Here is a 57,671-nt window from a genome sequence, read left to right as displayed (position 1 = left end):
GCGGTTGGCGAGGATGGTCAGTTCCGGTTTGGCACCGGGTGTTTTGGCCACGAAGTTGATCATGCCGGCGATGGCGCCGCCGCCATACAGGGTGGACACGGAGCCTTTGATGATCTCTATCTGCTTCAGGTCGAGCGGCGGAATGGCCAGCACGCCGAAGTTACCGCTGAGGCCTTCGTACACGGGCATACCGTCGCGCAGCAGTTGGGTGTATTTGCCGTCCAGCCCCTGCATACGGATGGCGTTGTTGCCGCTGACAGCCGAAGTGTTCTGTATATGTATGACGGAGAGGTCCCCGAGGATACTGGTCACATTACCGGGTTTGATGCCACTTTCTTCCGTCATTTCTTCGCGGCCCAGTATTTCCACTTTCATCGGTAAGTCCGCAATGCGACTGTTATTACGGGTAGATGAAATAATGACTTCGTTCAGATCGGATATTTTACTGATCTCTGGTACCTGTGTAGTGTCCCTGTGCAGGGTGTCTTTAACGGGAGCGGTTACACGCTGCTGCGCAGACGCTGACAGCATAACGATACAAAGGGCTCCAGTTACAATAAGCGGTCGCATGGATGTACAACTTTGGTGATAGATTCTTATTTACAGTACAAAGAAAGAAATACAATCTGGTGCAAATCTGTACTAGCAGGAAGCGGTAAAAATATGGAGGCCGTTAAGGTATTGGTAGGAGATCCGGATATGGTAGGAATCTCCTATTTTTTTTACAATGGCAAGTCCCAGTCCGTTGGAATTGGAGTAACCCAGGTTACTTTTTCTGAACCGCTGAAACACATTGCCGGCCGGTATTTCCGGCAGGTTGCTGGTATTGGAGATGGTAAAGGTTTTGGCGGTGAGCCTGATATGGATAAGGCCTTCGGGGTAGTTGTATTTGATGGCATTGCCCAGCAGGTTGCTGATGAGAATGTCTGCCAGTGCTGGGTGCAGTGGCCATGGCGCGGTGGGTGCCAGGTCTGTTTCCACGGTCAGTTCCTTCTCCCGGATGAGTTCTTCGAAAAGGGAAAGATATTGAACGAGCACCTGATGGAGGTCTGGTTGTTCGGTCACCGGGTACTGCTGGTTTTCTATTTTGGCCAGTAGCAGGAGGTTGTGATTGAGGCGGGAGAGGCGTTGCAGCTCTTCGCTGGTTTGACCGATATTTTTCAGTTGGTTTTCTGACAGGTTTTCGTCCTGGAGCAGCAGTTCCAGTTTGCTTTGCGCGATGGCGAGCGGTGTCTGCATTTCATGCGCGGCATCTTCCGTCAGTTCTTTCATGTTGATATAGTCCTGATGGATGCGGTCAGTCATCTGGTTGAGCGCTTCGTTGAGCTGATTAAATTCATGCGTGGGGGTGGAGGGGAAGCGCCGTGTTTCCATTTTATTGAGCTGCAGCTGCCTGATTTTATCGAGTGAGCGATAAAAGGGGCGCCATACATTGCGACTGATGAACCAGTTGGAGAGGATAACGAACATGAGCAGTCCGCCGAAGGCGAGCAGCATGACGTAGATAATGTTTTTCGCCAGGTCGTCTTTTTCAATCAGGGACTTGCGCAGTATCATCTGATAATGTTTTCCGTGGATGCTGATCACTTGTGACAGTTCCCGGAAGGGAGCCTGGGCGTCTTCTGTTTCCTGGTAGAGGGTGACGCCTTTGAGTTTAAATTTTTTCTGTACCGGTTGGTCTGTGGGAATGAGTTGGAATTCCTGGGTACGGAAGCTGAAAATGGGATTGTCAACGCTGGCCGTGTCGAGGTAACGCAGCCATTGCAACTGATCGTTGGCCAGCTCCTCGTCTGTTTCGTGTTTGATTTCCCTGTTGAATTTATGAAACAGGTAGAAGGCGCCGCCGGCAAATACCGGCAACATGATCATGATAAAATATAAGGTGGTTTTAGTGAGCAGTTTCATGCGGCGCGTTCAGTTTAGCCGAAACGGTACCCGGTACCGTATACGGTTTTGATATAGTCTTCCCCGCCGGCTTCCATCATTTTTTTGCGGAGGTTTTTGATATGGGTATAGATAAAGTCGTACGAGCCTGCCTGGTCGTAGGCATCGCCCCAGAGATGTCCTGCCAGGGCTGATTTGGTGACCACGCGATGTTGATTGGCGATGAAATACATTAGCAGTTGGTATTCCTTGCCGGTTAATGTGATCGACTTGTCATGTACCAGTACTGTTTTTGAAGCGGGGACGACGGTGATTTCGAAGAAACTGATGCTGGTGTTGCCATCAAAGTTTTTTCGGCGCAGCAGTGCGTTGATGCGGGCATTGAGTTCCGAGAGGTGGAATGGTTTGGTGAGGTAGTCATCGGCGCCCAGTTCCAGGCCGCTGAGTTTATCTTCGAGGGAGTCTTTCGCTGAGATGATGATGATACCGGCTTTGGATTTCAGTGATTTCAGTTCCCTGACCACATCGAGGCCGTTGCCGAAAGGCAGGCCGATGTCTGCCACGATGCAGTCGTATTCATAATCGGTCACTTTATCGATGGCCTCCCTGAAGTCTGCCGCCACTTCGCAGATGAAGCCCTGGTGTTCCAGGTATTCGCGGATACTGTTGCGTAAGGAAGGTTCGTCTTCTATGATCAGCACTTTCATTCTGTAAAATAACTGTTAAATAACTGCTGCATGCAGGTGCGACAAAAGTAGGGATTAATTCTAAAGCAAACCTGTACCCAGGGCTGAAACCCTGGGCTACGTTGTGCATTATTTTTGTATGTAATTAAATTATAAAGTATAATGTGTTTATATTTGATGGTGTTTTTTACCGATGGGAAGATAAGTTGAGCGGGGCCGGAGTACCGGAAATGTGGTAGGATGGATATATGGCACCGCCTGTATATACGCTTACAAGGCCAACGGCGGGGGAAATCATCAGTCAGGCGAATCATTGCTAACCATGTTTATCAAAGTTAAATCCGGATGGTATTATTTATCGTTTATACCTACAGATATCTCAAATGATACACGGAAAATTGTGCAGCCGCCCTGAGCTGAAGGGTGAAACCCTGGGAACCTGCAGGAGACAAAGGTGCTGATAGCAAACAAGTACGAACGAATAAGTAATGAAATCACAACGATAGCGTAGCAATTTATGTCCCGACGATAGTTATCGGGAGTTTAGGATGATTGTATGACGAGAAGAAAGATGCCCTTACTATGACAACCCTTACTGCGAACAATCCGTATTATGTTTACGGGGCTTAGGCCGTATATGCGGCAAGCCGGTATTGTCGGCCTTTATACTATACCTGATGATAACCGGTATCCGTACGGGTACCACTGATGTTTTGATATTCAAAAACACTTGACATTGAGCAACAAAGAAACCAAAGAGCTGTTTGACCTGATGGACCAGGTACCCAATGCCCGGCGGGTAGCCCGGGAATACCGGCGTTTGATGAGAGAGGGCAAGATCGACCCTACAAAAGATGTAACGGATGCCGGCGCAGGATGGTTAGCGGTGGAGGATGAACTTATGCAGGAGGACGAAGCCAAATCGTATAGTTACACGATACCTGGCATATGTGTCAGTATTATCCTGGCGGGCCTGTGTTGGAGCGGTTGGTGGCAAAGGCGGCATGAGAAAGAGGTGATCCGTCAGTTGGCCGTCAATGAAAGGGCGGCGGCTGTTTTTCGCGATCCGCTTACCATGCAATTGCAGGGCGCAAAACGTAAGAATGGCATTTATACTTTTCAGGATGCATCGCTGAATGACATCAGGAAGATGATTGGTAAACGTTTTGCGATCAGTGTGGTTTTTGACGACCCTGAGATGTTGCACCGCCGCTTTACCGGCTGTATGGACCCCTGCCAGTCGCTCGATGCCTTTATGAATGTGGTGAAATACAGCAGTGCGGTGGATTATTATTACCAAGGCTCTACGTTGCATATCCGTTCATTACAGTAGCCGTATAACAATATCAGGGGAGGCCTGCGGGTGCTCCTGTGACAGATCGTATAAATTTCTTCAGCCCCTTTTCCCTCTGCCATAATTCTCTGGAAGCGAGCCAACATACAAATGCTTCCTGTCTGCTGCCGGGCGGTATTTGCGCCTGATATTCCGCGAATTCATCTGTAGGAAACTGATGACTGGTCTTCAGCAGCTCTGCTGCCATATGAGGCCAGGCCTGTCGTGCTTCCAGGAAACGTTCTTTGGCCTGTGTTGCCAGGCCCAGTTTGTAAAGGGCCAGGAAAGAAAAAAATGTATTCTCTAAGGTACGGTTGCCGGCAGGTTGTTGCTGATACCAGGCGAGGTATTCCTCATACCGGCCGAGGTGCATGTAACATACCGGCAGGAGCGCATTGGCGAGCGTGTCATCCTGCGGATTGATCTTCAGCAGGAAATTGATTTTGTCCAGCGCTCTTTCATAATGTTTTTCCTTGATGTACTCCGGAATGACCGCGTGGAGGGCACGGAGAAAAGGCCGGTTTTCCAGCACGCACCAATAGACATGGTCGGTGCCGGGCCGGAACGCCGCCGGCAGCGCTTCCATGCAGATCAGGTGCGCCCTGTGCATAAGGGCATTCCCTTCTATGTGCCGGCCGGTCCTGTTCAGGATGACGGCCAGTGATAGCAGCGCGTCAATATGGCTGTTGCCACAGGCCAGGATAATTTTACGGAATATTCTTTCTGCGGCCAATGGCCTCGTATGCATCATGTCCATAGCGTACAGCAGCTCGCTGTGATAGGTGACCAGTACAGCTGACTGATGAAACATCCATGTGCCGCCCTCATTGGTAAAATACGGTTGCCCTGGCATATCATCGGTTTTTTAGCAATTAACCATGTGCAAGAATACAGCTTATCAGGTTGGCATTTGTTAACCACTTCTAAACACGGGCAATTATTTTCAGATTTTTTTTGTTGAACAGTCAGGTTATTTTCCGCCAATCCGCGTACACCCTTTCAAAGCATCCGAATTTGAAAAACAGCCTGGCTCACATCGTAGCCCAGGGCTTCAGCCCTGGGTTTGAGAGGGAGCTTTGCCGGTATATTTCCGGATGTCGTTGGTCAGATGGGAATGGTCATAATAGCCATAATCAAAGGCTATTTGCAGCAGGCTGCTTCCGGGGTTGGTACGGATATGCCGGTGTACGGCCTGATAACGCACGATATTGGCAAATGCCTTAGGGCTGACACCGGTATGTTTAAGGAACTGCCGCTCCAGCTGCCGGGGCGTGAGAAAATGGGCACGGGCGAGGTCTCCGATTCTGATACAGCCACGGTGCCGGTAAATGGTATCCACAATGGGCAACATCTCACGGGACGCCTGGGTGTTATGTTCGAGAAAGTATTTATCCAATACGGGAATAAAGTCGTTGCCGGCCCGCAGGAGCAGGGGGACCAGTTCCTGCCCGAACTCGGTGCATTCATCCGCCATGTCCTGTAAAGGCAGCCGGAAGAAGGAGTTAAAAGCGGCAGGTTTAAAGCGGATACCGATCATGCGGGATGCTCCCGGCTGACAGGAATCACTGTACCGCGTCATGGTACCGATCAGGTAAGCTTTTTCAGCGTGCAACCACTGTTGCTGTGGCGTACCGGCATCACTGATGGCGGCATCGCCCAGGTTGCAGATGATATCCACGCAACCGTCGGGCAATATACGGCCAACGGCCGCAGACCCTGTGGCCGAGATAACGGTCCAGTAGGCATCTATATATGGTTCCAGTAACGGATGTGGTTTATATTGCCGGTACATAACATAAAGGTAAAAAGAAACGTTCATTATCGGACAGGCGGTGTACGGTAATGAAACAGTCCCGCGACGGCCTGTCGGCGCAACGGCCCATCTGGCACGGACGCCGGCCAGTGGCAGGTTTCTTGTAATCTGACCGTTGCCAATTTTTTTCATATGCTGAAGAACTATATCAAGATTGCCTGGCGGAATATCAGCCGCAACAAGGTGTTTTCTGCCATTAACATTATGGGACTGGCCATTGGTATTGCCGCTTCCCTGTTGATCCTGCAATACGTGGCCTATGAATTAAGTTACGAGAACAACCAGGAAAAAGGCGACCGTATCTATCGGGTGCGGCAGGAACGTTATGAGAAAGGACAGTTGAGCACCAACTGGGCCGCCGGTGCCTTTGCGGTAGGCAATCATTTCAAGGATGCTTTTCCGGAAATAGAAGACTATGTCAAGCTGGTCAAACAAGGCGAGGCAATACTGGGCAATAACGAAAAAAGCGTCAAGGTATCATCCGTGTATTATGCCAGCGGCGCTTATTTTAACGTGTTTTCCACGCCGCTTATTAGTGGAGATCCCAAAACAGCACTCACAGAACCTAATACAGTGGTGCTTTCAGAAAGCATCGCCCATAAATTGTTTGGACAGGAAGACGCGGTTGGTAAAATCCTCCGCAAAAATCACCGGGATATTTTTAAAGTAACAGGCGTATTCAGAGACATGCCTTCCAATACCCATCTGAAGGCGGAAGCGTTGTATTCATATGCCACCTTCCAGGAGATGGTGAAGCCCGATGATCCGGAAACAGGCTGGCAATGGGATGGTTGTCTGACTTACCTGCTGCTTCGCCCCGGCGCCGACCCGCAGAAGCTGGAAGCCAAGTTTCCGGCGCAGGTGGCCAAATACTACGGGGACGTGCCTAAAGAGTTCACGACAAAATATTATCTCCAGCCGATAAAGGACATCCATCTTTATTCCCACCTGATGATGGAAACAGAAACGAACGGCCAGGGCAATACGGTATACCTGTTGATGGGCATAGCCTTGTTTATCATTGCTATTGCCTGGATCAACTACATCAACCTCGCTACGGCCCGTGCTATCAACCGGGCGGTGGAAGTGGGCGTGCGCAAAGCGATAGGTTCTCTCCGGTCACAGCTGGTGGCACAGTTCATGATTGAATCAGCGATGCTGAACGGCATGGCGGTCATCACGGCATTGTTCCTGGTGGTTTTTTCGATCCCGCTTTTTAACAGCATAACAGGCCAGCAGTTGTCTTTTTCCCTGTTGTATGACCGGCTTTTCTGGACCGTGCTGGGCGTGCTGTTTGTGGTGGGTTCATTCCTGTCAGGTTTGTATCCGGCGTTTGTGCTTTCCCGTTTTAAACCGGTGGTGGTATTGAAGGGAAAAGCCATCTCTTCCCGCCAGGGCAGTACGTTACGCCGTTCGTTGGTGGTGGTGCAGTTTGCCGCTTCTTTGTTTTTACTGGTAGGAATGCTCACCGTCTTTAAACAAATACGGTTTATGCGTTCGCAGCAGCTGGGCATTGATATTGCGCAGACGCTGGTCATAAAGCCGCCCATTGTTTATACCGATTCTACTTTGATGAGACAGCAACAGGCATTCAAGGAACAGTTGATGCATGAAACGGCTGTTCATAGCGTGACGGTGTCGTCCATCGTGCCGGGCGAGGCTTCTATCATCAATGCCGGTGGCATACGTCTGATAGAGCAGCCCGAAAACCAAGGCAGACAGTTCCGTGCTATTTTCGTAGACTATGATTACGTGCCTGCTTACCATCTGAAACTGATTGCCGGCCGGAATTTCGACCGCGATTTTGGTATGGATGGGGCAAAAGGCGCCGTGGTGTTCAACAGGACGGGTGTCCGCAGGCTGGGCTTTGATCGTCCGGAGGCGGCTGTTGGCAAGCTTGTTTTCTTCTGGGGCGATACGCTGAGGGTTGCCGGCGTAGTGGAAGATTTTCATCAGCAGTCCCTGCATGATGCTTATGAGCCATTGATCCTCCGGCTGCGTGCCGATGTGAGAGGGTATACTTCCGTTGCCGTATCACCGGACAATATCGCCGCCACCATATCGACGGTACAGCGCAACTGGAATACTTTTTTCCCTTCCAATCCCTTTGAATATTTTTTCCTGGACGAACATTTCGACGAACAATACAAAGCTGACCAGCGTTTTGGAAAAGTGTTCGGCATCTTTACCACGCTGGCCATCCTGGTGGCGTGCCTCGGTTTGTTTGGGCTCGCCTCCTTTACTATTGTGCAGCGGACCAAAGAGATCAGTATCCGTAAAATACTCGGCGCTTCCGTATCAGAGATTGTGCGGTTGCTGTACCGTGAATTTGCCGTGCTGATCGTGATCGCTTTCGCGGTGGCCACGCCGGTGGCATGGTTCAGCGTTACGCAATGGCTGAAGGGATATGCCTTCCGGACAACGCTGCACTGGTGGTTGTTTGCCATTCCCTTTGTGTTGGTGCTGCTGATCGCTTTCCTGACGGTGAGCTTCCAGAGTATCCGTGCCGCGCTGGTGAACCCGGCGCACAGTTTACGGTCTGAATAGTTGGGTGTAAACAGATAATGTCCGACATTTACTATCCTATAAAGTGAATGTTTATCTGTTAATAAATCCAATCAATACATATGGAAATCACGGTAAGAAAAGCCGTAAAGGAAGATCTTCCTTTGCTGCTTACTTTCGAACAGGGCATTATCACAGCAGAACGGCCTTATGACCCCACCCTGAAGGATGGTGCTATCAGCTACTACGACATCGCCAAAATGATAGAGGCCAACAACGTGGAGGTGGTGGTGGCCTTAGCCGGCACACAGATCGTTGCTTCGGGCTATTGCCGTATAGAGCCTGCCTCCAGGCCTTATCTCAAACATGATAAACAGGCATATGTGGGCTTCCTGTATGTAGTGCCGGAGCATCGCGGCAAAGGTATCAATGGTAAAATACTAGCCTTTCTGAAAGAATGGGCTTATTTACAGGATGTGCTGGAAATACGCCTGGACGTTTACAGCGACAACGAAGCTGCTGTAAAAGCCTATGAAAAAGCGGGATTCAAAAAACACCTGGTCCAAATGCGTATGGACCTGAGAGATGATCCAACCAATCTCGCACAATGATCCATGTACACATCGCACCGGCCAGCCTGGGCATTCGTTGCACCGGCTGGCCGGTGCTGTTTTTATCCGCTATCCGCAACTGAACAAAACCTGTATCAAAAGCGGACATTTTTAACAATGTGTGATATGTATGTTGTTGTATATTAATGTGTTTTTTGTTGGCATCCGATTGGAAAATTCGTTTTCATGATTACCAACTATTTCCGGACAGCCGTCCGCAGTTTATGGAAGAACAAAGTATACAGCTTCCTGAATATTTTCGGATTGATGACAGGCATTGCCTGCGCCGGCATTATCTTCCTGTGGGTGGAAGATGAGGTGCGATACGACAGTATGCATGAAAAGAAAGACCGGTTGTACGCTGTTTTACAGCACTGGCAGTACGATGGCTACAAGCGCACTTTCTGGTCCACCCCCGCTTTGATGGGACCAGCCATAAAAGCGGAGCTTCCGGGAGTGGCCAATATTTGCCGTACAACAGAGGGAACAGTTTCTGCCATGTTCAACAATGGCAGCACCGCTTATTACGCGGCCGGCATGTATGCAGACAGTACCTTGTTCAGTATGTTCACCTTTCCTTTTGTGGAAGGGGACGTGCGTACGGCTTTCGCACAGCCTTATTCTCTGGTCATAACGGAAAGGGCTGCACGGAAATTTTTTGGGCGAACGACCAACGTGACCGGCAAAATGCTGAAGATGGACAACCAGCAGGAATACATGGTGACAGGCGTAGTGAAAGACCTGCCACCCAATTCCTCGTTGACGTTTGAATGGCTGGCGCCTTTTCAGACTTATTTTAATCAGAACAAATGGTTGACATCATGGGATGCCAACGCCATCCATACTTTTGTGGAGATGGTGCCGGGATCTGACGTGGCGGCGCTCAACCGGCAGCTGGCAGGGTATGTGAAAGCGAAATTCCCCAAAGCCATTACCACCCCGTTTTTATTTACGATGAATGACTGGCGGTTGCGCGGCGACTTTGTGGATGGTAAACAATCCGGCGGACGTATCGGGTATGTACGCCTGTTCACCGTTATCGGCTGGATCATCATTTTGATAGCCTGCATTAATTTTATGAACCTGGCCACTGCGCGTAGTGAGAAGCGTTCCAAAGAAGTGGGGGTGCGCAAGGTGCTGGGTGCGGGAAAAGGCCGTCTCATCGTGCAATTCATCGGTGAGGCCATGATGATGTCTTTGGTGGCCACCCTGCTGGCCGTGGTGATCATTGGCCTGTTATTGCCAGCGTTTAATGCTATGGTAGGCAAACAGATTGCTTTAGACCTGCAACATCCTTCGCACTGGGCCGCATTGTTGGCAATAGCTGTGGTGACCGGGCTGATGGCAGGCAGTTATCCCTCCCTGTATTTATCTTCCTTTAATCCGGTTGCAGTGCTGAAGGGCATCAAAATGCCCGGCGGCAGTGCCGCCGTGATCCGCAAAGGGCTGGTCACCCTGCAGTTTACCGTGTCCATCGTACTGATCATTTCCACCATCATCATTTATCAGCAGATAGAACATGTGAAGCACAGAAAGCTGGGCTATAATAAGGACAAGCTGCTGGAAATGAGTGTTACCGGCAGGATGGGAAAGGACTTTGCTGCCATCCGCCAGGACCTGCTGAACACGGGATTTATAGAGAACGTGGCCTTATCTGATCATATCACCATTGAAGGTGGAAACAATACCAACGCCTTCCGGTGGCCGGGATCGCCGGAAAGCGGTTTCCTGATCTCCAACCGCTGTGTGACGCCGCAATTTTTTGCGACCTCCGGCATGGAGCTGAAAGAAGGCCGGGACTTCCTGCCCGGGGCCACTGTGGACAGCTTCAGCGTGGTGATCACCGAATCGCTCTCCCGGTTGATGGGTGCAGAAGGCAGTATCGGCAGGGACCTGCTGGTACCAGACGATGCGGAAAGAAATTACCGTCCTTATCGTATTGTAGGGATCGTGAAAGATTATGTGTACGGTGATATTTATGGCAAGCCAGACCCGGTGGCGTTTTTTAAGCGGGACAATGACCCGCGGCAGATGTATATCCGTATGGCAGCCCATGCCGATCCGGAACAGACGGTGAAGAGCATTGAGCGGGTGATGGCAAAAGATAATCCCGGTTATCCGTTTGCTTTCCGTTTTGTAGATGAACAGTTTAATGCCATGTTCAGCAGTGAACAACTGATAGGCCGGTTGTCGCGGATATTTGCTTCACTGGCGATTGTTATTTCCTGCCTGGGACTGTTCGGCCTTGCAGCCTATACCGCAGAACGCAGGACCAAAGAGATCGGTATCCGCAAGGTGCTGGGTGCCAGCGTGACAGGCATTGCGCGGTTGTTATCGATGGAGTTCCTGAAGCTGGTACTGCTGTCAGCGGTGATTGCATTTCCGCTGTCATGGGCCATCATGTCGCATTGGCTCAACCAGTTCACCTATCATACGCCTATTCACTGGTGGGTATTTATACTGGCAGGCGGTATGGCGGTGCTGATAGCATTGGCAACAATCAGTTACCAGGCTGTGAAGACGGCCATGCAGAACCCCGTCAGGAGTTTACAGGCTGAGTAGACGCCATAATATGGCGGCGGTGTTCCGCTCCCCAGTCCATCAGCTGAAAGACAATTTTTTCAAGGGTTTTTCCATACGGCGTGATCTCGTACCGCACCGTAACAGGTTTGGTGGAACAAACGGTGCGGGACACCAGCAGGTTCAGTTCCAGCACCTGCAGTTCCCGTGTCAGCATTTTAGCGCTGATGCCTTCTATTTCCTGTTGCAGGTCAGAAAAACGTTTCCGTCCGCGGCAGCACAATACCGCGATAATTAATACTTTCCATTTGCCCTGGAGGAGCTCCATCGCATCGTTCAGGGCCCTTGTTCTTCCTTTGTAGTCACATTCAGGATACTTGTTGATATATGTTTTCATGGCAGTAGCTATTGGGAGATCTGTACAAAAATAAGCTATCTGCCGGTAGATAAGATTCATGCCGATAATATGAAGTATTCATAATATGTATTAAATTTGCGCCACTATTTAAAAACGATAGTCCCATGACCCGTACCTATCTGTTCCTGTTAGCTGCTGCTGCACTTATCCTGGCAGCCTGCTCCAAAGGCCCCATGGCTGGCCCGGACCCCGATCCTGCTGTAAACCCTCCGGGCAACAACCCGTCCAACAAATTGACCGGCACCTGGAAATTTGCCGGCATGGAATTAAAGGGGCAGTCAGTCACTTCGGCCAGTGACATGGAAGGCAATACTTTAAAAGGGATTACTGATTTCGATTATATCAGCATTGAGAACAAAGGCACCGTCACTTTCGATGAACGGATGATGACCTCTAAGGACATCAGTTACATGGTAGATACAAAAGTGAAGGGGGCAAGTTACGTGAATGGTGAGCTTATGGAATCGGAAGAGCTGCCATGGCGTGTTACCATACCGGCTTCAGGCAGTTCGGCGTCATACGAACTCAAAGCGAATGATTCCCTGTACAGCCAGGCTTCCACTGTATCCTTTCCGGGCATTGATGCTCCTCTTACCGGACAGCCGATGGCTTGCAAACTGAGCTGGAAAGGGGATACGCTGGTATTAAAATCACGCGTGAATTATACTAAAAACAGTTCAGCAAATGGAACAGCTACGATCGTGAGTTCCAGCATGGACCAGGTGACCAAGCTGGTGAGAAAATAATTACCATCGCTCTAATGAATTTCTAATACTTTTCTAAAGCCCCTCTAACAGCCTGCCCGCGCAGGCTGTAGTATTTTTGTCCTGTCAACAAATATTTATCACTATGGACGCAGGACCCGGACATACCGGTAATGTAAGCCAGGGTGCCCTGTTTTCTTCCTGATAAGGGACCGCCCCGGCTGACCATTAAACTATTCTACAGTCATGATCAGAACAGCAGCAGGCAGCATCAGGCGGCACATACCCTTTACCCAGCAGGTAACTGCAGACGGATTTAATGTACTGGCAGCGAAGAAGCTCCGCCATGTGGCGCGAAGCGACAGGGCCGGTGCCATGAACGTGTTGGACAGCCAGGAAGGCGGTCTTACAGAAAACCAGGTGCAAACCAAGCGCAGGGTGTTCGGGCTCAATGAAATCACCCACAAAAAAGCGCCCGCCTGGTACAAACAATTCCTACAGGCTTTCATCAATCCCTTCATCGGCGTACTGGCCGTGATTGCCATTATATCCTTTATCATGGACGTGTGGCTGGCCGCTCCCGGTGAGCAGGACTACAAAACCGTCTGCGTAGTGGGCGTAATGGTGGTGCTGAGCTCCGTACTTCGTTTCTGGCAGGAGTTCCGCAGCAACCGCGCCGCGGAGAAACTCAAAGGCATGGTGAAAACTACTGCCATGGTGCTGCGTAATCCGGAAGGCGCCCGGGAGATACCCATCCAGGAGATCGTTCCCGGGGATATTTTCCTGCTGTCTGCCGGCGACATGATACCCGCAGACTGCCGGGTGCTGCAATCGAAAGACCTGTTCGTGAGCCAGGCGATGCTTACAGGAGAAGCGCTGCCGGTAGAGAAACAGGAATTCAGCATTGCAGATGCCGAACGCCGCGTACCCTTTGAACTGGAGAACATCTGTTATCTGGGCACCAACGTGGTGAGCGGCGCCGCTACGGCCATCGCCATCAATACCGGTGATCAGACTTACTTTGGCTCCTTTAGCAAAACCCTGATCACCAAAAGGGCGGAAACCAGTTTCGATAAAGGTGTGAACAGTGTCAGCTGGCTGCTGATCCGTTTTATGCTGGTAATGGTGCCGTTGATTTTTGTGATCAACGGACTGGTAAAACACGACTGGATCTCCGCTTTGCTTTTTGCTATAGCCGTTGCCGTTGGCCTTACGCCGGAAATGCTGCCCATGATCGTTACCGCCAACCTGGCCAAAGGAGCGCTGAGCATGAGCAAACGCAAAGTGATCGTAAAAAGGCTGAACGCCATTCAGAATATCGGCGCGATGGACATCCTGTGCACTGATAAAACAGGCACACTCACTATCGACAAAATAGTCCTGGAAAGGCATCTGAACGTATTGGGGCAGGATGACGAAGAAGTGCTTAAATGGGCTTATCTCAACAGCTACTATCAGACAGGGCTGAGGAACCTGCTGGACCAGGCCGTGCTGGAACATGTGGAGGTACATGAGCATATCCAGGCGGGCAACCGTTTTACCAAAATAGATGAAATACCGTTCGATTTCCAGCGCCGCCGCATGTCCGTAATATTGCAGCAGCGCAACGGCAAGCACCTGCTCATCTGCAAGGGCGCCGTGGAAGAGATGCTGGCCCTTTGTTCACATGCTTTTAACCCCGGAGAAGATAAAGAACTGCACCCCGAAAATGATAACGTCATGGTGCTGGACGAAGGTATGCGCAACCATATCCTCCGTATTTCCCGCAAGCTCAATGAAGAAGGGCTGCGCGTGTTGCTGGTCGCCATTAAGGAGTTCGACAACCGCGCCCTGACGTATGGCGTGGCGGATGAAAACAACATGACGCTGACCGGCTTCATTGGTTTCCTGGACCCCGCCAAACCTTCCGCCCAACCCTCTATCGAAGCATTGCACCAGCTGGGCATTACATTGAAAGTGCTGACCGGCGACAACGAGATCGTTACCAAAAAAATATGCCGGGACGTAGGAATACCGGTCAACAATATCCTGCTGGGGCCGGACCTGGACAATATCAGCGATGCTGAGCTCACAAAAGAAATCGACAACATCAGCATCTTCGCCAAGCTAAGCCCCCTGCAGAAAACCCGTGTGGTGAAAGTATTACAGCAGAAAGGGCATACGGTCGGTTTTATGGGAGATGGCATCAATGACGCTGCAGCTTTGAGAGAAGCTGATGTAGGCATCTCTGTGGACACTGCGACCGACATCGCCAAAGAAAGCGCGGACATTATCCTGCTGGAAAAAGACCTGACCGTATTGCGGAAAGGCGTGATTTACGGCCGCCGGACATTTGGCAACATCATCAAGTACATCAAGATGACCGCCAGCAGCAACTTTGGGAACATGTTCAGTATGCTGGGGGCCAGTGCGTTTCTGCCGTTTCTGCCGATGTTGCCTATTCAGTTGCTGGTGCAGAACCTGTTGTATGATATTTCGCAGATAGCCATTCCCTGGGACCGGATGGACAAGGAATATCTCGAAGCACCTAAAAAGTGGGATGCTTCCGGTATTGCACGGTTTATGTTTTTCATCGGGCCTATCAGTTCTATTTTTGATTATCTGACATTTGCCTTGTTGTTTTTCTTTTTCAAAGCCAATACGCCGGAGCACCAGGCATTTTTCCAGAGCGGCTGGTTCATAGAAGGGTTGTTGTCACAGACGCTGATTGTGCATATGATCCGTACGCGTAAGGTGCCGTTCATTCAAAGCTGGGCCACCGCACCGGTGCTGGCGTTGACAACGCTGGTAATGGCCATTGGTATTTTACTGCCATTCAGTCCGCTGGCCGCGGCATTAAAAATGCAGGCCATGCCGGTCCAATATTTTCCTTTTCTGTTCGCTATCCTGACCAGCTATTGTGTGTTAACGCAGCTGATCAAAAACTGGTTCATCCGGCGTTTTCAGAGCTGGCTGTAATCATTTCACGCCATGTTCCGGGTTCCATGATCCCTGTTCCTTGCGGACGAAGATGATCTGCCCGGTATGATAGGCATTGTGGGTGGAGATATTGGCGATGGTGCCGGCGGCGGCAGCGAGTGTTTTATCGTCTGCTTTTTCGACGAATTGTTCCAGTCCGGTAAGTATTTCGTCCAGTTTCTTTACGGCTGTTTCCCAGCTTGCTTTGTCTACACTGGCAAATGTTTCGTTGTTGTCGCCTTTGAAGTCCTTCACTTCTTTTCCGAGGAACTTGTTGAGCTGCCGTTCGTTCCAGAACACGAGGTGTTGCACCAGTTGGCCTACAGAGTGGTTGCCGCTGCCATCTTTCCAGTTGGCCTGTTCAGCCGTAAGGCCTTCCACGGCAGTGTTGGCTGGCACGAACCAGTCCGCCTTATTGTGTGTACTGCGGAGTTGTGTCAGTAAAACGGATTTCAGGGTAGGCGTGGCCGTTTGTCCGAATACGTGTACGGACGCCAGCATAAGCCATACGGGGAGTAGCTTTCTCATAACGCTGTTGAAGTTGTTTGGGGGATGAATAATAGGCATGAAGATAGTGTTTCCTGTTGTTCGTCCCAAGGGAAATATATGAGTGGAAAGGCGGGCAACAATTCCGTTTGCGGGGCGTTACACTTACAGGAGGTTTTTTATTATGACGGAATTATTGAAATGGTCTGATCGCCGCTTTCAGTTTGGGCATACGGTGGATTACATACCTTTTTTCGTGGAGCGGTTGCGTGCTACTGCGCCGCGGCTGGATGAGATGACAGTATTGGTACCGGAAGATATCATGGAGGTCCGGGAACATGACAAGTGGTCCGTGAAGGAGCATATCGGTCATCTTTCAGATATTGAGCTGCTGCATGACAAGCGGCTGGAAGACCTGCGGGCGGGGCGGGAGCTGACGCCGGCAGACCCTGACAATAAAGCCACTGTGGCGGCCCATCACAATCAATATCCGATCAGCGAGCTGGTGTATCATTTCCGGCAGGTGCGGGATAATTTTCTTAAGCAGGTGGAGCATTTTTCGCCGGCAGATCTGGAGAGGAAGGCGATGCATCCGCGGTTGGGACAGGTGTTATCGCTGGCTGACATGTTGTACTTTATTGCCGAGCATGACAATCATCATTTGACGGCGATAGCTACGTTTTTGCGTAAGCATTACGCCTGATACGATAATGGAAAAAAATCCCGGGTTATTTTCCCGGGATTTTTTTATTGTAAGCGAGGAGCCGTAGTCCGTTGAACACCACTACCAGCGTAGAGCCTTCGTGGGCCATTACCGCCGGGCCAATGGAGGCGATGCCGGTGATGGTGAGCGGGATGAGGATGGCTACCATGCCGAGGCTCATCCAGAGGTTTTGTTTGATGATTTTGCTGGCTGTTCTGCTCAGGCCGATGGCGAAGGGCAGGAGCGTGAGTTTGTCGCCCATGAGCGCGATGTCTGCCGTTTCCAGGGCTACGTCCGAGCCGGCTGCGCCCATAGCGATGCCCACCGTGCTGTTGGCCATGGCAGGGGCGTCGTTGACGCCGTCGCCTACCATGGCGACTTTATGTTCATCGTAGGCAAGTTTTTGGATGGCTTCCACTTTTTGTTCCGGCAGCAGGTTGCCCCAGGCATCGGTGAGACCGATTTGCCGGGCCACTGCATCTGCCACCTGCTGGTTGTCGCCGGTGAGCATGATCATGCGCCGTATTCCTGAACTTTTAAGCGTTTTAAGCACTTCTGCCGCTTCGGGGCGGGGTGTGTCCATTACCGAGATGATACCGGCGTAAACAGTCCCTTTTCGTACCACCATAGTGGTGTGGCCGCCACGTTCCAGTTCCTGTACCTGTGTGGTCAGTTCTGCTGCCGGACGATGTTCATCGAGTGATTCGAAGAGGGCGAGATTGCCGATGTATACCGGTGCGCCCTGCCAGGCGGCTTTGATGCCTTTGCCGAGGACGGCTTCCAGCTGCTGCGCTTCCGGGAAGGCCGTATTGCCAAGTTTGGCTTTACCGTCACGAACGATGGCTTTGGCCAGCGGGTGGTCGCTGAGGGCTTCCACGGCCACGGCGGCCTGCAGCAGATCGGTTTCACTGTTGCCGTTCATGGGAATGACGTTGGTCAGCCGTGGTTTCCCTTCTGTGAGGGTGCCGGTTTTATCGAAAGCTACCGCGGTGAGGTTGCCCAGGTCTTCCAGCGGACGGCCGCCTTTGATGAGCACGCCCATACGGGCGGCTCTGGCCACGCCGCTGAGCACTGCGCTGGGCGTGGAGATAGCCAGGGCACAAGGACTGGCCGCCACCAGTACGGACATAGCGCGGTAGAAACTGGCGCTGAAAGGTTCATCAAGCACCAGAAAGGCGAAACATAACAGCAGCACCAGTATCAGCACTGCCGGCACGAAGATGCGCTGGAAGCGGTCGGTGAACTGTTGCGTCGGTGACTTCTGTGACTGTGCTTCATTAACCATTTTCACCAGCCGGGAAATAGTGGAGTCGCTGGCCGGCTGGCTCACCATGATTTCGAGGGAGCCGTTGCCGTTGATGGAACCGGAGAATACTTTATAGCGGGCATTTAAATCTTTTACCTGTTGCAGTGCGCTGGCAGGATCATCGACCGGCATTTTGTCCACCGGTACGCTTTCGCCGGTGATGGGCGCCTGGTCTACACTGCTGGTGCCTGCCACCACGATACCGTCTGCCGATATTTTGGTGTTGGGCCTTACCACTATAACATCGCCGGCTTTGAGCTCGGATGTTTCCACTTCTCTGGTGCCGCCGTTGGTTTTGAGCAGTGCTGTTTTAGGTGCCAGGTCGGCCAGTGCCGTAATGGATTTGCGGGCTTTCTCCATGGCATAATGTTCGAGCGAGTGACCGAGGCTGAAGAGGAACAACAGCAGGGCGCCTTCTTCCCATTTCCCTAAAATAGCTGCGCCGGCGGCCGCCACCAGCATCAGGAAATCTATTTCAAAGCCGCCTTTGGAGATGGTTTCGATAGCTTCTTTGGCAGTGTAAAATCCACCGAAAATATAGGAGGCTATCAGGATGGGCAGCAGTCCGCCTTCCGGCATTGTTCCTGCCGCGACGAGCGTACGCCCCAGTATCCAGGCGATGGCCAGTGTGGCGCCGCATAGCAGGCTGAAATACAGTTCGGTGTTTTTGCCGAATATCATCATCGTATGGGCGTGACCGTGATCATGGTCGCCATGGTCATGTTTTTCTCCGGGCTTGTGTTGATGGCTGCCATCGCAGGCATGGGCCGGTTTGGGTGCAGGAGGCGTTGCGGTCATATTTTCTTTCATGATAACGCTTTTTATGGGCACAAAAATGCTGCAGCACGTCATGAGCGCACAGGCATTGTCAATGATGCTTGTTATTGGAAATTATCAGGGTATGCGGTATGACAGTAGCTCTTATCCGCATGACACAAAATTAACTATTCCTGCAATGCCCGCCCATTCTATTTTTACACCGTCGTTGCAAAAAGCGGCCGTTAATATCCGTAGCTTTGGACTATGAAAGCGTTAACGATCACCGGCTATTCCACGGCCCTGTTTTCCACTTGGTATTTTGTAGAAGAGCTGGGCATCTTGCTGGACGCGGGCGACGGCGTAAGTGCCACTTTGTTGCAGAAAAGCAGAAAAATCAGTCATGTGTTTATTTCACATGCCGACAGGGACCATCTGACCGGATTATTACAGCTCAATCAACTGAATGCGCGGGATGGTTTTCCGGTTATCTGTTACCCGAGAGATGGTGGTTCCTACCCTGCGCTGGAGGCGTTTTCCAAGAGATTTGACCCGCATGTGTCAGGAACGGTATGGATGCCGGTAGCACCGGGCGATGAAATCCGTATCAAAGACGATGTACTGGTGTTGCCGTTGCGCAATGAGCATGTGCGCGCCGCTCCGGGCGTGGTACGCAGCCTGGGTTATAAAATCATGCAGACGAGGCGCAAGTTGCGCCCCGAACTGGCGGCGCTAACGCAGGAGGATATACGAAGAATAGGCAGGGAGCAGGGAAAAGAGAAAACGACCATTGAGGTACGCCGTAACATCCTCAGTTATTCCGGCGATACGCCGGTAGCCAGTCCGGATACCTGGCAGGATGCGGAGATACTGATCCATGAGGCCACTTTCCTGGGAGGCGACGAAGTGATTGAACATCCTTCCTATAAGAACCTGCACAGCCGCCTTGAAGAGGTGATAGAGATGGTGAGCGCCACCAATGTGCAACAGCTGGTGCTGGGGCATTTTTCATCGCGGTATGCAGCGGAGCAGATAGATCAAAGTATCCGGCAGCTGTGTGAGCGGTATGCGTTGAATATTCCCGTTTTCCGGGTATTGCCGGGGCAAACGGTCAGGGATATACTGAGCGGCCAGCCGGTCAACCGGTAGGTTACCGCTGTTGTTGTCTTGATAAAAGACATCTGCCGTCGCCGCAGATGCACCTGTGTACCGATAATTCGTTTTAGCCCATTCTCTCCAACCGCTCATCCATTTTTATTTAAAAAAATAATTTTAAAACTACCCTAGTTTATTAAATTATTTTTATATTGTGCTTACGCACGATGAAATATGAAGGAGCTGCTTTACCGCATACAATTTCACGACGACCAACTGGCTTTTAAGGCTTTTTACCAGCAGCAGATGTTCCCGCTTTATCAGTTTGCCCTGGCATTCCTGAAGCAACATCAGCAGGCAGAGGAAGCTGTGAACGACGTATTTGTAAAGCTATGGCAGCGGCGTCATTCCCTGCAGGAGATAGACAACATCAAGGTATATCTTTATGTGGCGGTGAAACATACGGCACTCAACCAGTTGAGGGCTGCCACGACCTTCGAGGAGGCGGACCTGGACAATGTACAGGTGCCGCAAGTCCGCTTCTGCGCCGGCGCCGAGCAACTGCTGCTGACCCACGAACTGCAGGACGCTATTGCAGCGGCCATCCGGCAGCTGCCTCCCAAATGCAGGATGATCTTTAAACTGATAAAGGAAGACGGGCTGTCATATAAAGAAGTAGCCGGTATCCTGAACATTTCGCCCAAAACAGTAGACGCACAGTTGATGATCGCGATGAAAAAACTGTCGGCTTCGCTTCAACCCTTTCTGCAACACACGACGGTCTGACTGCGGTATTTTCTCACGCACGTTTTGTAAATTGTTGCTTATTCGATTTTGCTGCCACACTAAAAACCTGCATTGTCTGACAGGACAAGGGAAAGCTGAAAACCTTCAGAAAAGAGTAAGCGCCATGTTTTTCGCGTTAAACCGTTTGTTATGAAAAAGAAAACCAAAAAGAAACTCGACGTTTCCAAACTCAGAATTGCAAAACTGAATGAACCCGGCCAGCAAAAAGCCGAGAAAGCAACTATTCCTCCTAATACATTCTGGTGTACTACCACCGGTCTCGTATAAACCGAAAAAAACAATAACGAACAACTATGGGCCGGCCTTTTGGGCCGGTCTTTTTTATGTTGAAGGTTTTTCGTAGATATACGCTTCTATATTTTCGTGGTTTTATGTTTCTCTGTTTCTGCGTACCCTATTTCCCTGTTGCAACGTTCCAATGTTCCGGCTTGGGGTGGATTTTTCGCTGCTTCTCCCGAATTCCCAGGGCTCACGCCCTGGGCTAAGATGTATTCAAGTCCCCTTTGGGATTTTCGAGGTCAAATTCATCTTTACAGGCGATGGTACAAGACTACAATAACTATGATTTTCAATATTCTAAAACTCCGTATAGGCGTTAATGATTTTACCTTTTACATGAGCCGACATAAGTTTTACAGAGTAAAAATAGAGTATGATGTTACCCATTATTCTCGCTCTCCCCACTAATCTCATTTTAAATTTTTTTTTTAATCCTTTTAGGGAATCCGCTTTTTCTCTGTGTCCTTTTCGCAGGTACACTATCTAACCATTCAATGAAAGCAGAAAGAATACTGGAGCTGATGGCGCGGAAAGCCGGCAGGGCTGCCGGCAGGGAGGAGCTGGAAGAACTGGAACAATTGCTGGCGGAGAACCCGGATTATCGTTTCATGGAAAGCGTGCTGGACACGATGTCGGCGCCGGTCCAGGATACGGCTGTGGTGACAGAAGGCTGGGAGAAGATGGAGGCGTTCCTGCAAACACCGTCACGGGTGACGTCTTCCAGGCGTCCTTACTGGTGGGCTGCGGCGGCGGTGCTGCTGGCGGCTGTAAGTGCAGGCATGTGGTGGCTGGCCCGCAAAAAAACACCCGCGGCGCTGGCACTGCAACAGATCAGCGCACCGATGGGCAGCACCATTAAAGCATTACTGCCGGACGGCACACAGGTATGGATCAATGCCGGCAGCCAGATAAGCTACGATGCCCGTTTTGCTGGTAAAAGCAGGGACGTGGCAGTTGCCGGTGAAGTGTTTTTTGATGTGGCCAGCGATGATAACAAACCTTTCATTGTTCATTCTGATAACCTCGCTATCCAGGTACTGGGCACTTCTTTTAATATAAAGGCCTATGGCGATGATCAGAAGGCGGAGGTGGCAGTCATCTCCGGAAAAGTACAGGTGATGATGCGCAACAGCCCCGAGAAAAAAGTAGTGCTGCTGCCCCGCGAAAAACTGGTGCTGTCACTCGATCAACATACGCTATGGGAGGAACGGGACAGTATACAACATGTCAACTTCAGGGTGCAGGAACTGGCCAGCAGCAAAGACCCCGGCCTGGTGATGGAAACAGCCTGGTGCAATCAGAAACTGGCCTTTATGAATGAAACCTTCGCGGAGGTGGCCCGCAAAATGGAACGGCAGTTCAATGTCAACATAGTTTTTGAAGACGAAACGCTGCAGAAAGAAATACTGAGCGGCGTATTTGAAAAAGAAGATATCAACAAGGCGCTGCGGTTGTTGCAGATGACCACAGGATTCCACTATAGGATAGTACAGCAACAGGTTTACCTGTCCAGATAACACATCATAGCAACATTTTATCAACTCAAAAATCACCTGTAATGAACACACGGTCAAACGCACGCATTACCTGAAAACATGTATGAGGGATGAGATAAGCTTCGTCCGAAAAAGAAAGGGAAGAGGTGTGCTCTTCCCCAAAAGGCTTATGTGTATGTACAGGGGTAAGTCAGCCTGAGAAACTTCACTTACACCCTTCTTTACAAACCTTTCTAAAACAAATCTATGAAAAAAAGCAGATTTGGAGGGGCTTCCTATGCGCTCAGCCAGACAGTCAAACTACTCCTCATTATGAAGTTATGTTTTGTTGTGGTGTTATTGTCCTGTTTACACGCTTCAGCAACCGTCTTTTCGCAGGAAAAATTCACGCTCACTTTCGTGAGGGCTGACGCAGACAAGATCTTCGCAAAGATCCAGCAGGAAAGCAACTATCGTTTTTTTTATAACTATACCGCCATCCGGCAGCTGGGCAAGATAGACCTGCAGGTAAAAGACGCCCCTCTGGCGGAAATTATGCGGCGGATGCTGGACAGTTCCGCGCTGGCCTTCCGCATCATGGACAACAACCTGGTGGTCATCTCCCCCAAATCAGAACAAAGCGCAGGCAGGGTTACCGGTAAAGTGGCCGATGAGAAAGGCACACCGCTGGTGGGCGTTTCTGTAAAAGTAAAAGGCGGCAGCCAGGGCGCGGTAACAGACGTGGAGGGACGCTTCTCCCTACAGGCTGATGCCGGAGCGATCCTGGTGATCAGCTATATGGGATTCATCACACAGGAAATTCCGGTGGGCGCCAGCGAACAGCTGATGAACATCGTCCTCAAAGAATCCACCAGCGGCCTCAATGAAGTAGTGGTGATCGGTTACGGCACCCAACGAAAAAAAGATGTGACCGGCGCTATCAGCTCTGTCAGCAGTAAAGACCTGCGCAACGTGCCCGTGCGCAACGCGGCAGAAGCTTTACAGGGCAAGGTGAGCGGCGTGACCGTTTCACAGAGCAGCGGCAGCCCCGGATCTCCTCCGGTGGTACGTATCCGTGGTATCGGATCTATCAGCGGCAGCAATACGCCATTGTATATCGTTGATGGTCTGCCGCAGACAGATATCGGCTGGCTGAACCCCAACGATATTGAGGCGATGGACATCCTCAAAGACGCTTCCACGGCAGCCATCTATGGCTCCAGAGGCTCCAACGGCGTAGTGATCATCACTACCCGTAAAGGCAGTCGCAATGACACCAAAATGCATGTCACACTGGATACTTACACGGGCTGGCAGTCGGCCTGGAAACGACCACATATGCTGAACGCGGCAGACTTCATCAAATATAAAATACAGGCCAATACCGCTGGTGGCGCACCATTGCCCACCGATATCGATACCCCCGAGAAAGTGGCGCAGGTGCTGAAGTTTGTGAACGATAACAGCGGTCCTAACGGTACCGACTGGTGGAAAGAAATCATCCAGAGCAATGCACCCATACAAAGCTACAATGTAGGCGTGAGCGGCGCAGGCAAAAACCTGGTATACGCTTCCAGCGCCGGATATATGAAACAACAGGGGCTCGTGAAAGGGTCTGACTATGAACGCATCACCTGGCGCACCAATGTGGCGGCTGATATCGGGCCACGGGTGAAGCTCTCCACCAACTTCGGCCTCGTATATGAAAACCGCCGCAATGTGGATGAGAACAACCCCTTTACCGGCACCATCTTCAGCGCTATGGCCGCCGATCCGATCACACCGGTATACCGCAACAACCTGAAAAGCGTTCCGGATTTTTACCAGCGTATCATGACCGGGTATGAAGCCAATAACCCATATTCACAATATGCCGGTATCCTGTTCACCAACAAACCCAATCCGGTGGGACAGGTGGAACGCATGCAACAGAGCGTATGGGAAGGTATTGCCATCAAAGGCGGAGCGACGCTGGACGTGAAGATCCTCGAGCCGCTGACGTTCCGCAGTAATTTCGGGATGGACCTGAGCCGCGGCATCTCTAAAACTTTCCAGCCGGCATACTTCCTGAATTCCTTCGACTACGCGACCTATAATACGGTTGGCAATACTTCCGACTGGGGCAACTATTTCGTATGGGAGAACACGTTGAACTTTGACAAGACTTTTGGCAAACATCATATCACCGCATTGGCGGGTATTTCAGCGGAGCTTACCAAAGGGCTAAACTATGGCGCATCGAAGCAGAACATCGTGAACAATAATGTCGATATGCGTATCATCAACGCCGCCACGATGAACCCCGGTGCTTCCGGATATACTTTCTCCAACGCGTTACAGTCATTCTTCGGGCGTATCAACTACGTATATGCTGACCGTTATATCCTGGCTGCCAATGTGCGCCGGGACGGCAGTTCCAACTTCGGAAACGGCCATCGCTGGGGAACTTTCCCGTCTGCTTCCGCAGCATGGCGCTTCACGGAAGAGAACTTCATCAAAAATGCCAACCTGAAATGGTTGAGCAGCGGTAAACTGAGAGCAAGTTATGGTACCGTTGGCAACCAGTATGTGGATGTAAGCGGCCTGTATCTGTCTACCTACGACAATTCCAGCCGCTATCTCTTTGGGAGTAGCAGCAATCCTTTCCTGGGCGCGGGGCGCGTTACCATGGCTAACCCCAACCTGCAATGGGAAACATCCCAGCAGACAGACCTGGCGCTGGACCTGACGCTGTGGGACGGCCTCCTTGATGTGACCGTAGATTATTACAATAAAAAGGTAAAAGACATGCTGGTGGTGGTACCGATACCCAGCACAATGGGTTACCCTTCCACCAATTTCTGGAGCAATGCAGGCAGTATGGTGAACAAAGGATGGGAAGTATCAATTGGACATAGCCATCAGTTCGGAGATTTCTCCTATAACGTACGTCTTAACGTGTCTACCTTCCGTAACGAAGTGCTGAGCATGGGTGGCGGAGAGCCGATCTATACCGCTGCCCACCTGGGAGAAACGATCACCAAAACAGAGGTAGGTCAGCCTGTAGGGTACTACTATGGCTGGCTGACAGATGGTATCTTCCAGACACAGGAAGAAGTGAACAAAAGCCCGCAAAGCGCCAGCTCCCGCCCGGGCGATCTCCGCTTTAAAGACATTAACGGCGATGGCAAACTGGACGCGGCAGACCGAACCATGATCGGTAACCCATGGCCGGATTTCGTATATGGTTTGAATATCAACCTGAACTATAAACGTTTTGACCTGGGCATGTTCTGGCAGGGCTCACAAGGCAATGACGTGATGAACATCCTGCGTTATGATACCGAGTCGGGCACCGGCTGGTACAACGCGCCACAGGGTTTCCTGGAAAAATCCTGGAACGGCCCCGGCTCCACTAACAAGTACTTCCGTATCAATTCCAATTCAGCGCTCAACAGCAGCGTGTCCAACTATTTCGTGGAAGACGGTTCCTATCTGCGGTTGAAAAATATCCAGCTGGGTTACAACTTCCCTGAAAAATGGCTGGAGAGGGCACGTATACCACAGCTACGGTTATACGTAGGTGCGCAGAACCTGTTCACCTTCACCAAATACAGCGGACTTGATCCGGAGATGGGCAATGCCAACCCCCGGTTGATCGGTATTGACCAGGGATACTTCCCACAGGCCCGCACCTTTATGGTAGGCGTGAACGCTAAATTTTAATCCTTAACAATGTCTGTAATGAAAAAGATCGTATATACCTTACCGTTATTGATGCTTTTACTGGCCGCTTCCTGCTCTAAGGATTATCTGGACAGGCCGCCGTTGGGCAAACAAACGGACGACAACTTCTACACTTCGCCGGATGCGGGTTTCAAGACGGTTGTCAACTGCTACCTTGGATTTTATGAGTTTTGGGGATATCAGGCAGCGATTGCAGAGCTGGGCAATATGGCCACTGACGAAAGTGATAAAGGCGGTTCTGACGCCAACGACCGTCCTTTTGTAGTGGACCTGGGCTTTGGCCGTGCGCTCGCCAATAATGAAACGCTCAACGGCCTGTGGGCTGCCTGCTACAAAGGTATCGGCAACTGCAATGTGGCGCTGGAACGGCTTCCTGAAGCCAAACTAATCGATAGCAAAGGCAATCCCATTGATGACAAAACCAAGAGCCGTTACCTCGCGGAAGTGCGTTTTCTGCGCGCCTACTACTACCTGGACCTGGTGCGTGTATTCGGCGGCGTGCCGCTGCTGACAAAAACGCTGCAGGTGGAAGACCGCAACAAGATCGTACGTGCCGCTTCCAATGAGGTGTTTCAGTTCATCACCAGTGAGCTGGAGGCCGTGGGCAACGATGCCGCGCTGCCTTCCCGCAACGACCTGCCAGCCACAGAACTGGGCCGTGTCACCAAAGAAGTGGCATGGTCCGTACAGGCAAGGGCTTATCTTTTTTTCGCTGAAGATGATAAAACCCTCTACGCCAAAGCCCGCGATGCGGCCAAAAAAGTGATCGATGCCAACGCCTTCAGCCTGGACCCCCAGTACCAGGCGCTGTTCCTGAAAGACGGCTATAAAAGCCCTGAGGCGGTATTCCCGATTATTTTCGGCGATGATCCCGCTGCATTTATCTACGGCACCACGCTGCCTGTCTATTGCTCGCCACGCAATGTCGGCGGATGGGGCTTTGACTGTCCTACGCAGTCACTGGTAGATGAGTATGAGGCCGGAGATCCACGTATTCTCTTCACCATCCTCGACCAGGGAGATGTGTTCCCCGGCGGAGAAACGCTGGACTTCTCTTCCTATCCGAATACGGGCCATCACAACCGCAAAGTGTTCCTGCCCGCCAACCGCCGCGGCCAAGGATGGGGCAACGATGCCTGGACCATGCACCTGGTACGTTATGCGGACGTACTGCTGATGTACGCTGAAGCCCTGATTGAAAGTGGCGGCAGCAAACAGGAGGCTGCCAATTATATCAATATGGTGCGCAACCGCGCCAGCAACTCTTCCCATACTGACGTGGAAGCCGTGTCCCGCAAACGGGTAGTAGCGGCCACGCCGCTGCCGGCGGTATCTGCCGGCGACGACCTGCGCAAGGCCCTGCGGCACGAACGCCGCGTGGAGCTGGGATGCGAATACGGCCGCGTGTTCGACCTGCTGCGCTGGAACATCTATGTGACCACCATGAAAGATTATTCCACCAGACCTTATTCCAACGGAAAAGGCAACGCCTTCAGAGCGCCTGCTTCCGGCAGTAAATACCTCTTCCCGATACCGCAACAGGAAATAGACCGGACCGGCGGTGGTATCCAACAAAATCCCGGTTATTAATTACGAATTACAAATTACGAATTACGAATTGGGGAGACTATGAATCATGGATTGTAACGGACCGTCACGACAGTTAAGAAAATATCTGTAAAGGCAAATAAGGGATTTCTGCTGTAAGGCTGCTCTCCATTCGTAATTCGTAATTCGTAATTGACATAAGTGAACGCTATAATCGAAAGAAATGAAAAAACTATGGTTGCCTGTGTTGCTCGCATTGCTTACAGCATGCGGGGCCAAACGTTCTGTTACCCGTATTTTATGTTACACTAAAAACACAGAAAGCCCCTGGGTAAAGCAATTACAGGAGGCGGGACAAAAAGAAGGCTGGCAGATAGTACTTACCGGCGACAGGCAGTATTTCCAGGATGATTCCCTGAAAGGCTTCAGCGCAGTATGTGTGCCCTTTTCACTGACAGACAGTTTGAACTACCGCGACATACCGGCGTTGAAACGTTATGCGGAAGCCGGTGGTGGCGGTATCCTCGCCGTGAAAGACAGCGCGGCGGTTAAACAGGGATGGCCCTGGCTGCGCGAGTGGAACACGCTGCCGGAAGGTAAGGAGCTGGAACAGGACAAAGGCCGCCTTTACATTGTGCCTGCCACAGCTACGGCTGCAACCATACAATCCGCTGTCCGTTACCTGGTAGGCAACAATGCCTGGCCGGACTACAGCAAATCCTTGACCATTGCGCCACCGGACACTAACCGTTACACCTATACGGTACTGGACCACGGCCTGGACGAACCAATGGAGATGTGCATTCTTCCCGGTGGAAACGTACTGTTCGTAGAACGCAAAGGCGCGGTGAAACTCTATGATGCCCGCCAGCGGCAAACCAAAACCATTGGCCGCTTCGATGTGTTCAGCGGTATTGAAGACGGCTTGCTGGGCGTGGCATTAGACCCTCACTATGAAAAAAATCACTGGGTATATTTTTACTACGCGCCGGCCGGAGAAAAATGGTACAATAAACTGGTACGCCTCGAACTGCATGGTGATACGCTGGACATGTCTTCCGAAAAAGTGCTGATGGAGGTGCCCACGCAACGCCGCTATTGCTGCCACTCTGCCGGTTATCTGTTCTTCGGGCCGCAGGACCTGTTGTATTTATCTATCGGTGACAATACCAATGCGGAAGAAACCCACGGCTATACGCCAGTAGACGAAAGACCCGGACGCGAGTTGTCGGATGATCAGGCCAGTTCAGCCAACAGCATGGATTTGCGCGGTAAGATCCTGCGTATTAAGCCAGAGCCGGACGGTACTTATTCTATTCCCGAGGGCAACCTCTTTCCGAAAGACGGTTCCAAAGGCCGTCCTGAAATCTATGTGATGGGATGCCGCAACCCTTACCGTTTTTCTGTAGACATGAAAAATGCATTTGTCTATTGGGGCGATGTAGGACCGGACACGAAAGTCCCGTCCGCAGAAGGTAGCACGCTGAGCTTCGATGAAATCAACCAGGCAAAGAAACCCGGTTTCTTTGGATGGCCTTACTTCAACGGCAACAACGAAGCCTATCCTTTGCTGGACTATGCTACCATGAAAGAACGACCAGGTAAAGACCCGCTGCGCCCGGTGAACAATTCGCCGCATAATACAGGTCTCAAGGAACTGCCGCCTGCACAGCCAGCCATGATATGGTATGGTGACGCCGCTTCCCCGGTGTTCCCGATGGTGGGCAAAGGCGGGGAGACTGCCATGGCCGGACCGGTATTCTACAGCGATCAGTTTAAGAACGCGCCTTATAAACTGTCTGATTATTACAACGGAAAACTGTTTATCTACGAATGGATGCGGCACTGGATCATGGCCGTCACGTTGGACTCCGCCGGCAATTACCTGCGTATGGAGCCTTTCCTTGAGAATATTGATTTTGCAGCGCCTACCGATATGAAGTTTGCGCCCGACGGCAGTATTTACATGCTGGAATATGGCACCAACTGGTTCTCCAAAAACTCCAATGCCAAACTGGTGCGTATCACGTATTCGGAAGGCAACCGTCAACCGGTAGCGAATATACGCAGCAGCCAGTTGTATGGTGGCGCGCCGATGACAGTGAAACTCTCCGCTGCCGGCTCCATGGACTATGACAAAGGCGACAAGCTCACCTATACCTGGAAGATAGGCGACAAACAACTTAGCGGTGAGCAGGTGGATTACACGTTCTCTCAGCCCGGTGTGTACAAGGTAGACCTGACGGTAGCTGACGACCATGGCGGCAAGGGAACGTCTTCCGTGGACATCAAGGTAGGCAATACGCCGCCGGACGTGCGGATCATGACCTCCGCAAACAGGAGCTTTTACTGGGACAATGCCGCACTGGATTATAAAGTGATGGTCACCGATCCGGAAGATGGCACCCCTGACAGCAGCAAGATCAAAATCACGTTTGATTATCTCCCGATGGGAAAAGATTTCGCATTGGTACTCGCCAATAACGGTGCCGGCAATACGAAGTTCGCCAAAGGACATCAGTTGTTCTGGTCGCTGGACTGTAAGTCGTGCCATACAGAGAATACCACGTCTATTGGCCCCAGCCTCCGGGAAGTGGCCAAACGTTATGCCGACAACGAGACAAACGTGAACAAACTGTCCGCCAAAATTATTGCCGGCGGCAGTGGCAGCTGGGGCAACCGCACCATGTCAGCCCATCCGGACATGTCTGTTGACGATGCCAGGGAGATCGTGCATTACATTCTGTCTCTCAGCAGCGTGCAGGGCACCCTGCCCATGCAGGGCGTACAGTCTTTTAAGGCACATGCCGGCAAGGGCAACGAGGGAGGCTATCTGCTGATGGCCACCTATACCGATAAAGGCGCCAATAATATAGAGCCGATCACCAGCAGGGATTATCTCATGTTGAGAAACCCGCGGGTGCAGGCTGAAGATTTTGATGAAGGGAATGTAAGCCTCATCACGATCACTACTGCGGGGTTGGCGTATACAGCTGTGCGCAACAACAGCTATATCCGGTTCAACCATCTGTATATGGACGGCGTGAAAAGCATGCAGTTCAACGTGCAGGAGCAGGGTATTGGCGGTGTGGTGGAAATCCACCTGGACAAGCCGGATGGCCCGTTGGCAGGCAAGGCGGTAGTGAAAGCCGGAACTGCGGCAGCAGCCGGGCCAACAGCAGGCTGGAAGCCGGTGTCCGCGGCAGTACAGCCGGTGACGGGGCAGCATGACCTGTATTTCGTGTTCAAAAGCAACGATGGTAAAGATGGTTATCTCTTTAACATGGATTGGATCAATTTCTCCAACAATAACTGATCGTATGTCCCTTTCCGTAAGGCTGCGGCTGTCCGCCCTGATGCTATTGGAGTACTTTACCTGGGGCGCCTGGTATGTCACCATGGGCACATACCTGATCACCGCGTTGAAAGCCGACGCGGTGCAGGTGGGCGCAGCGTATGCCAATCTTTCTATTGCGGCCATTATCTCCCCTTTTTTCGTGGGGTTGATAGCTGACCGTTTTTTTGCGGCGCAGAAGGTGCTGGGCGTATTGCATCTGGCAGGTGCGGCCACGTTATATCTGACAGGCAGCGTACATGATTTTGGTAGTTTCTGGTGGCTGATATTACTGTATACCTTGTTGTACATGCCTACGATGTCGCTGGCCAATGCTATTTCCTTCCGGCAGATGACCGATGCGGGGAGGGAATTTCCCTCCGTGCGTGTATTCGGCACCGTAGGATGGATCATTGCCGGTTTGCTGATAGGCTTTGCTAAGGTGGAAGCCAGTGCCGCCACCTTTCATATTGCTGCTGCCAGTTCTTTGTTGCTGGGCGTTTACAGCTTTTTTCTGCCCGATACGCCACCGGTGAAGAAAAAGGTGCAGCTATCTGATGTGCTGGGACTGGACGCGCTGGTATTGTTTAAAAGCCGTGCTTACTGGTTGTTTTTTATCACGGCTATTGCCGTGTGTATACCACTGGCATTTTATTACAGTTTTACCAATGCTTTCCTGAACGACAGCGGCATGAGCAATGCCGCGGGTAAAATGACGCTGGGGCAGGTTTCCGAGTTCCTGTTCCTGCTGCTGATGCCGTTGCTGTTTGTGCGCATGGGCGTAAAGCGCATGCTGGTGCTGGGCATGGCCTGCTGGATACTGCGGTATGTATTGTTTGCCTATGGCGACAGTGGCACGGGCACGTGGATGTTGTATGGCGGCATTGTGCTGCATGGCATGTGTTACGATTTCTTTTTCGTGACCGGGCAGATTTATACAGACCGCAAAGCAGGAGAGGCCGTGAAGAACGCTGCGCAGGGATTGATCACGCTGGCCACCTATGGCATCGGCATGCTGGTAGGATCTTACGTGTCGGGGTTTGTGGCGCGCCGTTTCAGCGGGATAACAACCACCGGTCCGGTATACGACTGGCAGGCCATCTGGCTGGTGCCGGCCGGTATTACCGGTGTGTTCCTGCTGTTGTTTGTTTTTTTATTCCGGGATGATGATCAACAATAACGATAACAATTAAACATTTTTATATGGGAAGAAAAATTGCCATGCTGGGCAGTGGTTTTATCGGCCGGTTTTACGCCGATTCCATCCACAGCCAGCGCAGTAAAGACAGGATCGTCAGCATTTATTCCCGCCGGGAAGAGAGTGCGCAGAAATTTGCGGCAGACTATCAAACGCCTCACTGGACGACGGTCATGGAAGATGCCATCAATCATCCGGAGGTGGACGTAGTGTGTATCGCTTTGCCCAACAACCTGCATGAAGCGGCCGTGATGGCCTGCTGTAAGGCAAAGAAAGCGGTGATCTGCACCAAGCCGCTGGGCCGTAACGCCGAGGAAGCCAAAAGAATGCTGGAGGCCGTAGAAGCGGCGGGCATTTTCCACGGTTATATGGAAGACCTGGTATATACGCCTAAGTTCTCCAAAGCCCTGCAAAGCGTGCAGGACGGCGCCTTAGGCCGTATCCTCTGGGCCAAGTCGCGGGAAACGCACCCCGGTCCGCACAGCGAATGGTTCTGGGACAAAGAACAGGCCGGCGGCGGCTGTATCCTTGATTTGGGTTGTCACTGTGTAGAGATCGCCCGCAGCTTTATCGGCAAAGATATCAAACCGGTAGAGGTCATGTGTTGGGCGGATACACAGGTAAAACCAATTGATGCGGAAGACCATGCCATCGGACTGGTAAGGTATGAAAACGGCGCCATTGGCCAGTTTGAGGTAAGCTGGACTTTCCGCGGCGGCCTCGACCTGCGTGACGAGGTGATGGGCACCGAAGGAACGATCTGGCTCAACAGCTTCCTGCGTACCGGTTTTGATATGTTCACCACCGGCAAAGGTGCGGAGTATGTTGCGGAGAAAGCAGAGAGCAACACCGGCTGGTTGTTTCCCGTAGGGGATGAGTTAAATGACCTGGGATACAATCATATGTTCACAGACATGTTCAACGCCATCGAACAAAACAAGGCGCCGCGTGAATCCTTTTATGATGGTTATGTGGTGAACGCCGTGCTGGACGCAGCTTACCGGAGCGCTGCCAGCAAACAGTGGGAGCCGGTGAAGCTGGAGATATGGCGTGGCCGCGAAGGAGTAGACAAAGGTGCCTCGCTGGTGGATTATGATGACAAACATTATCTGATCAAAGAAGAGAAAACACACTTCGGCAGCACGAAACTGATATTAAAAGAAAAACAAAGCGGTAAGATCATTGAAGTGACCCGCTAATCATCCAAATAAAAAGATATGACCGCATACGATCGCAGGAAATTTCTCAGAACAGCGGCAATAACGGGTGTAGGGCTCGGCCTTGTGGGCCGGGCCGGCTCCCTGTTTGCCGGCACGCCTGCCGAAGCAGGAAAACGGGTAGGCATCATTGGTTTGGACACCTCGCACAGTGTGGAGTTCACCAAAATGCTGAACGCACAAAACGCAGATCCTGCCTACCATGGATTTAAAGTGGTGGCCGCTTATCCGCAAGGCAGTAAGGACATTGCTTCCAGCCTGGAGATGGTGCCCGGTAATCTCGCCAAAGTAAAGGAGCTGGGCGTGGAGATCGTGGATTCCATTGCAACGTTGCTGGAAAAGGTAGACGTAGTGCTGCTGGAGTCCAATGATGGGCGTGTGCACCTGGAACAGGCGCTCCCGGTGTTTAAAGCCGGCAAAAGGATTTTTATCGATAAGCCCATAGCCGCTTCCCTGGCAGATACCAAAGCGATTTTTAAAGCAGCCGAAAAACATAACGTGCCGGTGTTCTCTTCTTCCGCCTTACGTTTTATTGACAGCATCCAGCAGGTGAAGCAGGGCAAGATCGGCAAAGTGGCCGGGGCAGACGTGTATACGCCGTCGCCTACGGAGAAAACGCACCCCGACTTGTTTTGGTACGGTATCCATGGCGTGGAGATGTTGTTTGCCCTGATGGGTACCGGTTGCCGTAAGGTGACACGCACCACCTCCGCAGATATGGACCAGGTGACCGGTGTATGGGCCGATGGCCGCATCGGCACCCTGCGCGGCGTCATCAAAGGCCCGTATGGTTTTGGCGGCCATGCTTTCGGAGAAAAAGGCATCATGCCCATCGGTGATTTCAACTCGTACCAGCCGCTGGTATTGCAGATCACTTCCTTCTTCCAGACCGGCGTGGTGCCGGTAGACCCGCAGGAGACCATCGAGATGATGGCCTTCATGGAAGCAGCCGATGCCAGCAAAAAGAAAAAAGGCGCTCTTGTAATGATGAATGCGTAGCGCCCTGTCCCGGGGCGGGCTTCGTGTCTGCTTCGGGACTTTATTTACTCGTAGAGGAATTCCGCATAGGCGACGGTCAGCGTTTGGCCGTTATGGAATTTCACCCAGCCATAGGGCTTTTTTTTGTGGCCATAATCTTCCCGGTCTGTTAGCTGTGCCCAGTCTCCCCGCACTTCTCCCACTTTAAAACAATCATCGCAGCTGTCGTCCCGTTTGGGGAAAGGAATCCGTTTGCCCCCCGGCGATTCAAACAGCGGCATGTCCGGTTTCACATGAACGATAGCTGACCGTTGCAGCAAATTTCCCCAGGTTTCATACAGGTACCAGTTGGGATTATAGGTGCCTTTTTTACCGTTAGCAGGCATGCTGTTATGCAGGTCTTTTTGTACCATGGTTTCATACACGGCATATCCGGGCTGAATGCGGATAAAACAGGTGAGCTTTTCCTTTTCATTGATCACCACCCGGAAATATGTTTTCGCTGCCTCCACCACGCGGAACTGTAACTCCGGAGAGAAGTGCACCAGTCCCATGTTGATATGCCGGCGGCCTGTTTCGTAAGTGTCTCCTTCAAAAAAACGGTAAGGGGCGAAGCGGGTTTTGAGCACTTTGGTCAGGAAAGCATAGCTGCCGTCTTTCTTTTGCCTGACGGCCAGTGTGTCGAAGGGTGTTTTGTCGCCGGCATTGGCGTACAAAGGAATTTTTTCAGTAAAACTGATTTGCAGGATGCCGGTGCCGATTGAGTCGTAACGGGCCAGGGGAGGTAAAGCGGAACCGGGCTGCCGGCCGCAGGCAGAGAGGCTGAACAGGACGGAGAGCATAAAAAAACAAAACTTCATGGGTGTTTTTTTAATGCAGGATGCTGTCAGCAGCCCGGATTCCATAAATTATCCTAAACTTTTCCCATATACGGGTCCGTAATGCTTTCCTGGCCCGTTTCCACGCGGCCGGCGTATCTCCGGGCGTATTGACCATGACCATCGGCCAGTACCGTGAAATCGTACCATCCGTGGCTGGATTGCAACGGCAGCAGGATTTGCGCGGACTGGTCTCTCGTCACCGTACGGGTAATGGTTTTGTTACCATAGGCGTTGTCCCGGATGGTAATGCTCAGTGGTTTGCCGCCATTATTAGCCAGGGAGAGCAATACATTGCCTGTGGGCTTTTGGGTGGATTTATTCCGTTCATACGTACACGTAGTGGTGATGGCAGGATCTTCGGTATTGCCAATTGCTTCGCGGAAGAAACCATTTGGCCCATGCAGCAGCAGGTGGTAGCGGTTGTTTTCGAATGCGCTCAGCGGCCATTCATAATGCAGCTGGTCACCGGCTTTGACGGCGAAGGACCAGTTGCGGCATTTGTCGGTGTTGCCTTTATCGTCTTTGTACGTTACCGGTGCTATTACAGTAAACGGTGAGCCTGCGGCTGCCGCGCCAAAGATTTTGTTGCCGGCCGCTAAAGATGCTTTCACCTGGCGGGAACCGGGTTGGCACTCAATCTCGGCGTACAGCTCATAAGGCAGGGCAGGAGAGGGGCGCACGCCTTTTTCCTGCGGCGCCAGCAGATGGGCCGGCGTGGGTTTGCCGGTCACTTGTGCGACGGCTTCTGTTGTCAGTTTTTGAAAACCGGCGGGGATGTTTTTGAACTGTGCGTTATATATTTCCTGCACAAACTTTTCCTTTTGCAGGAAAGGCAGTTTTTCTTTTTTAGGTGCAAAGGTGCTGAAGGCAGCGGTAAGATCGCCGCAGATAGTGCGTCTCCACTGACTGATATTATCCAGGTGTACCTGTTTTTTGTATTTGCGGTTCACGAACGTTTCGAGGAACTGCAACGTGGACGTATGATCGAACACCTGTGAGCATACTTTGCCGCCGCGGCTCCAGGGCGATGCGATGATCAATGGAACGCGGAATCCCAGTCCCACAGGCGCTTCGCGGGCCTGTTTCTGATGGATGCCCTGCGCCAGTTCATTTTCGAGTCTTACATGTTCCACTTCCGTGTCAATACCGGCGGACACTTTGCCGGTGCCGGGTTTATTTTCATCCGGGATGGAGAACGGCGGCACGTGGTCATAGTAACCGTCGTTTTCATCGTAGGTAACGATGAAGATGGTCTTCTTCCATACTTCGGGATTGCCGGTGAGGATGTCCATGATCTCTGACACGTACCAGGCGCCGTACCAGGGAGCGCTGGGGTGATCGGAGAAATTCTGCGGGCCGCTGAGCCAGGATACGGCAGGAAGCTTGCCATCACGTACGTCCTGACGGAACTGGTGCAGGATATCGCCTGCCGGCACCGTGACTTTACGGTCCCGTCCATCGTCAGAATATTGGAACGTGGTCACGCTGCGGAAATTGGGATCGCCACTGTTGATCACAAAGGCGTTATAGTACAGCTGTTTTTGTTGCGCCGACAGTTTTTCAAAACTTTCTTTGTTCCATTGGGCCAGTTCTTTGGTGGCGTTGTCCAGTACTTCCTGTTTTTTCGCGATGTCGGTGCGTATTTTCTGCGCGGCCTCATCGGAGGAAGGTGAGGCTTCCTGTAGTTTGTTGATCTCTTCCGGAAGCGTTTCTACCTGTTTGAGCAGCGTTTGGATATAGCGGGAGGAAAACTTCACATGATATGCTTCGAAGAATTCGAGGAGGTTACAGCCGAAGTTGGCCAGCCATGCGCGTTCTTCGCCTTTGAAGCCACCGCCGCAGCTAAGGTCGTTTTGATAAAATTTCCAGGGAATATCATTTTCAGACAGCAGTTCCGGGAATGTTTTCCAGGTGTGTTTGCCGTAGCTGAAGTCGTCGTTGCGGATGTTTTGTTTGGTGCGACCGTTTTCTTCACTGTTGATTTTACCTGTCCAGAAGAAGGAGCGGTTAGGCGTGGTGCTGGTCATGCCGGAACAGAAGTGTTGGTCGCATATGGTGAAAGCGTCTGCCATGGCGTAGTTGAAGGGGAGGTCTTCGCGTGTGAAATAACCCATGGTGAGCGGCATGTGTGCATATTGTTTGTTGCCCGGTTTTTTTGCCAGCAGCCATTGATCATGTTTGCCTGCGTTGTACGCATCGACCTGACTGGCGCGGGAATGGGGCAGTGAGCCCATCCAGGTGATTTTAGTGTCTTTGATATCGAGGCGGAATGGCGCGTAGGTATCTCCTTTATCGTCTGTCTGGAACCATACGGGTTTCAGGTCGGGCAGCGGTATGGCACGAGGGTCGCGGAAGCCTCTGACGCCCTGCAGTGTGCCGAAGCAGTGGTCAAAGGAGCGGTTTTCCTGCATGAGTATAACAATGTGTTCTGCGTCGAGCCAGGTGCTGCCAGGTGTTGGGTCTATCGCGAGCGCACGTTGAATAGATGCCGGCATGATAGTGGAAAAGCCGGCGGCGCCGGAAAGCAATAAGGATTTTTTCAGGAATTCCCTGCGAGTGTCCATGAGTGGAATCGTTTAAAAGTGTGGCTTAGTTTAGTTTGTGTCAGGGGCGAAAAATAATCATCATTTTAATTAAATGGTAACCACTCATCCATCTTTTATGATATTATAACAGCAGAAGGGAGAGCAGGAAAACGCAGCACATGGCCACTATGCCCATGATCAGCGTAGCGATGGTATATACGCGGAGCATGTCTTTTACCTCCAGGCCGGAGAAGCGGGAGATGGCCCAGAAGTAGGCGTCGTTGGTATGCGATACCATCATGGAACCGGCTCCCATGGCCAATACACATAACAGTGAACCATTGGGCGTGTGTAAGCCAAGCGCAGGCAACAGCGGGTGAATAATGGAGGCCGCCGTGATGATGGCCACCGTGGAAGAGCCCTGCGCCGTTTTAAGGATAGCAGTGACGAGGAAGGGTAATAGTATGCCCGTGCCCGTTATGGCCGGGTTGTCGGCGATATGTGCGCCAATGCCTGCTTTGGCGAGGATAGCGCCGAAAGCGCCACCGCCGCCGATGATCACGAGGATGCCGGCAGCTTTCTCTGCGCCTTCCTGTAGTATTTTGCCGAAACCTTCACCCTGGCCTTTGCGCAATCCCGGCAGTGCCAGTACGATACCAATGGTAATGGCGATCTCTGGCGTGCCGGTAAGATTTAATATCTGTAACAGCGGGGAAGAAGAATTTTGTTCCAGCGTAAAAACAGAACGCAGGGCAATCAGCAGGATGGGCACGGCAATAGGCAGTACGGCCATCCAGACGGAAGGCAGCGCCTCCGGCGTGGCGTCGGTTTCCATAGTGCCGGGTGTTATAACGGGCAGGCACCGGCCTGCGTATAACGACCACGCATATCCGCAGAAGGAAGCGGGTAAAGCGATCAGCAAGCCGAATAACATCACCCTGCCCACATCGGCCTGGATAACGCCGGTAGCGGCCGTAATGCCGGGATGAGGCGGCATCATACAATGTACGGCATACAGACCGGTGGCCAGCGAGGAGGCCATGATCACCATTGATACGCCGGAACGCCATGCCAGCGCCTTGTTGAGGCCACTAAGCACAATAAACCCGGAGTCGCAGAAGATAGGCATGCCTACTATATAGCCGATGATATTCAGCGCCAGCGGTGAACGCCCGGTGCCGGTTTGCCGCAGCACGTAAGCGGCCAGCACCGTCGTGCTGCCGGTATGTTCGAGGATGAGTCCCAGTGTAGTGCCCAGGATAATGAGCAGTCCGAGTGAACCAATGATTTGTCCGAAACCGGTTTTAATGGTGGTGAGTATATCCGTTAACGGTAGCTGGAAGATGAGGCCGGCGAGTAAACCGGCCAGCAGTAAAGCGAAAAAAGCGTGTATGCGGTAGCGTGCGGTCAATATCACAATCAGTGCGATACCAGCCAGCAGCCCGCTGATACTCTGCAACAGCGAGATATTGTTCATGGGCGGCAGTGATAGTTCTGATATTCTACAAGATATCTATTATATCGCCATCCCGCAAATATATAATTAACCCCGGGTGGATGCCCGGGGCTGTGACGCTGGTCTGCCTGGTGGCGAAGATCAGTGCTGTGTTGATCGTTGTTCGTCTGAAGTATCGTCCTGGCTTGTCTTCTTTTTTTGCTTTGATCTTCGTTACCAGGAGGACCAGGCGTCGTGGTGCTATTACAACAAATGTGGAGGCAGGGGTATTCCTTCGCTGAGGTCTTCTGTCACCGGCGCCAGCCGTCTTGTTTCCAGCGGGATGATACCGGACCAGACGGGGAGGTCTTTGTCTTCATCATCGCCGGTCATGCCGGTACGCACTTTGGCGGACGCTTCATCGAGGGAGAAGGCCAGTACGGTGGTTTTACGGACTTCATTCTCGCGGATGGGACGCAGATAGTCCCAGCTGTTAGGAACGAATTTTTCGGTGAGCCAGCGGAAGGCTTCTATTTTCTGTGGCACGTCCTCAATTTTTTCGGGGGTACCGAACAGGATGACGGAGCGGTAGTTAACAGAATGGTTGAAAGCTGATTTGGCTACCACAATGGCATCTATCAAGGTGACGGAAATACATATCGGCAGGCCTTTTTCTATTTCGCGGATGAAATGGCTGCCCACGGAACCATGGATATATATTTTGTCTTCATGGCGTACAAATCCGGTAGGAATGGCAAATGGTTTATTGTCAAGCGTAAAGCTGATAGTGCAAACGAGCGCCTCGTCCAGAATGGCGTTGATGGTATCCCGGTCGTAGGCGGCCCTTTTCGGATAACGGCTGGGCGTAAGATGTGGGGGGATAGGTTGCATGTCGTTGTAATTTTTTACAAAGTTGTACCTTTATTGGCTCGGTGTTATCATCCGATTCAGATAAAATGAGTAGTCCACTTTTTTCCTTGTTACAATTAGACCGGGAAGACAAGCAGCCAGTGTATTTACAGCTGGCCAATCAGTTGATGGGATTGATCCGGACCGGCCCCCTGCATGCCGGCCAGCGGCTGCCCAGCAGCCGGGAAATGGCAGAGAAGCTGCAACTGCACCGCAAGACGGTGGTACGCGCCTACGATGAGCTGTTGGCCCAGGGCTGGCTGGAAAGCCATACCGGCAGCGGCACTTTCGTGGCCCGTCATCTCCCGAAAACAGAATTACAAACGCTGACAGATAGCAGGGAAGCCCCTTTCAACCCGCAACGCACGGCCGGTTTCTCCTTTATCGTCCCGGAACACCTCAACCGTCCGGTGATGAAGGCCACCAGCCATCTGCACCTGGATGATGGTTTTCCTGATGCGCGCCTGGCGCCGCTGGAAGAGCTGACGCGTAATTACCGCGGTCAGCTGCTGCATGGCAATCCTTACGTGCGACTGGGCTACGGGGACACCACCGGCGCTTCCCGCCTGCGGCAGGAACTCTCCACCTATCTCAATGAAACCCGGGGCCTTAACACCACGGCGGAAAATATCCTGATCGTCAGAGGGACTATTATGGGTTTCTTCCTGGTAGCCACAGGGCTGGTAAGCAAAGGGGATAATGTAGTCAGCGCCAGCATGTCGTGGGCCGGCGCAGCGGCTAATTTTATGCAGGCCGGCGCACATCTGCATACCGTGCCGGTAGATGAGTACGGTATGGACACCGATGCGCTGGAACGGTTATGCCAGCAGAAAAAAGTGCGTATGGTGTATGTGACGCCGCATCACCATTATCCAACTACCGTTGTGCTGCGGACCGACAGGCGTTTACAACTGTTACGCCTATCTGAAAAATACGGTTTCATCATTTTTGAAGATGATTACGATTATGATTTCCATTACCTGAGCAAGCCGCTGGCGCCATTGGCCAGCGCAGACAAAGCCGGTATGGTGTTGTATGGCGGGTCCTTTACCAAAGCCATATCCCCGGCTTTTCGTGTAGGCTATCTCGTGGGTTCTGAAAATGTGATCAACTACCTGGCCAAGCTGCGGCGTATTGTAGACCGTCAGGGGGACCTGATGCTGGAGAATGCTTTCGCGGAATTGCTGCACAGCGGTGTGATACACCGGCATCTGCGCAAATCGTTGCGCCTGTACAGGGAGCGCAGGGACGTGTTCTGCGAGCTGCTGCGCTCCGAGCTGGGCAACGATGTGGACTTTCAGGTACCGGTGGGCGGCATGGCCGTATGGACCGGTTTTGATACCCGCATTCATCTGAAAACGCTGGCGGAGAAGGCCTTGCAGCAGGGCCTCTATTTCTATGACGGCCATACCTTCGATGTGCCGGGCAGGAAAATAAACCACACGCGGCTCGGTTTCGCGTCTATGACGCCATCGGAGCTGGAACAGGCGGTGGGCATCCTCCGTAAAATTATCAGGAAGATATAGGAGAAGAATGCATTTTAACCAGGGCAGATTCTTCCACGATGGCCCTTGTTTTAGGCAGGCATTCCGGATAATTTTCGCGGATGTATTTCACCAGTTCTTCACGCATGTAACAGCGCAGGTCAAAGGCATTGCCTGACGTGGCGGCGCTCATCAGCGTTCTGACCTCGATGGTGCGTTCAGTCGTGTTCGTTACCTGTAATGCGCTGGCGCGTCTGTCCCACAGGGGGGAGGCCATCAGCAGCCGGTTGAACTCCGCCCTGATTTTATCTACCGGTGCTGAATAATCGAGATAAAAGAAGGCTGTCCCCAGTATTTCGGAACTGGTGCGGGTCCAGTTCTGGAAAGGTTTCTCAATAAAATAATTGATCGGCAGGATCAGTCTCCGCTGGTCCCAGATATTCAGTACCACATAGGTAAGGGTAATTTCTTCCACACGTCCCCATTCACCTTCCACTACCAGCACATCATCGATACGGATGGGCTGTGTAAAGGCGATCTGAAAACCGGCAAGCAGGTTGCCCAGCGATTTCTGCGCAGCAAAACCAATGATGATACCGCTGACGCCTACGCCGGTAAGCAGGCCTGCGCCCAGTTTGCGCAGACTGTCAAAACTCAGCAGGATGGCGCAGGCGGTGAGTATTAATACCACTGAGATGGCCAGTTTACGTATAAATTGCAGTTGGGTACGTATTTTCCGCTCTTTCAGGTTGTTGGTCTTCTTCAGGTCGTACGTGTGGTACACATAATCTTCTGATACTTTGATGGCGCCAATCACCAGTGCGGCGAAGGAAAGCGTGAGCGCTATTTCCACTACGCGGCTTAAGAGTGGCTCATCTTTAGCGGGTATCCGCATCAGTGGCATCAGCATGTTAAGGATGAGCAGCGGCAGGAAATAATTAAATGCTTTTCCCAGGTGTAGCAGCGAACTGTGTATCAGTGAAAAATCTCCGTCTTTTGCAGCTGTTCTGCGCAGGAACTGCGCCAGCAAAAACTTGATCAGCCATCCTGCAATTACTGAAATGCCCACCAACATCAAATCCCATATGATGTTGGGCAAATGGTCCGTTTTTTCTAATATATCATTCCACATAGGCGCGCAGGGCACAAAAACGGTGCCGCAGGGGGATTCTAACATTAAAATAATGTTAGAATCAAATTATCGTGTCGGTTTTAAAAAGACAATTGAATAATTTTTGTCATGGCAAATCGTTATTGAATACAACCAATAGGAGAATACTACCGCCTGTAAAATGAATATTAGCCAATAGGTGTCACCGTTACCATCGGTACGCTACCCGTAGCGAAAGGTAGCTATAGCCGCCTCTCTCCAGCACATTTTGTTCAGATATGCCCATGCCCTGCGGTATGCCCATCAGCTGCAGGCCCATATCTATTTTGCCTTTACCCGCAGGAAGCAGGTAACCAACAGCGGGAGCAATTGCCAGGCGGCTGCGTACATGTTCACTGCCTTTAATAACGATGCCTGTACTAACGCCGCCATAAAGGAACGGCCAGGGATAATAACGCATGCCTGCCATAACCGGCATGAGGTTGAAGGTGGTTACATTGACATGGGCCCAGGGATCATACAAATTTGTTGAGAAGTGTTCATAGCCTGCAATGGCCACTACAGAGAACCTGGTATGAAACTGATATTCACCTGCCAACAGGGCGCCGATACCTTTGGCATCCAGCGCACGCAGGGTGGATATGGACGCCGATGGCCCTATGCTGAGTGTGAATTTTTTCTGGGCGGTGGCGGTTATAGTCGACCATGACAGGAACAACAGGAACACTATTTTTTTCATGCCGGTATAACGGCCTGAAACGCACAAATGTTACATATTTGGAATTAGCCCGCGTGATGTATATATTTAGTGACTGTAAGGTAGAAATTTCACGTTACTGCTAAAATTCCATTATTGATGAAGAAAATATTATCAGGCATGGCACTGTTGCTATGCAGTTTTTCCACGCTCCTTGCGCAAAAATATCAGGCCGACTGGAACTCACTTAACAAACGGGGCATTCCTGCATGGTTCAACGAGGCCAAGTTCGGCATCTTTATCCATTGGGGCGTGTACGCCGTGCCTTCCTTTGCCGTGGTAGGCCCTGGCGGCTATTCTGAATGGTACTGGTACAATCTCGACGGCACCAAAGAAGGTAGTCACGCTAAGGTGCGGGCGTTCCACGATCAACAGTACGGCCATGACGTGCCTTATCAGCAGCTGGAAAAACAATTTAACGCATCCCTCTTTGACCCGGCGCAGTGGGCGGACATATTTCAGCGCTCCGGCGCCCGCTACGTGGTGCTTACCTCCAAACATCATGAAGGATATTGTTTGTGGGACAACAAACAGGCTGATGCCTCCTGGGGCCGGCCCTGGAACGCAGTAACGGGAACGCCTAAACGTGATTTGTTGGGCGACCTGACAGTGGCCGTCCGCAAGGCGGGCCTGCGCATGGGATATTACTATTCGTTGTATGAATGGTTTAACCCGTTATGGAAATCAGACAGGCAGCGGTATGTAAAAGAAGTGATGATGCCGCAGTTCAAAGACTTGGTGACCCGGTATAAACCATCGGTTATTTTTTCCGATGGCGAATGGGAGATGTCTGACACTGCGTGGCACAGTACGGAACTGCTGGCATGGCTGTACAATGAATCACCGGTGAAAGATGAAGTAGCTGTAGATGACCGCTGGGGCAGCAATACACGCGGCAAAAACAACGGCGCCACTTATCTGACATCGGAATACGGTAGTGGCATGCAGCCGGGCGTGGTATGGGAAGAGAGCCAGGGCATTGGACAATCATACGGCTACAACCGGATGGAAACAGCAGACGATTATAAAAAAAGCAACGACCTGCTGTTACTGTTGACTGACATCGTATCACGCGGCGGCAACCTGTTGCTGGATATCGGACCTACCGCTGACGGACGTATCCCGGTGATCATGCAACAGCGGTTGCTGGACATGGGCGCATGGCTGAAAGTAAACGGTGAAGCCATCTATGAAACGAAACCCTGGAAAGAAACCCGTCAGTGGAGCAGTGGTAAAAGGCCTGAGGTAAAAGAAGCCAGTTATATGTCCGGTTACAATATCTCCACGTTGGTGCAACCTTCTGGTGCACACGCACATATAGAAATGTTTTTCACTACCGCGAAAGATGCCTTATATTGCATAGTGCCACGTTTTGAACAACAATTGCTCATCCGCAACTATACCGCTCCTAAGAATGCCGCCTGTAGTATTCTGGGTTGCAACAAATCAATCAAAGGGCAGCAGCGGGGAAAAGATTATGTGATCGATTTATCGGGGCTTCGCCCGGGAGATGTTTCTCCACAACTATTTGTAGTGAAGATAAAATAAGCGCTCATGAATTTTGAAGTAGACTGCCTCCGCGAGGCCGGGCTGCTGGACGCACCCTCATTGTTATCTGTATTGGGAGAAGGCTGGACGGAAAACGATGTCCGCCGTCTGTATCCGTTAGCGTTACCACAGGCAATAACAGGCCGGAAGATGGAACTGGTGCGGCAACTGGCCGATGCTGACGGGCATTCCCGTTTATACCGGGTAGGAGAGTATTACCTGTTTGAATCTATCGATGGCTGGATGCATGATATATTTGCCAGCGAGCCGCTTATGCTGGACCTCATAGCGGCCATGCAACACCTAAAGCAAAAAGGATAAAAAAATAGAAACCCCGGTTGATTGCAGCCGGGGTTTCGTACTTTTAGGCGGTAAAAAGAACCATCAGCATGTCTCAGAAAATCCAGCTGCTTGCTATTTCCGGCAGCACCCGCCAACAGTCCTCGAACCATCAGTTGATACAGGCTATCGCCGCCCTGGCCGCAGATGTGGCCGATGTACAGCTGTTTGAAGGACTGACCGGCATCCCGCATTTTAATCCCGATCTTGATACGGACCAGCCTCCTGCTGAGGTGACTGCTTTTCGCGAACGCCTGCGTGCTGCCGACGCCGTGCTGATCTGCACCCCGGAATATGCAATTGGTGTGCCGGGCACATTGAAAAATGCCATCGACTGGACCGTTTCCTCCATGGAGTTTTCTAAAAAGCCGGTAGCGCTGATCACTGCCGGCACTTCCGGCGTGAAAGCCCATGCATCCCTGTTGGGCACTTTGCTGATAATAGAATCGAAAATAGCCACTGAAGCGCAGCTGGTGATTTCCGCAGTGAGAACGAAAGTGAGTCGGGAGGGGGTTATTACAGACGGGGACACACTGGATAAAGTAAAGGCGCTGGTACATGCGTTGATAGCAGTGGTGAAGGAAGAACCTGTGGAGCTGCTTCCCCCACCATCGCTGCGTTAAATTATTTTCTGTGCCATGGTATCAGCGTGTCTGCCGGCACATCATATTCGTAAAGCTTTCTTGTTGCGGTATTGATATATAACCATCCATCGGTGACAAACCGGGGGTTGGAATGGTCTTCCTCTTCCACATGGTGACCAAGATGGATGATCATGTATTCCGCGGAATCTGTTTTCTCCGTGTTGTCCAGTATCCAGGTAAAGGAACTGTCTTTCACGGCGAATTTGATCAGTTCATTGCTGGTTTCCTTTGCGTAAGCCATGATCAATGAGTCAGCCCAGGCCGGTGTGGCGCCGGGAATATTGTTGGCATCAGTTTTTGCCTCCGCTGTTACAGCGGCAGGCGGCGCGGCGTTGACAGTAGCTGTGGTGGTGTCGGTTTTCCCTTGTTGGTCATTTCGGTCAGCACAGGCCATGGTCATGCATACAGGCATCAGGTAAATAAAATACTTCTTCATAAATTATGTCTGGTATATAAACGTCTACCTCGGTACTAAAGTATGTAAATAAATTAATACCTGTTGGATTATGCCGGAAAAAACAATACGAGGAGTAGTGTCATAACCTGTACAGCGGCCTATCAGCCGGGAAGAAACAGGTGGTTTTTTAAGCGGCGCCGGAAATTTTTCGACCTACAGGACATATATGAAGGGAAAGGACTGCCTTTGAATTGCGTTTCTTTGAATGTATTTGCGTACTGCTGATTGGTGGGTTGTTTTTTGATTTAATTGACTTCATTCCTGAGTAGTAAGGTAAATTATTGATCATCTGTAAAGTGATTGTTGTTACATATTTCACAGAATCCGTTTCCTCGCTGAATACCACAGTTTCTGCATGTAATTAAAATTTGAATTTCCTTTGGTCGGTTGACTAAGGCTTCTTTGTTCATGTGGTGGATTTTTCTTTTGGAAAATTAATGAATCCTTTTGAGTGATTTGTGAATAGAATGTAAATGAAGGTGTCGATTGGGATAATATTTTTATTTTGGGGATAATTTATTCTTCTCATGAGATATCTCTTATTTGTTATACTCTTTCTGCCATTCGCCGGGCTGGCCCAACGCCAGGTGGCTATCACCATGGACGACGCGCCCGTCATGGCTTTACCGGAATATTATACCGCCGGACAACGTAAAGCTGTCAGCGAAAAACTGCTTCAGCAAATCAACGCATTACGCACGCCGGTGAGCGTCTTCATCGTTGGCGACAATTGCATCGCCCCCGATAATCAGCTGCTGTTAAAGAAATGGGTCGACAACCCGCTGATAACGTTGGGCAGCCATACGCTGCATCATCCCAATTGTGCTGACTTGTCCATCGACAGTTTTAAAATGGAAGTGATGATAAATGATTACATCATCAGGGCCGTAGCGAAAGATAAACCGGTGCCATACTTTCGTTTCCCCTATAACGCGATGGGGAAGGACAGCATGGCACAGGCCGAAAGAACAGGCTATCTGAAAGAAAAAGGATATACGGCTGTCCCGTTTACGATAGAGAGCAATGACTACCTGTTTGAACGGTACTATCAGGACGCGTTAAGGGCAAAAGATAATCGCAAAGCGAAAGCCATAGGGGAAGCGTATATCCGTTACACGTTATTTTCGTTTGATTATTTCGAAAAACTGGCGCGGGAGATATTTGGTCGTGACATTCCACAGGTATACCTCTGTCATGTGAACCAGCTGAATGCCGACCATTACACTGCGTTGGTGAAAGCGCTGCAGCAGCGTGGCTATCGGTGTGTGTCCCTGCAGCAGGCGATGCAGGACAATGTCTACAATACGCCACTGTACGATCATAGCCCGTATGGCTTTTCCTGGCTGTTCCGCTGGATACCGGATGCGGCTATACGGAAAACACATCTGCGAAACAGCCCGGAGTCGGATAAAGAGCTGGCGGCGTTTAAGTGATTATAATTTTGCCTTGATATTTTTCAGCTGATGGATATGCCTTTGTGTATGGGTATTGATGAACTGTATCCATTCGTAGCGCGTGAAGGGGTCGAAGCCGTACACGACAAAATCGAGGCAGGTATCTTCCAGCGTAACGGTTTGCGCAGCATGGAGGAGGCTGTCCCACCGCTGGCGCAGGCCTTGCAGCAGCGCTTCTTTATCATGGCTTTCCTGTGTGGGCAATATCATTTCCGGCGAGGGGTATTTGGCGTTGAAGTTGAGGAACAGGTCACGGATGGCCTGCAGCTGTTCGTCCGGCTGACGGTCAGTAGGGGCGGTGTTGCCGTATACAATTCCGCAATCGGCCGCTTTATAGACATGCTCCGCCACCTGTCCGGGCGTCCAGCTGCCTTCAAACGGACGGGCATTGATCTGCGCTGCGGAAAAGGAGGATACTGTTTCCAGCAGTGCGTTGCCGGTGGTTTCTACTTCATTGATGAGTGCTTGTCGCATAACATGTGGGTTTTGATACAAACTTACTATGCTTTCACCGCCCCCGGAGGGTGTAACTATGACTTTTCACGGGGTGCATTGCGACAATGCATTTTAATAGCTATCTTGTGCGTGAAAACATATTCCACGTAAAAGAACTCACCATGGATTTACAAACATTTATGACTGCCATGAATGCTGCCCGGCCCCCTGATGGGCTGACAGTGTATTTGCAGGCATTGTGGTATGCAGGCAAAGGTGACTGGGACCATGCGCATGAGCTGGTCCAGGACCTGCCAGACCGCGATGCGGCCCATATTCACGCCTATCTGCACCGCGTTGAAGGCGACCAGTGGAACGCAGACTACTGGTACCGCAGGGCAGGGGAAAAAAGCCCCGCTGTAGGACTGGAAACAGAATGGCAACAGCTCGTCAGCAGTATGCTGGTTGCCGGTAAAAAATAAACATCAACCTAACTCAACAAATATTTTATGAAAGGAAAAATCATACTGACCGCCCTCTTAGCCGGCGGATGTTATATGGCACAGGCACAGGACCAGAAAGCCAAACCGGAAGATACCGAAATCTACAATCCCGTTCCGCCGGAAGTGAAGCCCGGCAAAAAATGTGGAGACGCTCCTTCTGATGCCATTGTCCTGTTTGACGGGTCCAACCTTGACCAATGGGTAATGGCAGACGACAGGAACACACCTGCCAAATGGGACGTGTCTAAAGGTATCCTGACAGTCAACAAACAGGCAGGTAACATCGAAACCAAAAAAACGTTTAACAACTATCAGCTGCATATCGAATGGCGTGTACCGGCCAACATTACCGGCACGGGTCAGGGCAGGGGCAACAGCGGCGTATTCCTGGCTTCCATTGGCAAAGGCGATGCAGGCTATGAGTTGCAGGTACTGGATTCCTACAATAACAAGACGTATACAAACGGCATGGCGGGCAGCATCTACAAACAACATGTTCCGCTGGCCAATCCTATTAACAAGCCGGGTGAATGGCAGGCATATGATGTGATCTGGACAGCGCCTGTATTTGGCAGCGATGGCAAATTGGTAAGCCCGGCCAGGGTGACCGTACTGTTTAACGGGGTATTGGTACAGAACAATGTGGAGCTGAAAGGTCCTACCCAGTATATCGGTACTCCGGCCTATCGTCAGGCACATGGTCCAAGCCCTATCAAGCTGCAGGCCCACGGTGACAAGAGCGAGCCACTGAGCTTCCGGAACATCTGGGTACGCGAGTTATAATTCTTTTTTTGCTGCTCATTTGAGTATCAGATGGGCAGCAAAAACCATTTCCCGCAGCAGTAGCTGCATGTCTTCCACCAGCCAGTCAAACAACGGGTCTTCCTGCCTTCGCCTGTAGGCCGTCACTACTTTCCCCACTACTTTTGTTAACCGGTAGCTCATGATAAAAGGGGTTCGAACGGTGTTAATACTTTTCTCATAAATATAATATTTGGCGAATACAAACTTACTGTCGGATTTTTATATCCGGGGGCCTCTATTACGACAAAAAAGGAGGTTGTTTACGACATTGGTTTTTTTTATATTTGGTACATGAAACACATATCCATCCTCGTCCCCAAAGGTGATGTAGCCCTATCTTGCATCGAAGGCTCATTTACTGTGTTTAACAAGGTCAATGACTTTCTGGCCGCATCGGGCAGATCTCCTTTATTTAAAGTGCAGCTGGTGGGGCTTGCACGGGAAGCAGAAACCTACCACCGTCTTTTTGCTGTAACACCGGACCTCACATTGGATGAAGTCAGTCAGACAGACCTGATTGTTATTCCTGCGGTGAACGGTGACATGCAACAGGTGATCAGTCAGAACCAGGAATTCTTCCCCTGGATTGTAAAGCAGCACCATAAAGGCGCCGAAGTGGCCAGCCTTTGCGTGGGCGCATTCCTGCTGGCATCCACCGGATTGCTGGACGGAAAAAAATGTGCCACCCACTGGTTTGCCGCTCACCATTTCCGGAAGATGTTCCCGGACGTACAGCTGGTCTCAGAAAAAATCATTACAGATGAAGGTGGTATCTACTCCAGTGGCGGGGCGGCCTCCTTCTACAACCTGATCATCTACCTGGTGGAGAAATACGCCGGCAAGGAACTGGCCATCCTCTGTTCCAAGATGTTTGAAATTGAATTCGAACGCAGCAACCAATCACCCTTTATCATCTTTGAAGGCCAGAAAAGCCATGATGATGAACCTATCCGTAAAGCCCAGGAATACATCGAAAATAATTTCTCGGAAAGAATCACGGTAGACCAGCTGGCCACCATGTTCTCCCTCAGCCGCAGAAACCTGGAAAGACGTTTTAAAAAGGCTACCTCCAATACGGCCGTTGAATATATGCAGCGCGTAAAAATTGAAGCTGCCAAAAACAGCCTGGAAAGAGGTTCTGAAAACGTAAGCGAAGTAATGTATAAAGTAGGATACACCGACACCAAAGCATTCCGTACCACCTTCAAAAAAATCACGGGCCTCTCTCCGCAGGAGTACCGTAACAAATACAACAGACAAGCCATCGCCAGCTAACTGCAGGGACGGCTGTCTGATTTTTGTAGCTTTTCTTCCTCATTCAGTCTGCATCCGGATGGGTATTTTACTGCCCATCCGGGAAGGATTTGTGCTGTCCGTGCGTTATCAGGGACAGCCATAGTTTTTATCCCTGTCACCGTATAAAAACACGGTGATATGAAAACATGCCCGGACGAATCCAACAGGGAAGCACATACTTTTTACCAGGAAGCGCTCCACCACCTGAACGCCAGCGGCGCCGACTATATGCTCGGCGGCGCCTTTGCCATGTTCTTTTATACCGGTATCTACCGTGACACCAAAGACCTGGATATTTTCTGCAAATGGACCGAATACCCTAAAATCCTGCAATATTTTTCCGTGCAACCCGGCTACCGGGTAGAACTTACTGACGTACGCTGGCTCGCAAAAGTGTATAAAGGCGATTATTTTATCGATATCATTTTTGATACGGTCAACAATATCTGCCGGGTAGATGATACCTGGTACCAGCACACCGTCAGCACCACCTTTGAAGAGGTGCCGGTGAAACTGATGGCCCCGGAAGAACTGGTATGGTGCAAGATTTATGTGCAGAACCGCGAACGCTTCGATGGTGCGGACGTGAACCATATCCTGCTGCGGTGCAAGCCGTTCGACTGGAAACGGCTGCTTTTCCGGCTCGATCAGCACTGGCATCTGTTACTGGCGCAACTGTTGATATTCCAGTTCGTATATCCCGCTGATTATCCGGACATCATTCCGCGCTGGCTGTTTGATGAGCTGATGGACAGGGCCCGTCAGCAGTATGAACTGCCACCGGCGGTGGAAAAGGTCTGCCGCGGTCCTTTCATCGACCAGACCCAATACGAAATCGACGTCAAAATATGGAATTATAAAGCATACACTATTAAAACCGTATAGTCATGACCGATACCAAACATCCTGTCCGCATTGCTGCTGTGGCAGATCTGCATATAACGGCGGCGGACAAAGGCCAATGGACCGAATGCTTCAAGGAAGTGGCTACGCAGGCAGATATCCTGCTGCTATGTGGCGACCTGACCGACACCGGCGACGAATCAGAAGCCGCGGTATTATACGATGAACTGAAAGTCTGCAATATCCCGGTTATCGGGGTGATGGGCAACCATGACTGTGAAAAAGGACGGCAGAAAATTATCTGTAACATGATCCAGGGTATTACCAATGTACATATCCTCGATGGAGAGGCTATTGTGGTGCATGATATCGGTTTTGCCGGTGTGAAAGGCTTTGGTGGCGGTTTCGACGGTCACATGCTGTCCATGTTCGGCGAAAACGCGATGAAGGCGTTTGTGCAGGAGGCGGTGGATGAAGCGCTGCATCTGGACAGGGCGCTGGCCAAAATAGAGAAAGAGCATCCGGGCATGAAAAAGCTCGCGCTGCTGCATTATTCACCTGTGTCGGAAACAATTGCCGGTGAGCCGGAACAGATCTATCCTTTTCTGGGCTCTTCCAGGCTGGCGGAGCCGCTTGCCCGCCACAAGGTAGTTGCCGCTTTCCATGGTCATGCGCACCATGGCCGGCTGGAAGGCCATCTCGGCGACGTGAAAGTCTTCAATGTGGCAAAGCCGATACTGCTGGGCGCCGGCTATAAACATCCGTTTTTTATGTTCGAGGTGAGCTGAGGACTATACGTTTTTTTGCCGGTATAACGTTACCGTATATACGAAGGGACCGCTACCGGCGGTCCCTTCTAAATTTCATGTCATCGGTTACAGGTCTTCCGTCAGCGGTTCGTCTCCCGCCAGTTCTTCATCGTCAATAGGTGTTTGTTCCGGTATATCCTCTTCCGCCCTTTTCTGTTGTATTATCCGTTCCCTGCTATGTGGATCTTGCGGATGCAGCGTTTCATCTGTAACCTTTTTGTGCTCATTGCTACGGTCAGAGCCGGTTGTTTTTTCTTCTGCTGGCATAAAAAAAGATTTACGGATGGAAAATAAAACCGGTACGCTACCGGCCTGCCTTGTCATGGTAGGCCTGTTCCCATGCATTGATAGCCTCGTCCGGAGTACTGCCGGTGCCGAGGATGACAGCATCGCTTCCTGCACCCAGTACACAGAAATATTCAGGCCCGTCGCGATATACATCAGGCATAAAATTTCTGGCGGCAGGAGGGAGTGCCGGATTACTATAGTCTATCTTTACATGTTCTCCTTCTAACGAGAAATGGTTCATACTTGAGCTGTTTTCTCCACCTATCCGGTCTAAAAACCATGCCGTTGCCGCCAGTCATTTTCTTTGTTTTATACAATAAAAGCAGGGAAATGTGCAATGCCCCGGACCGCCGGTTGTATTACTTTTGCCGTGACAGACGCAACCTTCGGTAGCATATCAGCATGAACTGCAAAAACATGAAACATATTATGTATTTGTGAAGCTAAACTGCCGCTGCCGTGGCTACTGTCAACCTTTTTGACAAAAGAATATCTTTTATAACAGTTGTAGGTTAATGATAAACCGGGGTATTCCTATCCCGGTTTTTTCATGATTTGTGTAGGTTGTTCCACGATGAAGACCGGCTACAGCCTTGTGTCAGGTGGCTGTACACTTGTGTCCGAAATTTGTGTTAGGAATGGACATGTATTATTCCCATATTTTAGCCGGCGAGTGGACCGGTTACCAAGACCTGATTTTCGATAAGCTGTACAGATGGGGCGTTGCAGCTGTGAAAATGTTACCCAATCTGGTGGTGGCCATCATTGTGCTGCTTATGTTCTGGCTGTTTGCCCGGTTAATGCGGCGCCTGGTCTATCGGCTGGTATGGAAAATGACAGACACTGTAGCTATTTCCGGATTGGTGGCCAGCACTGTTAACCTGTTGTTGTTGCTGATAGGGCTTTTTGTTTCACTGAACGTATTGCGCCTGGACAAAGCGGTCACTTCTATGCTGGCCGGCGCGGGCATTATTGGACTGGCACTGGGCTTTGCATTTCAGGACCTGACAGCCAACTTTATCTCCGGTATTTTTATCACCTTCCGTAAACCCTTTTCAGTAGGGCATATCATTGAATCCAACGGATTTACCGGCACGGTGAACAACATTCAATTGCGCTCCACCACGATGATCACAGCAGATGGACTACATGTGATCATCCCCAATAAGGATATTTTTCAGAAACCGATCATCAATCATTCCCTGACACCGCTGCGGCGCATTAACCTCACTTTTACCCTGCCCGTCAGCGACCGTCTGCCGGAGGCGGAAAAAATTATGTTGGACATCGTACAGAAAAATAAATCGGTGATACCGAAGCGGCCACGCACGGTACGTTTCGACAGTATTGACGGTGGCAATGTAAAAGCATTGCTCTGCTGCTGGGTCAATAACGAGCAGGAAGGTACTTACGAAGACACGGTGCATGAGCTGATCGTAGGTGTAACCAGTGAGTTAAAGAAAGCCGGCATACTTTGATGCCCGCTTTTTGTGTATCTTCCCGGCATGATGCCCACCGCCGAAAATATGACGATTAAACTGCTGGGAACCGGAGACGAACTCCCTTATGACCTGTTGCTGCTGGCCGATCCCTCCCGGGAGATCATAGATTCCTATATCCGTGATTCCCGCGTGTATGTGGCCCTTATTGGCGATGTACGTGTAGGCGTATACGTGCTGACGCCTTTGGAAGATAAAAAAGCGGAAGTGAAAAATATTGCCATACATGAATCATGGCAGGGGAGAGGGCTGGGGAAACAGCTGCTCACCGATGCCGCGATAAAGGCCAGGGACCTTGGTTTCAGGACACTGGTGATTGGTACGGGCAATTCCAGCGTGGCACAATTGTATCTCTACCAACGCAGCGGTTTTGAAATTACCGCCATCCGCAAAGACTTCTTTATACAACATTACCCTGAGCCGATCTATGAAAACGGCATACAATGCAAACATATGATCATGCTTGAAAAGACGCTCTGACGGCCCATCGCAGAAATGGACAGGCGTGTATCAAAATCGAACAGTTTAAATAAAAAATCTATTTATATTATTTTGATAGCTATGGGTGCGTAAGATTGGCGCTGGATATGCTGACAATAGTGTCTGTATAAAAGCCGGTATCATGTTTAAAAGTTACTTCCTTACCACGTGGCGTAACCTGGTAAAAAACAAATTTTACTCCCTGATCAATATTGCCGGTCTCACTACCGGGCTGGCGGTTGGGTTGCTGATCCTGCTGTGGGTGCAGGATGAACGTAGCTTTGACCGCTTCCACCGGCACAAAGACCAGCTGTACCGGCTGGAGAACAGGGTGGGCACGGGTGTGAGCCGCCACATCTGGACCGTCACCAACGCTCCTATTGCAGTAAATGCGCAGGCCCGGCTCCCGGAAGTGAAAGGCATGTTGCGGATGGCCGATAACTATGTTTGGTCTTCTTTCCGGTACAACAACCAGCTATTTGCTGCCAACAAAGCATTCTTTACAGACACGACGCTTTTTTCATTGTTTGATTTTCCGCTGGTCCAGGGAAACCCCGCCCAGCCTTTTCCTGACCCGCATACGGTTGTGATGACGGAAAAAGCCGCGCATAAATATTTCGGTAATGTATCCCCGCTGGGAAAGGTGATCATGGCCAACGACAAAACCAGTTTTACCGTCAGCGGTATTATCAGGGATTTTCCCAAGAACTCTTCCATACAGGGGGAATTGTTCTTTCCCATGCAGTTATTGAATGACATGTTCTACGCCGGCAAGGGGAAATATGCCGACCAGGAGTGGAATGAATATAATTTTCATACGTATCTTTTTCTACAGCCTGGCAGTAAAACCGCCGCGCTGGCCAATCAGCTACGCAACATACACCTGGAGCACAACCCTGAAGACACTGACATTGAATACCTGCTGCAACCACTGGCCAGCATGCATCTTTACGATGCCGACGGGCGGGAAGACGGGATGCAGACAGTGCGCATCTTTGCGATCATCGCTGTTTTGATACTGGCTATTTCTGCCATTAACTATGTGAATCTCTCCACCGCCCGGGCGGTATTAAGGGCCAAAGAAGTGAGTGTGCGCAAGATCATTGGGGCGGAAAGGAGACAGCTGTTTCTGCAGTTTATATTGGAAACGGCTTTTGTTTTCGTATTGTCGCTGGCGTTAGCCCTGATATTAGCCAGTGCGTTGCTGCCGTTGTTCAATCAATTGTCCGGAAAAGAGCTGGTCATCAATTTTATGAGTGGCCGCCTCTGGATGCTCGTAGGTATTACCGGCCTGGCTACACTGGCGGTGTCCAGCATTTATCCGGCGTTGATGTTGTCGTCGTTTGAGCCGTTGAAGGCGCTCAAAGGCATAGTGGTAACGGGTATCCGCAACATCACTTTCCGCCGGGTGTTGGTGACCGGACAGTTCGCGATTTCCATCGGGCTTATTACTGGTACGCTGATCATCGGGCGCCAGCTGCATTTTATGCGGACACAAAATCCCGGTTACGATAAAGAGCATGTGCTGATGTGCCAGTTGTCACAAGGCAATGCGCACTACGACGCCATCCGGGAACGGATGTTGCGCGAGCCGGAGATCAAAAGCATGGTCAGGGCCTCCGGCAATATCGCCATGCTGGGCGTACAGTCCGGCGATACACAATGGGAAGGCAAAGAAAAAGGAGAGACGGTGATGGTGTATCCGCTCAGCGTTGAAAAGGATTTTATTCCTTTCTTTAAAATGCAGTTGTTGGCAGGAACTAATTTCTCCGGTACACCGGCAGATTCTGCGCATTATATCCTGAATGAAACCGCCGTACGGGAAATGGGGCTCAAAAACCCGGTAGGCCAGCGTTTCCGGTTGTGGAAAAAAGAGGGGACTATTGTTGGCGTCATCAAAGATTTTCACTTCGCTTCGCTCAGGGTGAAGATAGAGCCGGTAGTGCTTTATTATAAGCCGGAACGTAACGATATGTTGCTGATGAAGACCAGCGGGCGCGAAGCCCCCGGCGCCATTGCCGCCTTAGAGAAAATATGGCAGCAGTACAGTCCGGACATACCGTTTGAATATCATTTCATGGACGAAACCTTTGACGACATTTACCGGGCTGACGGGCGTACCGGATCGCTGTTCAACGTATTTGCCGGTATTGCCATTTTTGTGTCCTGCCTTGGTTTGCTGGGGCTGACGGCTTACACTGCGCAGGTGCGTACCCGTGAGATCGGTGTCCGTAAAGTGCTGGGGGCGGGCGTGAGCAGTATTGTACGTTTGCTGACCCTGGATTTTATCCGTTTGATATTGATCGCCAACCTGATCGCGCTGCCGGTGTCCTGGTGGGCCATGAGCCGGTGGCTGAACGAATTTGCCTATCGTATTCCGCTCAGCTGGACCGTCTTTCTTTTCTCCGGATGTATAACATTGCTCATTGCGTTGTTTACCATCAGTTTTCAATCTATAAAGGCCGCCACGGCCAATCCTGTCAGGAGCCTCAGGACAGAATAAATTTATTTCCAGAATCCCAGCGCCTGTATGTGGTCGCTGGCACAGCCTCTTGCCTTTAATATTTTTCTGGCCGCCACTACCAGGTGGGAGTTGCCGGCGAGATAATATTGCCATGACGGATGCAATGCCTGCTGTTCCAGTTGGGTGAGCAGTGAGGTTGTGTTGGGCATGGTATCCAGTGGTAGTTCAGGAAATGTCTGTGCAAACTGGCGGTGTGCTGCTTCGGGTATTACGACCATGCCGGATATCCAGTTGTGGGAAGCTGCCAGTTGCTGCAGTCCGTTGAAATGTCCAATCGCGCTCTGGTCACCGATCATCACGAGGTGA

General features: G+C 51.0%; 50 protein-coding genes (2 of these 50 cut by a window edge). 30 read left to right on the top strand and 20 right to left on the bottom strand.

Annotated features, from left to right (window positions below):
• From HGH92_RS02600 to HGH92_RS02590, 3 genes are all read right to left on the bottom strand, one after another.
• Positions 1–570, bottom strand: partial view of a TonB-dependent receptor plug domain-containing protein gene (locus tag HGH92_RS02600; protein WP_168869199.1) — the 5' end (the start) only. The gene continues 1,428 nt to the left of window position 1, outside the view; only the first 570 of its 1,998 coding nucleotides appear in the window; the start codon lies at positions 568–570; its stop codon lies beyond the left edge, outside the window.
• Positions 571–642: 72 nt separating this feature from the next.
• A complete protein-coding gene (locus HGH92_RS02595) occupies positions 643–1,905 on the bottom strand; it encodes a sensor histidine kinase (RefSeq protein ID WP_168869198.1) in 1,263 nt (420 codons plus the stop codon).
• A 14-nt stretch (positions 1,906–1,919) separates the two neighbouring features.
• Complete coding sequence (locus HGH92_RS02590; protein WP_168869197.1) at positions 1,920–2,591, bottom strand: response regulator transcription factor; 672 nt, start codon at positions 2,589–2,591, stop codon at positions 1,920–1,922.
• A gap of 715 nt (positions 2,592–3,306) precedes the next feature.
• Here HGH92_RS02590 and HGH92_RS02585 point away from each other — a divergent pair.
• Complete coding sequence (locus HGH92_RS02585; RefSeq protein ID WP_168869196.1) at positions 3,307–3,903, top strand: DUF4974 domain-containing protein; 597 nt, start codon at positions 3,307–3,309, stop codon at positions 3,901–3,903.
• A 13-nt stretch (positions 3,904–3,916) separates the two neighbouring features.
• Here HGH92_RS02585 and HGH92_RS02580 read toward each other — a convergent pair whose 3' ends face one another.
• Together HGH92_RS02580 and HGH92_RS02575 are read right to left on the bottom strand one after the other, a co-directional pair.
• A complete protein-coding gene (locus tag HGH92_RS02580; protein WP_168869195.1) occupies positions 3,917–4,756 on the bottom strand; it encodes a tetratricopeptide repeat protein in 840 nt (279 codons plus the stop codon).
• A gap of 198 nt (positions 4,757–4,954) precedes the next feature.
• Positions 4,955–5,848 carry a helix-turn-helix domain-containing protein gene (locus tag HGH92_RS02575; RefSeq protein WP_168869194.1) on the bottom strand — a complete coding sequence of 298 codons (894 nt, stop codon included), beginning with the start codon at positions 5,846–5,848 and terminating at the stop codon, positions 4,955–4,957.
• Between HGH92_RS02575 and HGH92_RS02570 the strand changes: the two genes are divergently transcribed.
• From HGH92_RS02570 to HGH92_RS02560, 3 genes are all read left to right on the top strand, one after another.
• Positions 5,849–8,263: an ABC transporter permease gene (locus HGH92_RS02570; RefSeq protein ID WP_168869193.1), complete on the top strand. Its 2,415-nt coding sequence runs from the start codon at positions 5,849–5,851 to the stop codon at positions 8,261–8,263.
• Positions 8,264–8,343: 80 nt separating this feature from the next.
• Positions 8,344–8,832, top strand: a complete 489-nt coding sequence (locus HGH92_RS02565) for a GNAT family N-acetyltransferase (protein WP_168869192.1) — start codon at positions 8,344–8,346, stop codon at positions 8,830–8,832.
• A 186-nt stretch (positions 8,833–9,018) separates the two neighbouring features.
• Positions 9,019–11,394 carry an ABC transporter permease gene (locus HGH92_RS02560; RefSeq protein ID WP_168869191.1) on the top strand — a complete coding sequence of 792 codons (2,376 nt, stop codon included), beginning with the start codon at positions 9,019–9,021 and terminating at the stop codon, positions 11,392–11,394.
• Here HGH92_RS02560 and HGH92_RS02555 read toward each other — a convergent pair.
• A complete protein-coding gene (locus HGH92_RS02555; RefSeq protein WP_168869190.1) occupies positions 11,372–11,749 on the bottom strand; it encodes a winged helix-turn-helix transcriptional regulator in 378 nt (125 codons plus the stop codon). The genes HGH92_RS02560 and HGH92_RS02555 overlap by 23 nt on opposite strands.
• A 125-nt stretch (positions 11,750–11,874) precedes the next feature.
• Between HGH92_RS02555 and HGH92_RS02550 the strand changes: the two genes are divergently transcribed.
• Both HGH92_RS02550 and mgtA read left to right on the top strand, forming a co-directional pair.
• Positions 11,875–12,516, top strand: coding sequence for a hypothetical protein (locus HGH92_RS02550; RefSeq protein ID WP_168869189.1), 642 nt, complete (start codon positions 11,875–11,877; stop codon positions 12,514–12,516).
• A 204-nt stretch (positions 12,517–12,720) separates the two neighbouring features.
• On the top strand, positions 12,721–15,432 hold the full coding sequence (gene mgtA, locus HGH92_RS02545; RefSeq protein WP_168869188.1) for a magnesium-translocating P-type ATPase: 2,712 nt from the start codon (positions 12,721–12,723) through the stop codon (positions 15,430–15,432).
• Here the strand turns inward: mgtA and HGH92_RS02540 are convergent, their stop codons facing one another.
• Entirely contained in the window at positions 15,433–15,960 is a 528-nt protein-coding gene (locus tag HGH92_RS02540) for a DinB family protein (protein WP_211092521.1), read from the bottom strand.
• Between the two features lie 142 nt (positions 15,961–16,102).
• On the opposite strand from HGH92_RS02540, the gene HGH92_RS02535 reads away from it, so the two are divergent.
• Positions 16,103–16,621: a DinB family protein gene (locus HGH92_RS02535; RefSeq protein WP_168869187.1), complete on the top strand. Its 519-nt coding sequence runs from the start codon at positions 16,103–16,105 to the stop codon at positions 16,619–16,621.
• A gap of 25 nt (positions 16,622–16,646) precedes the next feature.
• Here the strand turns inward: HGH92_RS02535 and HGH92_RS02530 are convergent, their stop codons facing one another.
• Positions 16,647–18,737, bottom strand: coding sequence for a heavy metal translocating P-type ATPase (locus HGH92_RS02530; RefSeq protein ID WP_247654814.1), 2,091 nt, complete (start codon positions 18,735–18,737; stop codon positions 16,647–16,649).
• Between the two features lie 213 nt (positions 18,738–18,950).
• Between HGH92_RS02530 and HGH92_RS02525 the strand changes: the two genes are divergently transcribed.
• From HGH92_RS02525 to HGH92_RS02480, 10 genes are all read left to right on the top strand, one after another.
• Complete coding sequence (locus tag HGH92_RS02525; protein ID WP_168869185.1) at positions 18,951–19,832, top strand: MBL fold metallo-hydrolase; 882 nt, start codon at positions 18,951–18,953, stop codon at positions 19,830–19,832.
• Between the two features lie 180 nt (positions 19,833–20,012).
• Positions 20,013–20,564 (top strand): RNA polymerase sigma-70 factor, encoded by a 552-nt coding sequence (locus tag HGH92_RS02520; RefSeq protein ID WP_168869184.1) that lies wholly within the window; start codon positions 20,013–20,015, stop codon positions 20,562–20,564.
• Positions 20,565–20,714: 150 nt separating this feature from the next.
• Positions 20,715–20,852, top strand: a complete 138-nt coding sequence (locus tag HGH92_RS02515; protein WP_168869183.1) for a hypothetical protein — start codon at positions 20,715–20,717, stop codon at positions 20,850–20,852.
• Between the two features lie 506 nt (positions 20,853–21,358).
• A complete protein-coding gene (locus tag HGH92_RS02510) occupies positions 21,359–22,381 on the top strand; it encodes a FecR family protein (protein WP_168869182.1) in 1,023 nt (340 codons plus the stop codon).
• 225 nt (positions 22,382–22,606) lie between these two features.
• Positions 22,607–26,044 carry a TonB-dependent receptor gene (locus HGH92_RS02505; RefSeq protein ID WP_211092520.1) on the top strand — a complete coding sequence of 1,146 codons (3,438 nt, stop codon included), beginning with the start codon at positions 22,607–22,609 and terminating at the stop codon, positions 26,042–26,044.
• An 18-nt stretch (positions 26,045–26,062) separates the two neighbouring features.
• A complete protein-coding gene (locus tag HGH92_RS02500) occupies positions 26,063–27,655 on the top strand; it encodes a RagB/SusD family nutrient uptake outer membrane protein (RefSeq protein ID WP_168869181.1) in 1,593 nt (530 codons plus the stop codon).
• Between the two features lie 181 nt (positions 27,656–27,836).
• Entirely contained in the window at positions 27,837–30,929 is a 3,093-nt protein-coding gene (locus HGH92_RS02495) for a PQQ-dependent sugar dehydrogenase (RefSeq protein WP_168869180.1), read from the top strand.
• 4 nt (positions 30,930–30,933) lie between these two features.
• Positions 30,934–32,127 (top strand): nucleoside permease, encoded by a 1,194-nt coding sequence (locus tag HGH92_RS02490; protein ID WP_168869179.1) that lies wholly within the window; start codon positions 30,934–30,936, stop codon positions 32,125–32,127.
• Between the two features lie 23 nt (positions 32,128–32,150).
• Positions 32,151–33,344 (top strand): Gfo/Idh/MocA family protein, encoded by a 1,194-nt coding sequence (locus HGH92_RS02485; RefSeq protein ID WP_168869178.1) that lies wholly within the window; start codon positions 32,151–32,153, stop codon positions 33,342–33,344.
• 18 nt (positions 33,345–33,362) lie between these two features.
• Positions 33,363–34,361, top strand: coding sequence for a Gfo/Idh/MocA family protein (locus tag HGH92_RS02480; protein ID WP_168869177.1), 999 nt, complete (start codon positions 33,363–33,365; stop codon positions 34,359–34,361).
• Positions 34,362–34,405: 44 nt separating this feature from the next.
• On the opposite strand, the gene HGH92_RS02475 is transcribed toward HGH92_RS02480, so the two are convergent.
• From HGH92_RS02475 to HGH92_RS02460, 4 genes are all read right to left on the bottom strand, one after another.
• Positions 34,406–35,200 (bottom strand): hypothetical protein, encoded by a 795-nt coding sequence (locus HGH92_RS02475; protein WP_168869176.1) that lies wholly within the window; start codon positions 35,198–35,200, stop codon positions 34,406–34,408.
• Between the two features lie 53 nt (positions 35,201–35,253).
• Complete coding sequence (locus HGH92_RS02470; protein WP_168869175.1) at positions 35,254–37,785, bottom strand: phosphocholine-specific phospholipase C; 2,532 nt, start codon at positions 37,783–37,785, stop codon at positions 35,254–35,256.
• A 103-nt stretch (positions 37,786–37,888) separates the two neighbouring features.
• Positions 37,889–39,223, bottom strand: a complete 1,335-nt coding sequence (locus HGH92_RS02465) for a GntP family permease (RefSeq protein ID WP_168869174.1) — start codon at positions 39,221–39,223, stop codon at positions 37,889–37,891.
• A gap of 222 nt (positions 39,224–39,445) precedes the next feature.
• Complete coding sequence (locus HGH92_RS02460; protein ID WP_168869173.1) at positions 39,446–40,072, bottom strand: pyridoxamine 5'-phosphate oxidase family protein; 627 nt, start codon at positions 40,070–40,072, stop codon at positions 39,446–39,448.
• A gap of 65 nt (positions 40,073–40,137) precedes the next feature.
• On the opposite strand from HGH92_RS02460, the gene HGH92_RS02455 reads away from it, so the two are divergent.
• Positions 40,138–41,616, top strand: a complete 1,479-nt coding sequence (locus tag HGH92_RS02455; protein ID WP_168869172.1) for a PLP-dependent aminotransferase family protein — start codon at positions 40,138–40,140, stop codon at positions 41,614–41,616.
• Here HGH92_RS02455 and HGH92_RS02450 read toward each other — a convergent pair.
• Together HGH92_RS02450 and HGH92_RS02445 are read right to left on the bottom strand one after the other, a co-directional pair.
• The gene (locus HGH92_RS02450) at positions 41,603–42,673 is read right to left on the bottom strand and encodes a mechanosensitive ion channel family protein (RefSeq protein ID WP_247654813.1); all 1,071 of its coding nucleotides are present in this window, start codon (positions 42,671–42,673) and stop codon (positions 41,603–41,605) included. The genes HGH92_RS02455 and HGH92_RS02450 overlap by 14 nt on opposite strands.
• 220 nt (positions 42,674–42,893) lie before the next feature.
• Positions 42,894–43,424 carry a hypothetical protein gene (locus HGH92_RS02445; protein ID WP_168869171.1) on the bottom strand — a complete coding sequence of 177 codons (531 nt, stop codon included), beginning with the start codon at positions 43,422–43,424 and terminating at the stop codon, positions 42,894–42,896.
• A gap of 117 nt (positions 43,425–43,541) precedes the next feature.
• Here HGH92_RS02445 and HGH92_RS02440 point away from each other — a divergent pair, with 117 nt between their 5' ends.
• The 3 genes from HGH92_RS02440 to HGH92_RS02430 all read left to right on the top strand — a co-directional run bounded on the left by HGH92_RS02440 (position 43,542) and on the right by HGH92_RS02430 (position 45,952).
• Positions 43,542–44,990 (top strand): alpha-L-fucosidase, encoded by a 1,449-nt coding sequence (locus tag HGH92_RS02440; protein ID WP_168869170.1) that lies wholly within the window; start codon positions 43,542–43,544, stop codon positions 44,988–44,990.
• Positions 44,991–44,996: 6 nt separating this feature from the next.
• Entirely contained in the window at positions 44,997–45,311 is a 315-nt protein-coding gene (locus HGH92_RS02435) for a hypothetical protein (RefSeq protein ID WP_168869169.1), read from the top strand.
• Positions 45,312–45,379: 68 nt separating this feature from the next.
• Entirely contained in the window at positions 45,380–45,952 is a 573-nt protein-coding gene (locus HGH92_RS02430) for an NADPH-dependent FMN reductase (RefSeq protein WP_168869168.1), read from the top strand.
• A 1-nt stretch (position 45,953) separates the two neighbouring features.
• Here HGH92_RS02430 and HGH92_RS02425 read toward each other — a convergent pair whose 3' ends face one another.
• The gene (locus HGH92_RS02425; RefSeq protein WP_168869167.1) at positions 45,954–46,409 is read right to left on the bottom strand and encodes a hypothetical protein; all 456 of its coding nucleotides are present in this window, start codon (positions 46,407–46,409) and stop codon (positions 45,954–45,956) included.
• 548 nt (positions 46,410–46,957) lie between these two features.
• Here HGH92_RS02425 and HGH92_RS02420 point away from each other — a divergent pair.
• Complete coding sequence (locus HGH92_RS02420) at positions 46,958–47,863, top strand: polysaccharide deacetylase family protein (RefSeq protein WP_168869166.1); 906 nt, start codon at positions 46,958–46,960, stop codon at positions 47,861–47,863.
• Here HGH92_RS02420 and HGH92_RS02415 read toward each other — a convergent pair whose 3' ends face one another.
• A complete protein-coding gene (locus HGH92_RS02415; protein WP_168869165.1) occupies positions 47,864–48,358 on the bottom strand; it encodes a DinB family protein in 495 nt (164 codons plus the stop codon). It abuts the gene before it with no gap.
• A gap of 143 nt (positions 48,359–48,501) precedes the next feature.
• On the opposite strand from HGH92_RS02415, the gene HGH92_RS02410 reads away from it, so the two are divergent.
• Entirely contained in the window at positions 48,502–48,801 is a 300-nt protein-coding gene (locus HGH92_RS02410) for a hypothetical protein (protein WP_168869164.1), read from the top strand.
• Positions 48,802–48,828: 27 nt separating this feature from the next.
• Positions 48,829–49,605 carry a DUF1080 domain-containing protein gene (locus HGH92_RS02405; protein WP_168869163.1) on the top strand — a complete coding sequence of 259 codons (777 nt, stop codon included), beginning with the start codon at positions 48,829–48,831 and terminating at the stop codon, positions 49,603–49,605.
• Between the two features lie 15 nt (positions 49,606–49,620).
• On the opposite strand, the gene HGH92_RS02400 is transcribed toward HGH92_RS02405, so the two are convergent.
• Positions 49,621–49,767: a hypothetical protein gene (locus HGH92_RS02400; protein WP_168869162.1), complete on the bottom strand. Its 147-nt coding sequence runs from the start codon at positions 49,765–49,767 to the stop codon at positions 49,621–49,623.
• A gap of 150 nt (positions 49,768–49,917) precedes the next feature.
• Between HGH92_RS02400 and HGH92_RS02395 the strand changes: the two genes are divergently transcribed.
• The 3 genes from HGH92_RS02395 to HGH92_RS02385 all read left to right on the top strand — a co-directional run bounded on the left by HGH92_RS02395 (position 49,918) and on the right by HGH92_RS02385 (position 52,553).
• Positions 49,918–50,901 (top strand): GlxA family transcriptional regulator, encoded by a 984-nt coding sequence (locus HGH92_RS02395; RefSeq protein WP_168869160.1) that lies wholly within the window; start codon positions 49,918–49,920, stop codon positions 50,899–50,901.
• A 159-nt stretch (positions 50,902–51,060) separates the two neighbouring features.
• The gene (locus HGH92_RS02390) at positions 51,061–51,807 is read left to right on the top strand and encodes a nucleotidyltransferase (RefSeq protein ID WP_168869159.1); all 747 of its coding nucleotides are present in this window, start codon (positions 51,061–51,063) and stop codon (positions 51,805–51,807) included.
• A gap of 2 nt (positions 51,808–51,809) precedes the next feature.
• Positions 51,810–52,553, top strand: a complete 744-nt coding sequence (locus HGH92_RS02385) for a metallophosphoesterase (RefSeq protein ID WP_168869158.1) — start codon at positions 51,810–51,812, stop codon at positions 52,551–52,553.
• Between the two features lie 87 nt (positions 52,554–52,640).
• Here HGH92_RS02385 and HGH92_RS02380 read toward each other — a convergent pair whose 3' ends face one another.
• Both HGH92_RS02380 and HGH92_RS02375 read right to left on the bottom strand, forming a co-directional pair.
• Positions 52,641–52,841 (bottom strand): hypothetical protein, encoded by a 201-nt coding sequence (locus tag HGH92_RS02380; RefSeq protein ID WP_168869157.1) that lies wholly within the window; start codon positions 52,839–52,841, stop codon positions 52,641–52,643.
• Positions 52,842–52,878: 37 nt separating this feature from the next.
• The gene (locus HGH92_RS02375) at positions 52,879–53,103 is read right to left on the bottom strand and encodes a hypothetical protein (protein ID WP_168869156.1); all 225 of its coding nucleotides are present in this window, start codon (positions 53,101–53,103) and stop codon (positions 52,879–52,881) included.
• Positions 53,104–53,500: 397 nt separating this feature from the next.
• Between HGH92_RS02375 and HGH92_RS02370 the strand changes: the two genes are divergently transcribed.
• From HGH92_RS02370 to HGH92_RS02360, 3 genes are all read left to right on the top strand, one after another.
• Positions 53,501–54,340, top strand: a complete 840-nt coding sequence (locus HGH92_RS02370) for a mechanosensitive ion channel family protein (protein WP_247654812.1) — start codon at positions 53,501–53,503, stop codon at positions 54,338–54,340.
• A gap of 48 nt (positions 54,341–54,388) precedes the next feature.
• Positions 54,389–54,841, top strand: a complete 453-nt coding sequence (locus tag HGH92_RS02365; protein WP_168869155.1) for a GNAT family N-acetyltransferase — start codon at positions 54,389–54,391, stop codon at positions 54,839–54,841.
• Between the two features lie 142 nt (positions 54,842–54,983).
• Positions 54,984–57,344, top strand: a complete 2,361-nt coding sequence (locus tag HGH92_RS02360; protein WP_168869154.1) for an ABC transporter permease — start codon at positions 54,984–54,986, stop codon at positions 57,342–57,344.
• A 2-nt stretch (positions 57,345–57,346) separates the two neighbouring features.
• On the opposite strand, the gene HGH92_RS02355 is transcribed toward HGH92_RS02360, so the two are convergent.
• On the bottom strand, positions 57,347–57,671 hold the 3' portion of the coding sequence (locus HGH92_RS02355; protein WP_168869153.1) for a siderophore-interacting protein. 362 nt of this gene lie beyond the right edge of the window; 325 of the gene's 687 nt are visible here — the last part of the coding sequence; its start codon lies beyond the right edge, outside the window; the stop codon is at positions 57,347–57,349.

It is taken from the genome of Chitinophaga varians, from assembly GCF_012641275.1.
In the GTDB taxonomy this organism is placed as follows: Bacteria; Bacteroidota; Bacteroidia; order Chitinophagales; family Chitinophagaceae; genus Chitinophaga; species Chitinophaga varians_A.
Note: the sequence above shows the minus strand (reverse complement) of the source record. Positions and strands in the feature narration are given on the sequence as shown.

What these genes read in the sequence shown, in the direction of transcription:
- HGH92_RS02595 (WP_168869198.1), bottom strand. Translation starts at nt 1,905, where the DNA reads ATGAAACTGCTCACTAAAACCACCTTATATTTTATCATGATCATGTTG.
- HGH92_RS02590 (WP_168869197.1), bottom strand. Translation starts at nt 2,591, where the DNA reads ATGAAAGTGCTGATCATAGAAGACGAACCTTCCTTACGCAACAGTATC.
- HGH92_RS02580 (WP_168869195.1), bottom strand. Translation starts at nt 4,756, where the DNA reads ATGCCAGGGCAACCGTATTTTACCAATGAGGGCGGCACATGGATGTTT.
- HGH92_RS02575 (WP_168869194.1), bottom strand. Translation starts at nt 5,848, where the DNA reads ATGAAAAAAATTGGCAACGGTCAGATTACAAGAAACCTGCCACTGGCC.
- HGH92_RS02570 (WP_168869193.1), top strand. Translation starts at nt 5,849, where the DNA reads ATGCTGAAGAACTATATCAAGATTGCCTGGCGGAATATCAGCCGCAAC.
- HGH92_RS02565 (WP_168869192.1), top strand. Translation starts at nt 8,344, where the DNA reads ATGGAAATCACGGTAAGAAAAGCCGTAAAGGAAGATCTTCCTTTGCTG.
- HGH92_RS02560 (WP_168869191.1), top strand. Translation starts at nt 9,019, where the DNA reads ATGATTACCAACTATTTCCGGACAGCCGTCCGCAGTTTATGGAAGAAC.
- HGH92_RS02555 (WP_168869190.1), bottom strand. Translation starts at nt 11,749, where the DNA reads ATGAAAACATATATCAACAAGTATCCTGAATGTGACTACAAAGGAAGA.
- HGH92_RS02550 (WP_168869189.1), top strand. Translation starts at nt 11,875, where the DNA reads ATGACCCGTACCTATCTGTTCCTGTTAGCTGCTGCTGCACTTATCCTG.
- mgtA (WP_168869188.1), top strand. Translation starts at nt 12,721, where the DNA reads ATGATCAGAACAGCAGCAGGCAGCATCAGGCGGCACATACCCTTTACC.
- HGH92_RS02540 (WP_211092521.1), bottom strand. Translation starts at nt 15,960, where the DNA reads ATGAGAAAGCTACTCCCCGTATGGCTTATGCTGGCGTCCGTACACGTA.
- HGH92_RS02535 (WP_168869187.1), top strand. Translation starts at nt 16,103, where the DNA reads ATGACGGAATTATTGAAATGGTCTGATCGCCGCTTTCAGTTTGGGCAT.
- HGH92_RS02530 (WP_247654814.1), bottom strand. Translation starts at nt 18,737, where the DNA reads ATGAAAGAAAATATGACCGCAACGCCTCCTGCACCCAAACCGGCCCAT.
- HGH92_RS02525 (WP_168869185.1), top strand. Translation starts at nt 18,951, where the DNA reads ATGAAAGCGTTAACGATCACCGGCTATTCCACGGCCCTGTTTTCCACT.
- HGH92_RS02520 (WP_168869184.1), top strand. Translation starts at nt 20,013, where the DNA reads ATGAAGGAGCTGCTTTACCGCATACAATTTCACGACGACCAACTGGCT.
- HGH92_RS02515 (WP_168869183.1), top strand. Translation starts at nt 20,715, where the DNA reads ATGAAAAAGAAAACCAAAAAGAAACTCGACGTTTCCAAACTCAGAATT.
- HGH92_RS02510 (WP_168869182.1), top strand. Translation starts at nt 21,359, where the DNA reads ATGAAAGCAGAAAGAATACTGGAGCTGATGGCGCGGAAAGCCGGCAGG.
- HGH92_RS02505 (WP_211092520.1), top strand. Translation starts at nt 22,607, where the DNA reads ATGAAAAAAAGCAGATTTGGAGGGGCTTCCTATGCGCTCAGCCAGACA.
- HGH92_RS02500 (WP_168869181.1), top strand. Translation starts at nt 26,063, where the DNA reads ATGAAAAAGATCGTATATACCTTACCGTTATTGATGCTTTTACTGGCC.
- HGH92_RS02495 (WP_168869180.1), top strand. Translation starts at nt 27,837, where the DNA reads ATGAAAAAACTATGGTTGCCTGTGTTGCTCGCATTGCTTACAGCATGC.
- HGH92_RS02490 (WP_168869179.1), top strand. Translation starts at nt 30,934, where the DNA reads ATGTCCCTTTCCGTAAGGCTGCGGCTGTCCGCCCTGATGCTATTGGAG.
- HGH92_RS02485 (WP_168869178.1), top strand. Translation starts at nt 32,151, where the DNA reads ATGGGAAGAAAAATTGCCATGCTGGGCAGTGGTTTTATCGGCCGGTTT.
- HGH92_RS02480 (WP_168869177.1), top strand. Translation starts at nt 33,363, where the DNA reads ATGACCGCATACGATCGCAGGAAATTTCTCAGAACAGCGGCAATAACG.
- HGH92_RS02475 (WP_168869176.1), bottom strand. Translation starts at nt 35,200, where the DNA reads ATGAAGTTTTGTTTTTTTATGCTCTCCGTCCTGTTCAGCCTCTCTGCC.
- HGH92_RS02470 (WP_168869175.1), bottom strand. Translation starts at nt 37,785, where the DNA reads ATGGACACTCGCAGGGAATTCCTGAAAAAATCCTTATTGCTTTCCGGC.
- HGH92_RS02465 (WP_168869174.1), bottom strand. Translation starts at nt 39,223, where the DNA reads ATGAACAATATCTCGCTGTTGCAGAGTATCAGCGGGCTGCTGGCTGGT.
- HGH92_RS02460 (WP_168869173.1), bottom strand. Translation starts at nt 40,072, where the DNA reads ATGCAACCTATCCCCCCACATCTTACGCCCAGCCGTTATCCGAAAAGG.
- HGH92_RS02455 (WP_168869172.1), top strand. Translation starts at nt 40,138, where the DNA reads ATGAGTAGTCCACTTTTTTCCTTGTTACAATTAGACCGGGAAGACAAG.
- HGH92_RS02445 (WP_168869171.1), bottom strand. Translation starts at nt 43,424, where the DNA reads ATGAAAAAAATAGTGTTCCTGTTGTTCCTGTCATGGTCGACTATAACC.
- HGH92_RS02440 (WP_168869170.1), top strand. Translation starts at nt 43,542, where the DNA reads ATGAAGAAAATATTATCAGGCATGGCACTGTTGCTATGCAGTTTTTCC.
- HGH92_RS02435 (WP_168869169.1), top strand. Translation starts at nt 44,997, where the DNA reads ATGAATTTTGAAGTAGACTGCCTCCGCGAGGCCGGGCTGCTGGACGCA.
- HGH92_RS02430 (WP_168869168.1), top strand. Translation starts at nt 45,380, where the DNA reads ATGTCTCAGAAAATCCAGCTGCTTGCTATTTCCGGCAGCACCCGCCAA.
- HGH92_RS02425 (WP_168869167.1), bottom strand. Translation starts at nt 46,409, where the DNA reads ATGAAGAAGTATTTTATTTACCTGATGCCTGTATGCATGACCATGGCC.
- HGH92_RS02420 (WP_168869166.1), top strand. Translation starts at nt 46,958, where the DNA reads ATGAGATATCTCTTATTTGTTATACTCTTTCTGCCATTCGCCGGGCTG.
- HGH92_RS02415 (WP_168869165.1), bottom strand. Translation starts at nt 48,358, where the DNA reads ATGCGACAAGCACTCATCAATGAAGTAGAAACCACCGGCAACGCACTG.
- HGH92_RS02410 (WP_168869164.1), top strand. Translation starts at nt 48,502, where the DNA reads ATGGATTTACAAACATTTATGACTGCCATGAATGCTGCCCGGCCCCCT.
- HGH92_RS02405 (WP_168869163.1), top strand. Translation starts at nt 48,829, where the DNA reads ATGAAAGGAAAAATCATACTGACCGCCCTCTTAGCCGGCGGATGTTAT.
- HGH92_RS02400 (WP_168869162.1), bottom strand. Translation starts at nt 49,767, where the DNA reads ATGAGCTACCGGTTAACAAAAGTAGTGGGGAAAGTAGTGACGGCCTAC.
- HGH92_RS02395 (WP_168869160.1), top strand. Translation starts at nt 49,918, where the DNA reads ATGAAACACATATCCATCCTCGTCCCCAAAGGTGATGTAGCCCTATCT.
- HGH92_RS02390 (WP_168869159.1), top strand. Translation starts at nt 51,061, where the DNA reads ATGAAAACATGCCCGGACGAATCCAACAGGGAAGCACATACTTTTTAC.
- HGH92_RS02385 (WP_168869158.1), top strand. Translation starts at nt 51,810, where the DNA reads ATGACCGATACCAAACATCCTGTCCGCATTGCTGCTGTGGCAGATCTG.
- HGH92_RS02380 (WP_168869157.1), bottom strand. Translation starts at nt 52,841, where the DNA reads ATGCCAGCAGAAGAAAAAACAACCGGCTCTGACCGTAGCAATGAGCAC.
- HGH92_RS02375 (WP_168869156.1), bottom strand. Translation starts at nt 53,103, where the DNA reads ATGAACCATTTCTCGTTAGAAGGAGAACATGTAAAGATAGACTATAGT.
- HGH92_RS02370 (WP_247654812.1), top strand. Translation starts at nt 53,501, where the DNA reads ATGGACATGTATTATTCCCATATTTTAGCCGGCGAGTGGACCGGTTAC.
- HGH92_RS02365 (WP_168869155.1), top strand. Translation starts at nt 54,389, where the DNA reads ATGACGATTAAACTGCTGGGAACCGGAGACGAACTCCCTTATGACCTG.
- HGH92_RS02360 (WP_168869154.1), top strand. Translation starts at nt 54,984, where the DNA reads ATGTTTAAAAGTTACTTCCTTACCACGTGGCGTAACCTGGTAAAAAAC.